Consider the following 57,297-nt stretch of genomic DNA (forward strand, 5'->3'; position numbering starts at 1 on the left):
CGTGGCGGGGCCCGGCACAGCCGGCGGCGGGTTCGCCAGGACCCTGCGGCGCAACCTGACCGCCCACGCCTTCCTCATCGGCGCGGTCCTGTGCTTCGCCGTCTTCTCCTGGTACCCGATGGTCAGGGAGTTCCTCCTGGCCTTCCAGAAGACCGAGAGCGGACACACCACCTGGGTCGGCCTGGACAACCTCGCCACCGTCTTCAACGACCCCGCCTTCGGGCAGGCCTGGCGCAACACCCTCCTGTTCACCGTGCTCGCCCTGGTCTTCGGCTTCGCCGTGCCCTTCGTCGTGGCGATCGTCATCAACGAGCTCCACCACGGCCAGGGGTACCTCCGGCTCCTCGTCTACCTGCCCGTGATGCTGCCGCCGGTCGCCTCCGTCCTGCTCTTCAAGTACCTCTACGACCCCGGATACGGGCTCCTCAACGAGCTGCTGCGCTTCCTGCACCTGCCGGAACAGCAGTGGCTCCAGGACCCCGGCCTGTCCATGCTGTCCGTCGTCATCGCCTCGACCTGGATGAACATGGGCGGCGCGGCCCTCATCTACCTCGCCGCGCTCCAGTCCATCCCCGGCGAGCTGTACGAGGCGGCCGAGCTCGACGGCGCCGGACTGCTCCGCCGGATCTGGCACGTGACCATCCCGCAGACCCGGCTGGTCCTGTCGCTGATGCTGCTCATGCAGGTCATCGCGACCATGCAGGTGTTCGTCGAGCCGTTCCTGCTCACCGGCGGCGCCGGCCCCGAGGGCTCGACCACGACCGTCGTCTACCTGATCTACCAGTACGCCTTCAACTTCAACAACTACGGTGCCGCGGCGGCGCTCGGCCTGCTCCTGCTCGTACTCCTGGCCGGCTTCTCGGCCGCGTACGTGAAGCTCAGCCGCGCCGAGGACGCGTAGGCCGGGGGAGACCACCATGTCCACACGCACCCTCATCTCGCCGGCCCGGCTCGCCCGGCCCCGCGGCAAGGTCCTCTACTGGACCGTGTTCGCCCTGGTCGTCGGCGGGTTCAGCCTCGTCTTCCTCGGGCCCCTGTACTGGCTCGTCTCCAGCGGATTCAAGGACGCCCAGGAGGTCATCCGGACCCCCCCGACCCTGCTGCCCGGGACCTTCGCACCGGACAACTACAGCCGCGCCTGGGAGGTCATGGACCTGTCCTCCCTGCTCCTCAACACCCTCTACTACGCCTTCGGCGCCCTCGCCTTCCAGCTCGTCCTCGACGTCGCCGCCGCCTACTCGCTGTCCAAACTGCGCCCCGTACTCGGCAAGGCCATCCTCGGCATGATGCTCGCGACGCTCATGATCCCGGCGACCGTCCTCGTCGTACCCCAGTACCTCACCGTCCTCGACGTGCCCGTCGTCGAGCGCAACCTGCTCAACACCCCCTGGGCGATCTGGCTGCCCTCCGTCACCAACGCCTTCAACATCTTCCTGCTGAAGCGCTTCTTCGACTCCGTCCCCAGGGAACTCCTCGACGCCGCCTCCATGGACGGCGCCGGCCCGATGCGGATCCTCTGGTCCATCGTGCTGCCGATCTCGCGGCCCGTCCTCGGCGTCGTGTCGATCTTCGCGGTCGTCGGGGTCTGGAAGGACTTCCTCTGGCCGATGCTGACCCTGCCCGACCCCACCAAGCAGACGCTCAACGTCGGGATCTACTCGCTGTCCAACGGCGTCCCCGTGAACGTCCTCATCGCCGCCCTGACCATCGCCTCGCTGCCGACGCTGATCGTCTTCCTGGTCTTCCAGCGCAACATCATGAGCGGGCTGACCGCGGGCGGTCTGAAGGGCTGACGCCGGGCCCACCCCGGCAGCCCGGCCCCATGCGGCGCCGTCCCGCCGACCCCCGCACCGCACCTCCTCCCGAAGCCTTCGCCGCCGTCCCGGCCACCACCGCCCCGCAGCGCCACCGGGGCGGCGGCGAAGAACCCGTCCTGCCCGAAAGGAAACGCCCCGTGGCAGCCCCTCTCCCGCCCCGCACCGCCGACTGGTGGCGCGACGCCGTCATCTACCAGGTCTACCCCCGCAGCTTCGCCGACGGAGACGGCGACGGCACCGGCGACCTCGCGGGCGTCCGGGCGAGACTGCCCTATCTCGCCGAACTCGGCGTCGACGCCGTCTGGTTCACCCCCTGGTACGCCTCCCCGATGGTCGACGGAGGCTACGACGTCGCCGACTACCGGGCCGTCGACCCGGCCTTCGGCACCCTGGAGGAGGCCGAGAAGCTCATCGCGGAGGCCGCCGAGCTCGGCATCCGCGTCATCGTCGACATCGTCCCCAACCACGTCTCCGACCAGCACCCCTGGTTCCGGGCCGCACTCGCCGCCGGACCCGGCAGCCCCGAGCGCGCACGCTTCCACTTCCGCCCCGGGCGCGGGACGCACGGCGAACTCCCTCCCAACGACTGGCCGTCGCAGTTCGCCGGCAGCACCTGGACCCGCGTCCCCGACGGCGAGTGGTACCTCCACCTCTTCACCCCCGAGCAGCCCGACCTCAACTGGGCCCACCCCGACGTTCGCCGGGAACACGAGGAGATCCTGCGCTTCTGGTTCGCCCGCGGCGTCGCGGGCGTACGGATCGACTCCGCGGCCCTGCTCACCAAGGACCCCGAGCTGCCCGACTTCGTCGAGGGCCACGACCCCCACCCGTACATCGACCTCGACGAGATCCACGACATCTACCGCTCCTGGCGCGCGATCGCCGACGAGTACGGGGGCGTCTTCGTCGGCGAGGTCTGGCTGCCCGACCCCGAGCGCTTCGCCCGCTACCTGCGCCCCGACGAGCTGCACACCGCCTTCAACTTCAGCTTCCTCACCTGCCCCTGGGAGCCCGACCGGCTGCGGCGCGCCATCGACGACACCCTCGCCGAGCACGCCCCCGTCGGCGCACCGGCGACCTGGGTGCTGTGCAACCACGACGTCACCCGCACGGTCACCCGGTACGGGCGCGAGGACACCGGCTTCGACTTCGCCGCCAAACGCTTCGGCATCCCCGCCGACCTCGCCCTGGGCACCCGACGAGCCCGCGCCGCCGCCCTGCTGACCCTCGCCCTGCCCGGCTCCGTCTACCTCTACCAGGGCGAGGAACTGGGCCTCCCCGAGGCCGACATCCCGCTCGACCGGATCCAGGATCCGATGCACTTCCGATCCGGTGGCACCGACCCGGGCCGCGACGGCTGCCGCGTCCCCCTGCCCTGGGAGGCCGAGGCGCCGGCCTACGGCTTCGGCGGAGCCGCTCCCTGGCTGCCGCAGCCCGCCGACTGGGCGGGCTACGCCGTCGACCGCCAGCGCGCCGACCCCGACTCGATGCTCTCCCTCTACCGCGAGGCCCTCCGGCTCCGCCGGGGCGAGCCGGGCTTCGGCGACGGCTCCCTGACCTGGCTGCCCGCCCCCGCGGGCGTGCTGTCCTTGGCCCGCACCGACGGCCTCGTCTGCGTCGTCAACCTCTCCGACGCGCCCGCGGACCTCCCGCCGTACGATCGCCTGCTCCTCACCAGCGACCCGCTGGACGCCGAAGGGAGGCTGCCCCGGGACACCGCGGTGTGGCTCAGAGCGACCCATGACTGAGGCGGGTCGGGAGGTGTCGCGCGCTTGCGTCGTGAATCCGCCCTGAGGCCGCCAGAAGACGCAACCGGCTTGCAGTACTTGCGCTACGCTTGCGCGCATGACGCGACGACTTGCTCAGGTGGCGAAGAAGGTGGGGGTCAGCGAGGCGACGGTCAGCCGTGTCCTCAACGGCAAGCCGGGGGTGTCCGAGGCGACCCGCCAGGCCGTGCTGACGGCGCTCGACGTCCTCGGCTACGAGCGGCCCACGCAGCTGCGCGGCGAGCGCGCCCGACTGGTCGGCCTGGTCCTGCCGGAGCTCCAGAACCCGATCTTCCCCGCCTTCGCCGAGGTCATCGGGGGCGCCCTCGCCCAGCAGGGGCTCACCCCCGTGCTGTGCACCCAGACCAAGGGCGGGGTCTCCGAGGCGGACTACGTGGACCTGCTGCTCCAGCAGCAGGTCTCCGGGGTGGTGTTCGCCGGCGGTCTGTTCGCCCAGGCGGACGCGCCGCACGACCACTACCACCGCCTCGCCGAGCGCAACATCCCCGTCGTCCTCGTCAACGCGTCCATCGAGGGGCTCGACTTCCCCTGTGTGGCCTGTGACGACGCCGTCGCCGTCGAGCAGGCGTGGCGCCACCTCGCCTCGCTCGGCCACGAGCGGATCGGGATGGTCCTCGGTCCCGCCGACCACGTGCCCTCGCGCCGCAAGCTCGCCGCCGCCCGCGCCGCCGCCGCGGCAGCGGGCACGGAGTGGACCGACGAGTTCGTGGAGCGGTCCATCTTCTCCCTCGAAGGAGGACAGGCCGCGACCACCCGGCTCCTCCAGCGCGGGGTCACCGGCATCGTGTGCGGCAGCGACCCGCTCGCGCTCGGCGCGATCAGGGCGGCCCGCCGCCGGGGTCTCGCCGTCCCCGGGGACGTCTCGGTCGTCGGCTTCGACGACTCCGCCTTCATGACCTGCACCGAGCCGCCGCTCACGACCGTGCGCCAGCCCATCGAGGCGATGGGCCGCGCGGCCGTCGACCTGCTGTGCGCCCAGATCCAGGGAAGCGGGGCCCACCCGGGCGAGCTGCTCTTCGAGCCCGAGCTCGTCGTCCGCGGCTCCACCGCACCGCCGTCCTCGCCCGCCCGCTGATCCCGCCCGCCCGCTGATCCCGGGCGCCCGGCACCCTGCTCCGCAACGCTCCTTCACCGGCACCGGTGTCCCGCCGCCCCGCGGCGAGGACACCGGTGCCTTTTTGCTGCCCTCTCGACAGGAGCCGTTGACAAAGTCGTCACACTGGAGAAACCTGTCGCCCCGACCACGCAAACTCTGCACAGAATCACTCAAGAATTCGTCCAGAAGATCGTGGAAAGGTCATCCATGAGAGCCACGCAACCGCTCAGGCGGCTGGGGGCGGGCCTGCTGACGGCGGGTCTGATCGCCCTCGGCCTGCTCCCCGTCCCGGCCCACGCCGCGGAGCCACCGCCCAACCTCGCCCTCGGTCGAACGGCGACCGCCCAGGGCGCGCACGACGGATACCCGGCGGCCCATGTCACCGACGGCAGCCAGCAGTCCTACTGGGAGGGCCCGGCCGGAGCGTTCCCCCAGTGGGTGCAGGTCGACCTCGGTGCCCAGGTCGCCCTGGACCGCGTCGCACTGAAGCTGCCCACCACCTGGGAGGGCCGCAGCCAGACCCTCGCCGTCCTCGGCAGCACCGACGGAAACTCCTTCACCACCCTCGCCACCGCCCAGGCCCGCACCTTCGACCCGACCGCTGCGAACACCGTGCCCATCGACCTGCCCAGCGCCACGGCCCGCTTCGTCCGAGTCCAGGTGGCCGCCAACTCCGGCTGGAACGCCGCCCAGTTGTCCGAGCTCGAGGTGTACGGCGAGAACGGCGGCCAGGGTCCCGTCGACCCGCCCCCCTCCGGCACCGACCTGGCGCGCGGCAAGCCCGTCGAGGCCACGTCCACGACCCAGAACTACTCCGCGACCCACGCCAACGACGGCGACACGGCCACCTACTGGGAGTCGGCCGGCTTCCCGTCGAGCCTGACCGTCAAGCTGGGCGCCGACGCCGACGTCGAGGCGGTGGTGCTCAAACTCAACCCCGACCAGGTCTGGGGACCCCGTACCCAGTCCCTCGAAGTCCTCGGACGGGCCGGTACGGCCTCCGCGTTCACCACCCTCAAGGCCCGCGCCGACTACGCCTTCAGCCCGTCGACGGGACAGAACACCGTCGTCGTCCCCGTCACCGGCCACGCAGCGGACCTCCGGCTGACGTTCTTCTCCAACACCGGTGCCCCCGGCGCCCAGGTCGCCGAGATCCAGGTCCTCGGAAGGGCCGCCCCCGCGCCCGACCTCGTCGTCACCGACCTCACCTGGTCCCCGGGCGCCCCCTCCGAGGCCGACGCCGTCACCGTCCGGGCCACCGTCCGCAACACCGGCACCGCCGCGGCCCCCGCGACGACCGCCGCCGTCAGCGTCGAGGGCACCGTCGCCGGCTCAGGCCCGGTCCCCGCCCTCGCCGCCGGAGCCTCCGCCACACTCGACATCCCCGTCGGCCGGCACCCCCAGGGCACGTACACCGTCTCCGCCGTCGTCGACCCGACGGACACCGTCCCCGAACTGGACGACACCAACAACAGCCGCACCGCGGACGGCCCCCTGACCGTCCGCCAGACCCCGGGCCCCGACCTGCGGATCACCGGCATCACCCCGAACCCGGCGGCACCCGCGGCCGGCGCGCCGGTCTCCTTCACCGTCGCCGTCCACAACCGCGGCACCAGCCCGGTCCCGGCCGGCACCGTCACCCGCCTGACCGTCGGCTCCACCACCCTCGACGGCACGACCCCGGCCCTCGCCGCCGGAGGGACCGCCGCCGTCGCCCTCTCCGGCACCTGGACCGCCACCGACGGCGGCGCCACCCTCACCGCCGCCGCCGACGCCACCGGCACGCTGACCGAGACCGACGAGACCAACAACGTCTTCGTCCGCACCCTCGTCGTCGGCCGCGGCGCCGCCGTGCCGTACACCGAGTACGAGGCCGAGGACGGGCGCTACCAGGGCACGCTCCTCACCTCCGACAAACTGCGCACCTTCGGCCACACCAACTTCGCCACCGAATCCTCCGGCCGCAAGTCCGTCCGCCTCGCCGCCACCGGCGACTTCGTCGAGTTCACCTCCACCAACGCCGCCAACTCCGTCGTCGTGCGCAACTCCGTCCCCGACGCCCCGGGCGGCGGCGGCCGCGAGACGACCCTCAGCCTCTACGCGGACGGCAGGTTCGTCCGCAAGCTGACGCTCTCCTCCAAGCACAGCTGGCTCTACGGGACCACCGACGCCCCCGAGGGCCTCACCAACACCCCGGGCGGCGACGCGCGCCGGCTCTTCGACGAGTCCCACGCCCTGCTGACCGCCTCCTACCCCGCGGGCACCACCTTCCGCCTCCAGCGCGACGCGGACGACACCGGAGCCTTCCACATCGTCGACCTCGTCGACCTGGAGCAGGTCGCCGATCCGACGCCCAAGCCCGCCGAGTGCACCTCCATCACCGCGTACGGGGCCGTTCCCAACGACGGCATCGACGACACCGACGCCCTCCAGCGGGCGGTCACCGACGACCAGAACGGCCGCATCGCCTGCGTGTGGATTCCCGCGGGACAGTGGCGCCAGGAACAGAAGATCCTGACCGACGACCCGCTCGACCGCGGCCCCCACAACCAGGTCGGCATCCGTGACGTCACCATCCGCGGCGCCGGGATGTGGCACTCCCAGCTCTACACGCTCACCCCGCCGCAGCTCGCCGGCGGCATCAACCACCCGCACGAAGGCAACTTCGGCTTCGACATCGACGACAACACGAAGATCTCCGACATCGCCATCCTCGGCTCCGGCACCATCCGCGGCGGCGACGGCGACGCCGAGGGCGGCGTCGGGCTCAACGGCCGCTTCGGCAAGAACACGAAGATCAGCAACGTCTGGATCGAGCACGCCAACGTCGGCGTCTGGGTCGGCCGCGACTACTCCAACATCCCCGAGCTGTGGAACCCCGGCGACGGCCTGGAGTTCACCGGTATGCGCATCCGCGACACCTACGCCGACGGCATCAACTTCGCCAACGGCACCCGCAACTCGACCGTATACAACTCGTCCTTCCGCAACACCGGCGACGACGCCCTCGCCGTGTGGTCCAGCAAGTACGTCAAGGACACCTCGGTCGACATCGGCCACGACAACCACTTCCGCAACAACACCGTCCAACTGCCCTGGCGGGCCAACGGCATTGCCGTCTACGGCGGCTACGGCAACACCATCGAGCGCAACACCGTCGCCGACACCATGAACTACCCCGGCATCATGCTGGCCACCGACCACGACCCGCTGCCGTTCTCCGGGCGGACGCTCATCGCCGACAACGCTCTGGAGCGCACCGGCGGCGCGTTCTGGAACGAGGACCAGGAGTTCGGCGCCATCACCCTGTTCGCGCAGGGCCCGGACATCCCCGGCGTCACCATCCGGGACACCGACATCCACGACTCCACGTACGACGGCATCCAGTTCAAGACCGGCGGCGGCGCGATGCCGGACGTCAAGGTCGACAACGTCCGCATCGACAGGTCCGTCAACGGCTGCGGTGTGCTCGCCATGGGAGGCGCCCGCGGCAGCGCGACCCTCACCGGCGTGGCCGTCACCGACTCCGCCGACGGCGACGTGTGCGTCGAACCCGGCTCGCAGTTCGTCATCCACCGCAACTGACCCCCCCCACGAGAAGCGAGGACCGATGAAGACCCCCACCTGGAGAAACCGGAGATCACGGGGCCTGAGCGCCGTGGTCGCGACGAGCCTGCTCGTGCTCGGCGGCCCCCTGACGGCCGCCCACGCGGCCGGCGGACCGAACATCGCGCTCGGCGACCCCGCCGCGGCGAGCAGCGGGCTCGCCGCCTACGGCGCCGCACACATCACCGACGGCGACCAGAGCACGTACTGGGAGAGCGCCGGCGGCGCCCTGCCCCAGTGGGTACAGGCCGACCTCGGCAAGACCGAACGGATCGACGAGGTCGTCCTGAAGCTCCCCGCCGGCTGGGAGCGCCGAGACCAGACCCTCTCCATCCAGGGCAGCGCCGACGGCACCAGCTTCACCACCCTGAAGAACTCCGCCACCTACACCTTCGCCCCCGCCTCGGCGAACACCGTCACCGTCGCCTTCCCCGCGACCCTGACCCGGTACGTCCGCGTCGCCGTCACCGCCAACACCGGATGGCAGGCCGCCCAGCTCTCCGAACTCGAAGTGCACGCCGCCGCCGCGTCCTCGACCAACCTCGCGGCGGGCAAGCCCCTCACGGCCTCCGGTCACACCGACGTGTACGCCGCCGCCAACGCCAACGACGGCAACCGGGCCAGCTACTGGGAGAGCACCAACAACGCCCTGCCCCAGTGGCTCCAGGCGGACCTCGGCGCCTCCCTCGCCGTGGACCGTGTCGTGCTGCGGCTGCCCGCCGGCTGGGGCGCGCGCAGCCAGACCCTGAAGATCCAGGGCAGCACCAACGGCACCGACTTCACCGACCTGACCGCCTCCCGCGCCTACGCCTTCGACACGACGAACGACAACACGGCGACCCTCACCTTCAACGCCACCACCACGCGCTACCTCCGGGTCCTCGTCACCGCGAACACCGGACAGCCCGCCGCCCAGATAGCCGAGCTGGAGATCTACGGCCCCGCCACCGGCGACACCCAGCCGCCGACCGCCCCGGCGAACCTCGCCTACACCGAGCCCGCCACCGGCCAGATCCGGCTGACGTGGAACGCCGCGACCGACAACACCGGCGTCACCGCCTACGACGTCTACGCCAACGGTGACCTGCTCACGAGCCTCGCCGGCGACGTCACCACGTTCACCGACAACAGGCCCGCGAACCAGACCGTCTCCTACCGGGTGCGGGCCCGGGACGCCGCAGGCAACCAGTCCGGCGACAGCAACACCGTCACGCGCGTCGGCGACGCCGGCGACACCCAGGCCCCGACCACGCCCGCGAACCTGGCGTACACCGAGCCCGCCACCGGCCAGATCCGGCTGACCTGGACCGCCGCCACCGACAACGTCGGCGTGACCGGCTACGAGGTGTACGCGAACGACACCCTGCGCGCCACCGTGGGCGGTGACGTCACCACGTACACCGACACCCAGCCCACCACCAGCACCGTCACCTACCACGTCCGAGCCAAGGACGCGGCCGGCAACCGCTCGGGCGCGAGCAACAAGGTGACCCGCAACGGCAGCGGCGGCACGGGCTCCGACCTGGCGGTCGGCAAGCCCATCGAGGCCTCCTCCACCGTCCACACCTATGTGGCCGCGAACGCGAACGACAACGACACCGCCACCTACTGGGAGGGCGCGGGCGGCAGCTATCCGCAGACCCTCACCGTGAAGCTCGGCTCCAACGCCGACCTCGACCGGCTCGTCCTGAAGCTCAACCCGGACCAGGCCTGGCAGGCCCGCTCCCAGACCGTCGAGGTCCTCGGCCGCGAGCAGAACGCCACCGCCTTCACCACCCTCGTCGCCGCGAAGAGCTACGACTTCAACCCGGCGAGCGGCAACACCGTCACCGTCCCGGTCTCCGCCCGGGTCGCCGACGTCCGGCTGCGGTTCACCGCCAACACCGGCGCGCCGGCCGGCCAGCTCGCCGAGTTCCAGGTCGTCGGCGTCCCCGCCCCCAACCCGAACCTCACCGTCACCGGGCTGACCAGCAGCCCCGCCGCTCCCGTGGAATCCGACCGGATCACCGTCTCGGCGACCGTGCGCAACAGCGGACCGTCCGCCGCCGCCGCGAGCAGGACCGCCCTGCGGCTCGGCGGCAGCACCGTCGCCACCGTGCCCGTCGGCGCCCTCGCGCCCGGTGCCGAAACCACCGTCAGCGCCGACATCGGCGCCCGCGAGGCCGGCTCGTACGAGCTGAGCGCGGTCGCCGACGCGGCGAACGAGGTCATCGAGCAGAACGAGACCGACAACACCTACACCCGGCCCACCGCCCTGGTCGTCAAGCCCGTCCAGAGCGCCGACCTGGTCACCGCCGGCGTGACCACGACCCCCTCCAGCCCGGCCGCGGGCGACACCGTCACCTTCAAGGTCGCGGTGAAGAACCAGGGCAACCAGCCGACCGCCGACGGCGCCCACGCCGTGACCCTCGCCCTCGTCGACGACAAGGGCGCCACCGTCACCACCCTCAACGGCAGCCACAGCGGCGTCATCGCCGCCGGGGCCACGGCCACCGTGAGCCTGGGCCCCTGGACCGCCGCGAACGGCTCGTACACCGTGCGGACCGTCATCGCCGACGACGCCAACGAGCTCCCGGTCAAGCGGGAGAACAACACCTCCACCCGCCCGCTGTTCGTCGGCCGCGGTGCCGACATGCCGTACGACATGTACGAGGCCGAGGACGGCACCGTCGGTGGCGGAGCCGGCGTCGTCGGTCCCGGCCGGGCGATCGGCACGATCGACGGCGAGGCCTCCGGCCGCCGGGCGGTGAACCTGGACGCGACCGGCGAGTACGTCGAGTTCACCACCCGCGCCGCCACCAACACCCTGGTGACCCGCTTCTCCATCCCCGACGCCGCGGGCGGCGGCGGCACCGACGCCACCCTCAACCTCTACGTCGACGGCGTGTTCAAGAAGAGCATTCCGCTGACCTCGAAGTACGCCTGGTTGTACGGCGCCGAGGCCTCGCCCGGCAATTCCCCGGGCGCCGGAGCCCCGCGGCACATCTACGACGAGGCGCACCTCCTGCTCGGCGAGACCGTCCCGGCCGGCAGCCGGATCCGGCTGCAGAAGGACGCCGCCAACACCGCCGCGCACTACGCGATCGACTTCGTCAGCCTGGAGCAGGCCGCCCCGGTGGCCAACCCGGACCCGGCGGCGTACGCCGTGCCCGCCGGATTCACCCACCAGGACGTGCAGAACGCCCTCGACCGGGTCCGCATGGACACCACCGGCACCCTCGTGGGCGTCTACCTGCCGCCCGGCGACTACGAGACGTCGAGCAAGTTCCAGGTCTACGGCAAGGCCGTCAAGGTCGTCGGCGCCGGCCCCTGGTACGCCCGCTTCCACGCCCCCACGACCCAGGACAACACCGACATCGGCTTCCGCGCCGAGGCGACGGCCAAGGGCTCCCTCTTCAAGGGCTTCGCCTACTTCGGCAACTACACCTCGCGCATCGACGGCCCGGGCAAGGTGTTCGACTTCGCCAATGTGTCGGACATCGTCATCGACGACATCTGGACCGAGCACATGGTGTGCCTCTACTGGGGCGCCAACACCGACCGGATGACGATCAGGAACTCCCGGATCCGCGATCTGTTCGCCGACGGCATCAACATGACCAACGGCTCCACGGACAACCTCGTGTCCAACAACGACGCCCGGGCCACCGGCGACGACAGCTTCGCGCTGTTCTCGGCGATCGACGCGGGCGGCGCGGACATGAAGAACAACGTCTACGAGAACCTCAGCACGACCCTGACCTGGCGGGCGGCCGGAGTCGCCGTGTACGGCGGCTACCACAACACCTTCCGCAACATCCACATCGCCGACACGCTCGTCTACGCGGGCATCACCATCTCGTCGCTGGACTTCGGCTATCCGATGAACGGCTTCGGGAGCGATCCGACGACGTTCGAGAACATCTCGGTCGTGCGGGCCGGCGGCCACTTCTGGGGAGACCAGACCTTCCCGGGCATCTGGCTGTTCTCCGCGTCCAAGGTCTTCCAGGGCATCCGCGTCAACCACGTCGACATCGTCGATCCCACCTACAGCGGGATCATGTTCCAGACGAAGTACGGCGCGGGCGGCCAGCCGGAGAACCCGGTCAAGGACACCGTCCTCACCGACATCTCCATCTCCGGGGCACGCAAGAGCGGTGACGCCTGGGACGCCAAGTCCGGATACGGCGTCTGGGTGAACGAGCTGCCCGAGCCCGGGCAGGGCCCGGCGGTCGGCGAGGCGACCATCAACTGCCTGCGGACGAAGGACAACGCAGAGAACATCCGCAACCTCACCAGCACCTTCAAGCTGACCGTCAATCCCTGCTGAGTGAGGGAGCCGACTGCTGCTGACCGCCGGCGATCGAGACTGACCGCTGGTGATCGGGGCTGACCCAGGGGCGGGGCGGGACGGCCGGGCCGACAGGGCCCGGGCCGTTCCGCCCCGCCCCGCGTTTCAGGTGTGCTGCTGGACGACGCCTCGGGTGGAGAAGCTGACGGGGTCGCCCCCGGCGAAGTCCCCCGGGGGGATGCCCGGATGGTGGCCCTCGTCCGCCGTGGGGCGCGCCTCGCCGAGGCTGAGGCGGGAGACGATCCGGTAGCGGTCGCCGCGATAGAGCGAGTGGACGTACTCCACCGCCCGGCCGCGGGTGTCGGTCGTGAGCCGCTCGAAGAGGAGCGCGGGGGACAGCTCGGGCACGTCGAGCAGGTCGGCTTCGGCCCGGGTGACGACGGTGGGCTCGATCGACTGCACCGCCTCGTCGACCTGGACCCCGTGCCGGTCGCGCAGGTGCTCGTAGAGGTCGCCCTGCTCCAGTTCGCCGCTGGTCAGGCCGGGGGCCAGGTCCGCCCGGATGTGCAGGTGCTCGATCGCCATGGGGGAGCCGTCCACGAGGCGCAGCCGGGCGACATAGAGGATCTCGGCCGCGGGGGAGACGCGGAGCTTGCGGCTGACGCGCGCGCCGGCCGGCAGGGTGCTGAACTCCAGCAGCCGGCTGGTCCACACCCCGCCGGCCCGCGGCAGGCTGAAGGCGTTCCGTTCGGAGACCAGCTCCTGCGTGATCTTCTCCGCGGCCACGAACATGCCCCGCCCGTGCTCGCGGACGAGGAGCCCGGCGACGACCAGCTCGTCGACCGCCGCCCTCAGCGTGGGGCGCGAGACCCCGAGCGTGGAGCACAGGGCGCGCTCGGACGGGATGGCGTCACCGGGGCGTCGCGCCTCGATGAGCTCGAGGATCGCGTCACGGACCCGCTCACGCTTGAGCATCGCGCCGGAGGCGGCCGCGTCGATCTCCATACGGGCTCTCGTTCCTCGTCCTCGTCGTCAGGCTCTCCGGCCAACTGTAACTGGTCAAGTGGTCAGGTTGATGTAGTCGCACAGGCCTGACGGTCTGCCCCTGCCTGTAGGCCTTCTCCCGGCAAATACCCATGCTGCGGGCGGGGTTGACGACCGCATTGGTCTATGCCACCTTCATCTCCGCGCCAACTGGTAAGCCCCGATGGGTAACTGGTCAGGTCGAGTTGTCTCTGGTTCCCGGACTCAAGGGCGAGCCGGAGCGCCTCCACCACCGCCCGTGCAACGCCCTGCCGAACGCCGAACGCCGAACGCCGAACGCCGAACGCCGAACGCCGAACGCCGAATGCTGGATGCCGAGAAACCGGGAGTCAAAGCCCCGTGGACGTGCCCCACCGCACAACCCCGCCCCCGCGCCCCGAACTCGCCCTCGTGCCCCGACCGAGCAGCCTCTCCTCGCGTCCCGGCGGCTTCCGCCTCGATGCCACGACGCGGCTGCGGGTCGCACCGGGAGCGGAAGGCGCGGCCGACCTCCTGCGCACGTACCTCACCCCCACCACGGGCCTCCGCCTGGAGCACGCCGAGGACGGGGCCTTCGTCCTGGCCGTCGACCCCACCCTGGCCGGCCTCGGCGAGGAGGGGTACGGGCTGACCGTCACGCCCGGCGGAGTCCTCCTCCGCGCCGCCCACCCGACCGGGCTGCTGCGGGGCGTCCAGACGATCCGTCAGCTCCTGCCGTACGACGCGCTGTCGGCGCGGCCCGCGCAGTTCCTCGCCCTCCCGGGCGTGGAGATCACGGACGCTCCCGCGCACCCCTGGCGCGGCATGCTGCTCGACGTGGCCCGGCATTTCCAGCCCGTGTCCTACCTGCGGCGCTTCGTCGACCTCCTCGCCCTGCACAAGCTGAACGTCCTCCACCTGCACCTCACCGACGACCAGGGGTGGCGGATGCCGGTCAGCGCCTACCCCCGACTCACCGAGATCGGCGGCAGGCGGACGCAGTCCCCGATCGGACCCGCCGGCAGCGATCGCTTCGACGGGCGCCCGCACGGCGGCGCGTACACCCGCGCCGAACTCGCCGGGCTCGTCGCCTACGCGGGTGCCCGCGGCGTGACGGTGGTCCCGGAGGTCGGGGTGCCCGGGCACGTCCGTGCCGCGCTCGCCGCCCACCCCGAGCTCGGCAACCACCCGGGGACGCGCCTCGACGTGTGGACGCGGTGGGGCGTCTGCCCGAACGTGCTCGGCGTCGGCGACCACGTCCTCGACTTCTTCCGCACGGTCCTGGACGAGGTGACGGACCTCTTTCCCGCCCCGTACATCCACATCGGAGGCGACGAGGTCCCCACGCAGGAATGGGAGGCCAGCCCGGCCGCCCTCGCCCGTGCCGCCCAGGAAGGGCTGTCCGGCCCGCGGGAGCTGCACGGATGGTTCATGGCGCAGATGGCCGACCACGTCGTACGTGCCGGCCGGCGCCCCGTCGCCTGGGCCGAGGACGGCGCCACGCTGCCCCTGACCTGCACGGTCATGAGCTGGCGTACCCCGCAGCACGCCTGGGCGGCCGCACGCCGGGGACACGACGTCATCCACGCGGACCACCGCTCGACCTACTTCGACTACGCACGCGGCTCAGGCCGCCTGGAGCCGCCCGCCCAGCCGGGCCACGTTCTCGACGTGCGCACGGTGTACGGCGTGGATCTGCTCCCGCCGGCCGACGAGCCGCCGCTCGCGGCGAGGGTCCTGGGCACCCAGGGGCAGCTGTGGACCGAATTCGTCCGGACGCCCGAGCACATCGAGTACCTCACCTACCCCCGCCTGTGCGCTCTCGCCGAGCGGGCGTGGGACTCCACCGACGACTGGCGGGACTTCCGGACCCGGCTGGACGGACATCGGGCGCGACTGACCGCGCTCGGCGTCCCGCACGACGTGCTCCCGCCGCACCCCGCACACCCCCACGACCTCTCCCGCGCACCGCGGGAGCGCACGAAAGGAACCGTCGGATGAGCACCCCGAGCACCCCGAGCACCCGGAGTACCAGCCGCACCGGTCACACCGGCCTCAGCGCCCGCGCCGCCCTCGCCCTGACCGCCCTGGTGGGCAGCGCGGCCCTGGCGACCCTGCCCCTGGCCACCGCTTCGGCGTCCACGACCGCGTCCACCGCCGCAACCGCGGCCACGGGTGACGGCCTGGCCGTCCAGTACCGCACGAGCGCCTCCGGTGCCACCGCCGACCAGACCGAGCCCTGGCTCAAGCTGCGCAACACCGGGACCACCACCGTACAGCTGAGCCAGGTCAAGATCCGCTACTACTTCAAGGCCGACTCCCCGACCGCCACGTACCGTTTCGCCTGCTCCTGGGCGGTCAAGGGCTGCTCCGTCCTCACCGGTACCTTCGGTACGCTCGCCAACCCGACCGCCACGGCCGACCGCTACCTGGAGATCGGCTTCACCCCCGCGGCCGGCTCGCTGGCCCCCGGCGCCGACACCGGCGACATGCAGCTGCGCTTCTACCAGTCCACCTGGCAGCCCCTGAACCAGAGCGACGACTACTCCTTCAGCGGCACCCAGACCGCCTACGCGGACTGGACCAAGGTCACCGCGCAGCTGGCCGGCACCAACGTGTGGGGCACCGCACCCGCCGGGAACACGCCGACCGACCCGCCGACCCCGACGGACCCGCCGACGCCCACCGAGCCGCCGACCGGCGGAGGCCAGACCCTGTTCGACGACTTCTCGTACACCTCGCACGCCGACCCGGCCCTGTCGAACCACGGCTGGAGCGTGCGTTCCAACTCCGGCGGCCCCGGCGTGCCGGGCGCCACCTGGGACCCCTCCAAGGTCACCTTCGTCAACCAGAGCGGCAACACGGTGATGAACCTGGAGACGTCCAGCGCGGGCACGGGATCGACGACGACGCACACCGAAATCCTCACCAAGGCGACGAAGTTCAAGAACGGCACCTACGCGGCCCGCGTGAAGTTCTCGGACGCGCCCAGGTCCGGACCCGACGGCGACCACATCGTCCAGACCTTCTTCACCATCAACGACCTCAAGGCCCCCATGGCCGACGACTACGCCGAGTACGACTTCGAGTACCTGCCGAACGGCGGCTGGGGAGAGCCCGCGAACATCCTCTACACGACCTCCTGGGAGACCTACAACCCCGACCCGTGGCAGGCGGTGAACCAGCACAGCGAGAGCCGACAGAGCTTCACCGGCTGGCACGACCTCGTGGTGACCATCGACAACAGCAAGATCACCTACTACATCGACGGCGCCGTCTTCGGCACCCACGACGCCGCCTACCTGCCCGAACGGCCCATGTCCATCAACTTCAACCAGTGGCTGATCGACCTCAACGGGCAGACGTCGACCACCCCGCGCGCCTACGACCAGCAGGTCGACTACGTCCTCCACGTCAAGGACCAGGTCCTCACGCCGGCCCAGGTCGCCGCGAAGATCGCGTCCCTGCGCAGCGCCGGCACGGCCTTCGTCGACGAGGTCCCGGCCTCCTAGACGCAGCGGTCACGCCGGGCGCCGGCCCCTCCGGCGCCGTCGCGGACACGGCCGCGCCGGCGCCGAACGCACCACCCCTACCGGGCGTGCCAGAGGCCGAGCTCGTTCCGCTCGGAGTCCGCGGCCCGCTGGAGCGCGTCGGGTCGGCCCACGACGCCGAGGGGCAGGTAGCCGGAGCGGACGTCCAGCTCCCAGCCGTGCACCTGGACGGCCAGGGCCGTCAGGGCGAGTGTCTCCAGAGGCAGCAGCGTCCGCGGGGCGGGGTCCGCGTCCACGGACTCCCGGTGGGCCACGAGCCGGGTCACCAGCGCCCGCTCGAAGGCGGCCTGGTCGTCGTCGAGCAGGACCCGCAGCAGCCGCTGGTCCGGCGACAGTCCGCCGGCGGAGTCCAGCCGCACGGCCGCCTCGGCGCGCTCCTCGTGGCCGGGCTTGCGCAGGGGGACGGTCGGCCAGTCGCGGGGGAGATGCCCCCGCGACTCGGCCAGATACCCGCACAGTGCGTCCATGGCCGCCAGGTCGGCCGGGGTCGACGTCGACGACAGTGCCGAGTACGGCACGCCGTCCCGGACGGCGGGTGCGTAGTCGTCGCGCAGCAGCAGCCCGGTGACGCGCTGCCACTCCCACACCAGTCCGCTGACCAGGACGATCGCGAAGGCGTCCAGCCAGGTGCGCGCCGTGGGCGCCTCGTCGACCACGTCCCGGAAGGCGAGCTCCTCGCTCGTCAGCTCCTCGCCGACCAGCGGAAACCGGATCTCCTGATCGCCGTTGGGGTAACAGCCGAGGCTGATCACCCCCAGGGTGCACTCCGCCGCGGTCCGCAGCGCGAGGCGGGACACCTCGTCGAGCTCGGGCGCGCTCTGCGCACGGGCGGCGGCGTGGTCCAGCAGCTCGTCACCCATCTCCCGCAACCGGTCGAGGCGGAAGGAGTCGTACCGCATGCTGTGCCAGCGGCCGAAGGCCCTCCTCCGGATGTCGTCGAGCGCCTCGGCCATGCGCTTCTCGCTCACCTCGTGATGCGCCACGTCCCGCACGCCTGCCACCTTCCAAGATCGTTCGTATCGGAGCGGCACGCTACCAAGAGCCTCTGACATCACCCGCGCCGCGGCCGCAGGTCAGCCGACCCCCGGTCCCTCTTCCGCGGGATCGAGGCGGGACGTCAGGGTCACCCGCGGGAGGGGGCGACGGGCCCGGCCGCACCGCGCCGGTTGAAGGGGAGCAGGCCGAGGACGACCGCCATGCCGCACGTGTCGGTGACCGCGGAGAACACCAGACCCCCGGCGATCGCCGCCGACAGCAGCTGGAACGCCGGGTGCACCAGCACGCCGAGCACCAGGCCGACCAGCACCACGGCCCCCGCGGTGAACCGCACCTGACGCTCCATCGCCCAGACGGCCCGCACCGGGCCGGGCGGCTGCTCCAGCGGATGGCCGGCGGCGCGCCAGCCCTGGGTCCCACCGGCCAGGCTCGCGGCGGCGACCCCGTGGGAGGCGAGCGTCGAGACGGCCTTCCCGGACCGGGTCCCGGAAGCGCACACGAGGAGGAGCGAGCCGCTGCCGGAGGCCTGCCGCAGGTCGGCCAGGCTGCCCTCGATACGGGCCAGAGGGACGTTGACCGCGCCGGGCAGGTGCCCGGTGGCGAACTCGCCGGGCGTCCGCACGTCGACGATGTGCAACTCGGCCAGTCGGGGGAGTACTTCGTCGACGGCGACGATGCTGGGGGTGCTCATGGGGAACCTGCCCTTGGCAGAGACGAGGGGGGAGGGCCCTGCGCCACCCGCGCCAGGGCCGTTCTCCCGGATGCTAGGCCGCCGTCGGCACCCGCCGGGGAACCGGGAGCATTCGCCATGCGATCGCCACGCCATGGCAACAAACCGGCCACGCGGACCCAGCCGGGGCACGCGGACCCAGCCGGGGCACGCGGACCCGGTCTCGTCCACGCGGACCCGGTCTCGTCCACGCGGACCCAGCCGGGCACGCGGACCCGGCCCCGGCCCCCGGCGGCACATCTCGGTCGTGCGGGCAGGCGGCCACTTCGCCACCCCGCCCCTCGTCACCGTCCCCGCGCGGCCCCCTTCCCTCCTCCGCCGCGGCTCTGCAGAGCTGCGAGACGCGCCTCGGCCCGCTCCAGCAGCGTGTCCAGCACGACCGGGTAGGCGCTCTGGTTCATCCGGTCGGCGAGCAGGGGCGCGGTGGCGGCGATGTGCGGATGGGTGGCGGGGGAGAGCCGGGCGTAGGTGGAGGTCCACATCTCCTCGTCCGCCGTCCGGGCCTCGTCCTTGATCGCCAGAGCGCCCGCGTCCAGCGCCGCGAAGGCCAGAGCCAGGTCGATGAAGGCGTGGTACACGCCGACCGCGTCCGCGTCGCCGAAGCCCGCGCCGCGGAGGATGCCCAGGATCGTCTCGTCGACCTCGATCTCCCGGGGCCGGCCGGTGACCCGGCTGGCGGTCAGCAGCGCGGCCTGGGGATGCGCGAGATAGGAGGCGTGGATCGCCAGACCGAGGGCGTGCAGATCGGCCCGCCACTCCCCGCTGCCCTTCCAGCTGTCCAAGGCCCGCCCCATCAGCTCCTCGCCGATGGCCCGGGTCAGGTCGTCCAGGCCGGCGAAGTACCGGTAGAGGGTGCTCGGGTCGGCACCCAGCGCACTGCCCAGACGCCGGGCGGTCAGACCGGCGCTCCCGTGCTCGCGCAGCATCCGCAGGGCCGTCCGCACGATCAGCTGCTCCGACAGCACGGTGCCCTGCCGGGTCGGCCGCCGCCTGCGCCGTTCGGCCTCGGGAACCACCTTCTTGGCCATTGAGCCGCCCTCCCTTCGCGTCCGTCGCGTCCTTATGCCAACGCCGTAGACCTTAATCCCCGGGGTCGTGTTCGATCGAGATGCCCCCGGGTGCTCGACACCCGGACTTCTCTAGGGATTGGTGTGTGACATGCGCGTACTTCTCGTGGGTGCGGGCGGCGTCGGAACCGCCGTCACCCGTATCGCGGCCGGCCGTGACTTCCTGACCCACATGGTCGTCGCCGACTACGACCCGGCCCGGGCCGAGGCGGCCGTCGCGGCAGTCGAGGACGGCGGCGACCGGTTCAGCGCCCGGCGCCTGGACGCCTCCGACGGGGAGGCCGTCCAGCGCGTCCTGCGCGAGGAGCGCTGCGACGTGCTGCTGAACGCGACCGACCCGCGCTTCGTCATGCCGCTCTTCGACGCGGCGCTCGCGGCCGGCGCGCACTACGTCGACATGGCGATGTCCCTCTCCGCGCCGCACCCGACCGACCCGTACGGGCAGTGCGGGGTGAAGCTCGGCGACGAGCAGTTCGCCCGGAGCGAGGCCTGGGAGCACGCCGGCCGCCTCGCCCTGGTCGGCATGGGGGTGGAGCCGGGCCTGTCGGACGTCTTCGCCCGGTACGCGGCCGACGAGCTCTTCGACGAGATCGAGGAGATCGGCGTCCGCGACGGCTCGAACCTCACGGTCGAGGGCCACGACTTCGCGCCCTCCTTCAGCATCTGGACCACGATCGAGGAGTGCCTCAACCCGCCCGTGGTGTACGAGAAGGACCGCGGCTGGTTCACCACGGCCCCGTTCAGCGAGCCGGAGGTGTTCGACTTCCCCGACGGCATCGGCCCGGTGGAGTGCGTGAACGTCGAGCACGAGGAGGTGCTGCTCATACCGCGCTGGGTGGGCGCACGCAGGGTGACGTTCAAGTACGGCCTCGGCGACGACTTCATCGCCAAGCTGAAGACCCTCCACGAGCTGGGCCTGGACTCCACCGCGAAGGTGACCGTCCCCGGACCCGACGGCCCGGTCGCGGTCTCTCCCCGGGACGTGGTGGCCGCGTGTCTGCCGGACCCGGCCACGCTGGGCGCCCGCATGAAGGGCAAGACCTGTGCGGGCACGTGGGTCAAGGGGACGAAGGACGGCGCCGCACGCGAGGTCTACCTCTACCACGTCGTCGACAACGAGTGGTCCATGCGCGAGTACGGCTCCCAGGCCGTGGTCTGGCAGACGGCCGTCAACCCGGTGATCGCCCTGGAACTGATCGCGTCGGGCACGTGGAAGGGCACGGGCGTCCTCGGCCCCGAGGCCCTGCCGCCGCGCCCGTTCCTGGACCTGCTGACCGCGTACGAGTCTCCGTGGGGCATGCGCGAGGGGCGGTGACCCGGTCGCAAGGGGGGGGGGAGCGTGACGGGGCTGGAATCGACCGCCGGCCCGTGTCGCCCACGGACGGCCGGCGGGGGATCGTGGGGGAATGAAGGAACAGCAGGTCGGCATGTGGGCCACCGGGGACGCCTACGAGCGGTACATGGGCCGGTGGAGCCGTCCGGTCGCGGCCGGGTTCGTGGCGTGGCTGGGCGCCGAGCCGGGCCTGCGGTGGCTGGACGTGGGGTGCGGCACGGGCGCCTTGACGGCGGCCGTCGCCGCCCGGTGCCGACCGCGGGCCGTGCTGGGCGTCGACCGATCCATCGGCTTCGTGAGCTCAGCCGGTACGGCCGGTGCGGGGCCGCCACCGGCGCCGATGCGGTTCGTGGTCGGTGACGCGCTGGCGCTGCCGGTGCGCGACCGATCGTGCGACGTGGCAGTGAGCGGCCTGGCACTCAACTTCCTCCCCGACCCGGCAGCGGGGGTGGCGGAAGCGGTACGGGCGGTCGGACCGGGCGGCACCGTCGCCGCGTACGTGTGGGACTACTCCGAGGGCATGGGGTTTCTGCGCTGCTTCTGGGACGCGGCGGCAGCCGTCGATCCGGAGGCTTCCGCACGGGACGAAGGCGACCGCTTCCCCCTGTGCCGTCCGGACCCGCTGCGCGCGCTGTGGTCGGGGGCGGGCCTGACGGACGTGGGTGTCGCGCCGATCGAGGTGACCACGGACTTCCCCGATTTCGCGGACCTCTGGGAACCGTTCCTGGCCGGCCAAGGCCCGGCCCCGGCCTACGTCGCTTCCCTGACCCCCACGACGCGGGCCCGCCTGCGGGAGACCCTCGAACGGTCGGCCCCTGCCGGCCCCGACGGGGCGATCGCGTTCACCGCCCGTGCGTGGGCAGTGCGGGGGAGTCGGCCGGGCCCCACGATGGCCGGTTGACCGGACCACAGGCGTAGTCGGGCGCCGGAACCCGGCACGGCGCGGTCGCTGGACCCGGTGACCGCGAAGGTCACGTGCCGGGTCACGGAGGTGACCCGGCACGCGTCCTGACGTCGGCGGCTCAGCGGGTGAAGGCGGCGGTGACGCCGATGGAGTCGGCGCCGCCGGCGGCCTGCGCCCAGGAGTTCCAGCGACCGGTGTCGTAGTCGCCGTCGATCTCCTGGAGACGGTTGTCGCGGTCCACGGCGAAGACGTGGTTCACGTTGTTCGCGGCGGCACTGGCGATTCGCCGGAAGCCCGAACCGGGCATCCTCGACCAGCCGTTCCACTGGCCGCGGTCGAAGTCGCCGTCGGTGTTCGACCAGCTGCCGTCCAGCGCCACGGCACTCAGGTGGACGGTGTGACCGGAGGCGGACGCCGCGATGTCCTGCGCGGTGAACGGGAAGGATCCGGCGGCGGCCCGGCCACCCCAGGCGCCGGCGCAGTAGTCGGCGTCGATCTCCTGCACCAGGTCGTCGCCGTCGATGGCGAAGATGTGGTTGACGGCGTCGGTCGTGGAGGCGCTGGTCACCCGCTTGAAGTTGCCGCCGTGGTCCGTCCAGCCGTTCCAGCGGCCGACTTCGAAGTCGCCGTCCGTGTTGTACAGGTGCCCGTTGGCGCCCACCGCGACGAGGTGGACGGTGTGGTTGAGCGACGAGGCGGAGATGGCGACCGCCGGCGAGGGCAAGGCCCCGATGTTCGGCGGGAACCATCCCGACCACTGCCCGCTGCCGTAGTCGCCGTCCTTCTCGTACACCTGACCGTCGCGGCCGACGGCGAAGATCCGGTTCACTGAGAAGGTGGCGGCGCTGGTCACCTCCTTGATTCCCGACGCGTCCAGATCGCTCCAGCCGCTCCACGAGCCCGCCGCGTAGTCGCCCTCGGCGTTGTGCAGGCTGCGGTCCGGTGCCAGGGCCACCAGACGCACCGTGTCGGCGACCCGCGTGGCCTGAGCAGACCCGCCACGGAACCAGCCGTCGTTGTAGGCCCTGTCGAGCGGCGCGAGGAAGTTCTCGCCCAGCCGGGCGTAACCGGCGTCGTTGGGGTGCAGCCCGTCGGACATCTCCGCGGGCCGAGTGGCGGTTCCCTGACCGTACGGGATGAGCGCGGGGGCGGCGACGTACCGGAAGTGCCGGCCGGCCAGTTGCTCGGTGGCCTCGAGCCGCTGAAGGGCGGCGTTGTACTCCGGGATCTTCGCCGACATGTCCGGGAGCGGGCTGTTCATGCCGGTGGTGGTCGGAATGAGCCCCTGCATGATGACGGTGACACCGGGCTGGTCCGCGAAGATCCGGTCCACCAGCCGCGCCGCCTTGTCGGCGGTCTCGGATGCGCCGGCGTACTGGTTGAGGTCGTTGACCCCGATGTGCAGCAGCACCACGTCCGGGCGGGCGGCCGCCAGCCACCCGTCGACGTTGTCGCTGATCTGGTCGACCGTGTAGCCCGGATGCCCTTCGTTCGCCGGGTCGGCTATGACCCCGTTCTGCTGGGACCCGACGTAGTCGATGCCGAAGCGGCCCCCGGCGGCGGCCATGTGCTGCAGGGGCCCTCTGTACCCGTTTCCGGTGCAGCTGTTCCTGCCGTACGTGATCGAGTCACCGAGCGGCAGCACGCGGACCGTGGGCGGGGCGGCGTCCGTGCTCGCCGTCGCGGCGCTCGCGACGTCGGGGGACGCGGTCGCGGCCGCGGTGAGCAGAGTGGCGGCTGCCGCGAGGGCGGTGAGGCGGTTCATGGAGTTCTCCGGTCCGGCGCGCCACGAGAACGCGGCGCGGTGAGAGCAAGATCCGTACACGGTACGGAAGAGGCGACGGCTCGCCTTCCGGCGGCCCGGCTCTCCTGGGACCGGCGACGCCCCGCTCTACCCCGCAGGGAAGTGGCCAGGCTCCCGGCGCGACGATCAGCCGTCGTCCGGCGCGAGACGACGACCCCGCCGCCACATGTGCGGCTCGTCACGCCCGTCTCGTCGACGGCCCCTCTCCGAGACGTTGTGCGAGGCGGAGCAGGTCCGACAGGTACAGCACTCGTCCGTCGAATCCTGGGAGGGGGACATGGAGCGGCTTGGTCCAGTGGGCGGGGATGGCAGCCAGCCCGTAGTACGCCCCTGCGAGTCCTCCGGTTACGGCGGCGACGGTGTCCGTGTCACCGCCCAGGTCGATCGCCGCCCGTATCGCCTCTTCGAAGCTGTTGGTGGTGCGCAGGGCCCAGACGGAGGAGCCCAGGCAGGGCCAGACGGCACCGTTGAACTCGGTCGCCTGATCAGGGTGCCAGCCGGGCGCGAGGACTGTGGCGTAGCGGTCGCGGTGGTCAGGATGGACAAGAGCCAGGATGTCCGGGACCGCGGTGAGGGGGTCCGTGCCCTCCAACACGACGCGGATGAGCTCGTGGAAGATCGCGGTCCCTTCCCAGGCGGCGCGGTCCCCATGGGTGAGGGCAGCGATACGGCGGGCCGCGTCCATGGTGGCTTCCTGACCGGCGGCCGCGAAGTGGACCGCGGAGGTCGATGCCCGCATCAGAGAGCCGTTTCCCGCTGCTCGCTGGTTGACCTGGAAATGGATCGCGGCGGCGAGGTCCCAGGGCAAGCCGTTGGTCAGGACGTCTTGGGTCTGCAAGCCGATGTCCTTGGGCCCTGATGCCGCCCATCGCTGGAAGCGGGCGAAGATGTCCGGCAGGTCCAGCCCGCCCTGCTCCAGCAGGGACTCCGCGACCAGGACGGCCATCTGTGTGTCGTCGGTGGCCTCGCCGGGGTCCCAGCCACCGCCTCCGCTCATCTCGGCACCGGCACCGGGCGCGGGAAAGCGTGCGGAGAACGCTCCCTGGGGGCCGAACTCGAAGGGTCCGCCCAGGGCGTCGCCCACCGCTGAGCCGACGATCGCGCCGGCGGCACGCTGGATCCGCTTCATTCGCGCAGGCTATCTGCGTCGCGCCGATGGCCGCGAGGGACTATTCCTGCTTCGGCTCCCCGAAGCGGATCGTCGGCCGCACCAGCGACGTGAAGGAGCGCCGACCCTTGAAGCGGGCGCGGGTCCGCCCCCTTGACTGTCGGCCAGGTTGGTCATCCGGGCCGCCGCGCGGTGGGGGCGGTGTCCTCGGGGAGTAGTGGGCGCAGGGCGCCGAGGGCGGCGCCGACGCAGATGTCGCGCAGTTGGGTCCGGGTGCAGGTCTCGTGCGTGAGCCAGTCGACGCACAGGACCTGGACGAAGACCAGCCAGCTCTTGAGGACGCCGGACACGGCGTCGCGGGCGTCGTCGTCGGCGAGGGGGAGTACGGCCAGCAGCCGCGCGCGGAGCGCGTCGAGTTCGTTCGTCATGATCGTCTGGATCACCGGGTCGCCCGCGAGGACCCGGTTCGCGGCGAGGACGGCGTTGCGGTTGGCGAGGAAGTAGTCGAGATGGACGTCCATCCCCTGGGCGCGCTGCTCCTCCAGGGACCGGTCAGGGTCGAGCCGCGTCTCGGCGAGGAGCCGGTCCGCCGCCTGCTGGTAGACGGCCGCGAAGAGGGCGTGCTTGCTGGGGAAGTGACGGTAGAGCAGGGCCCGGGAAACCCCGGCCTGCTCGGCGACCTGTTCCATGAGCACGTCGTCGTAGGTCTGCGCGGCGAAGAGCCGCGCGCCGACGGCGAGGAGCTGAGCGCGGCGGTCGGCGGGTGTGAGTCGCTTGCGGGTAGGCACGCCCGCACGCGGAAGCATCCGACTGCGCCACCGTGTGACGTCCGCCCCTCCCGCCGCCTATCCCCGCCCGCTCCGACGGAGGGCTTCCCTCATCCCGCTGAGCTTCGCCGCCGTCGCGGGGTCCCACTCCCGCACACCTTCGGCCACGCGGATGGCAGCCTCGATCTCGCTGAGCTTCGCCGCCGGCAGGACGCCCGCCGGTTCGATCAGGTCGTCGCGGGACACCGTCGTCAGCCACGTGCAAGGGGTGAAGCCCGGCTGCGGGAACGCGACCCGCAGCACACCGTCAAAGGGCAGTCCCTCCGCGCCACCCACGGCCACTTCGACGCCCAGGCCGCTGATGTCGACCCCCGACGGCTCGACGACCTGCATCACCCGGATCCCGGGCGCGCTGTCTTCCGACAGGACCACGGCGGGCCGCCGCTCGCCGAACTCGATCCACCAGACTTCGCCACGTCGCACGGGTCCTCCTCCTTGTGCACGCCGGCGGGTGAGCGTACACACCCCGCGTCGGGCCCCTCCGGCGAACCGGTCGGGGTGCGAGGCGCGCACACCTGGTCGACGTACGCCCGGAGCTCCGGCCTGCCTACGGACCGAACCACCGGATCCTGCCGGGCGATGCTCGGTGCGAGAATCCCGACATGTCCGAGGAGCTTTCGCGCTGGTACAGGGGCCGTCTGGTCGTGGGGCCGTTCAGGCCGCTCGAAGTGAGCGAACTCGACGAGCTCGAACGGGAGGTGGGACTACCCTTGCCGCCGTCGTATCGCTCTTTCCTGGCAGCGGCGGGCGGGGGAAGCCTCCCGTACTCGGTACGTGTGCCCGCGTGTGAACCCGAGCCGCTCCAGAGCTTCGACGACCTCCACCAGCTCGGCCGCGACGGCCAGGGGGCGTACGACTGGGGCACGCTGCTGGGGGAGTACCGCCGCAGCCGTGTCGGACGGCTGGGCGGTGAGGTCTCGCCTGTCGGCCTGCTCCCGATCGCCCGGAACGGTGGCGGCGACACGCTGTTCCTCGACCTGAATCCCGGCACCTACGGTCGGCTCCATGCCCTCGTCCACGGAATCCCTCACCCGGGATACCTGTCGGAGAACGTCCTCACCACGGTCGCCGACGACTTCGACAGCTACCTCGACAGCCTCGTCGTCGACCCGGACCTCGCACAGGACACCTGGGCCGACGTCGCCGACAGCGATGCCACGGACCCTTGGCGGCGGACCGTCGAGGAATGGCTCGACAAGGAACTTCAGGGCTGGCGTGCCGAGCCATGGGGGCTGGGCTGATCACCGGGTCCGGACGGTCGGCCTGGCGTCCTGCCCCATCGGCCGGACGGCACACCCAGCGGGGTGCGGACTGTCTCAGGCTCTCAGTCCCACCAGAGCACGACGAGAAGCCGTCGTCGGGCTGCGGCACGGTAGAACTCGCGCAGGGCGTCGAAGTGGCGCAGCAGGTACTTCTTCGGGCCGCCCACGATCTTGTCCGCATCGTTGCCGATCAAGCAGGCAGCTTCCGCCTCGTCTGCCGGCAGCGCGGCCAGGAGGGCCGGAAAGTCGATGTGCCCGAGCAGTTGCGCAACGCGAACGACCTCAGCCGCGGAGAGCGCGGTGGGGTCTGGCCCGAAGGCGGCGATGCCATGGGGGTGCGTGTTCAGGAAGGCGACGTCGTTGGCGGTGTCACCGTCGAGTGCCTGCCCCAGGGCATCGCGATGGACGTCGTCGAGGTCTCCCAGCTCGCAGACGCGTTGGAGCAGGGACGGCGCCCAGTCCAGGTCGAGGACATCCGCAGCGGGCGGATGCCAGCGGTGATCTCCGTCCGGCGACGTGTCGGCTGACTGTCGGCAGGAGGCGAGATACTCCGCCGTGACGCGGGCGAGCTGCAAGGTGACGGCCATGACGGCAGTATCCCGACGCCGTCCACCGCTTTCCCCGCCGAGGAGCGTGGGCGGGGTCGCCGGGGCACTGCAGCGGCACGCGACCGAACGAGGACTCCGGAAAATCCGTGGCACCGCGCCCCCTCGGACGACAACACTGCGCTGGTGAACAGCCTGCCGCCGTTGCCCACCCCGTCACCTCGGCCAGCACCGGACCCGCGCTCCCGAAACGTCGCCCCGGACTTCGCCGGCATGGCGGCCCTGCTGGCCGACCTGACCCTGCCGAGCGACGCGTCGATGTACGTCATGAGCGCGCTGGAAACGTCCCGCGAGCTCATCCGGTACTCCTACTACCGCTACGAGTTCGCCACCGTTGCCGTCACGCACTCCCTGCTCGCTCTGGAGCACGTCCTTGCCGAGCGCCTGGCCACCAAAGCACCGGTCCAGGACCTCATCGAGCGGGCCGCCGGCGCGGGGCTCATCCCGGCCGACCTCGCCGCAGAGCTCGACCGCGGCCGAACGCTGCGCGACGGACTCGCCCAGGGCACGGTGACAAGCGCCGCCCTCGGCCCCGTCGAGGCCATCACCATGGTGCATGCCGTCTTCGAGGCGATGTGCCTGCTCCTTCGCCCGCAGCCCGCGGCAAGCGAAGCACAGCAGCCCGAGGACCCACTTGCCCGTCTTTGGGAGGAGCACCGCGGCGCCCGGTACCCGGACGGCTTCCGAGGCGTCGACGTGGCGGGCGTGGAGCTGATCCTCCTGGACGCCGACGTCGCCGCCCTCGTCCAGAGAGAACTGACGGACGCGCTCGACGACCACGGCATCGCCATCCTCTGGACGTGCATCGCCGACCTCGACAAGGTCGTGCCCCTGATCAACGCGCAGTACTGCGCCGCCTACTTCGCGAGACTCCGGACGATGGCCAAGCTCGCAGCAGCCCGCCACATTCCCACAGCGACCTAACGAGGGTATGCGCGATTGGCGTCGGAGCGAGGCCGGCGGACAGGTGCGTCGAGAGCGCCCACGGCTGCATGGATGTGGGCTGGGCCGCCACTCGACCGCTCGCCCGCGCACCACCAGGACAGCTGCTCGTCCCCGTCCCGCGGATGCATGCCCAGGCCGTGCTCGGCGCACAGCGGCCACGCCTGCCACAGAAGCTCGGTGACGGTCTCCTGCGCGGCATCGGCGACGGCCGCCAGCGCAGAAGCAAGGTCGTCCGCCGAGTCCGGGGCCAGGCGATTGCCGTGCCACTCGCCGTTGGCCATCGCTACGTAGACGTCCTCCGGCTCATCCGCGTCGTACGACGGAAGGGCCAGCAGGAGCAGGGGCTTCCGCTCGGGAAGGGTCACCGCCAGGTCCCGGTTGAGGAGGGCGAGAGCCCGGTCCCACAGGGGGTACTCGCCTGGAGTGACAGGACGGGGCTCGGGGTGAGCGGAAGGAGCGCGCATGGGCCCCATCTTCCGCCACGCAGCAACGACCCCCGCCGCACACGACACCACGTCGTGAAGCAATCCGGCCCCCGGCCCCACGCTCCCCCCAGCCCCAACCCCCCCGCCCCACACCCCGGGCCCCGTGCCCCCCCCGGCCGTACGCCCCCGCCCCAAGCCCCCCACTCACCACCCGCCCGCCCCCGGCCGACCCACCCCGGCAGGTGTAGCGTGCGCGGCGTGGTGGATCATCAGGAGCTGACCAAGGCGGCCTACGACGGGGTGGTCGAGCTGTACGCGTCGATGTTCGCGGACCGACTCGAGACGCGGCCGTTCGCCCGGAACATGATCGGCACGTTCGCCGAGCTGGTGCGCGGGACGGGAAACCCGCGGGTGGCCGACGTCGGGTGCGGCCCCGGCCATCTGACGGCGCTCCTCCACGACCTGGGACTGGAGGCCTTCGGGATCGATCTCTCCCCGGGCATGGTCGACCACGCCCGGCGAGCCCACCCCGCGCTGCGGTTCGACCGGGCGCGGATGGAGGAGCTGCCCGTCGAGGACGGCACTCTCGGCGGCGTGCTGGCCCACTACTCGATGATCCACACCCCGCCCGAGGAACTGCCCGCGCTCCTCGACGAACAGGTACGTGTCCTGGCGGCCGGAGGTCTGCTCCTCGTCTCGTTCTTCGCCACCGACGCACCCGAGCCGATCCGCTTCGACCACAAGGTGGCCCCCGCCTACAGCTGGCCGGCGGACCGCCTCGCCGATCTGCTCGCCGGCGCCGGGCTCGTGACGGTCGCCCGCCTGCTCCACGATCCGGAGAGCGAACGCGGTTTCCTCGACGCCCACATACTCGCCCGCCGACCCTGACGCGTGCTGTCCGGGAGGGGGTGGTCGGGGCGGGAGGCCCGGAGCACACAGCCGCGGGTGACGCCATGGACACTCCCGCCCCGCGGGCCCCTCCGCTGCCGCTGCTACGCTCGCGTGTTCGACAACCCAGGGGGGTACGGAAGATGAGCACGTCGCGGCGGAACGTCCTGTGGTCGGCGCTCGGCGCGGGAGGACTCGCGGCGGGTGCCGGGCTCGTCGGCGCGGGCAGCGCCCAGGCGGCAGTGGCCGAGGCCCAGGCCGCCGGGGCGGCGGCAGTCGGCGCGGGCTGGCTGAACGTACGGGACTACGGCGCCAAGGGCGACGACAGCGCCGACGACCAGCCCGCCATCCAGGCGGCCATCGACGCGGCGGGGCAGGGCGGCACGGTGTACCTGCCGCCCGGCAAGTACCGGATCGCGTCGCCGATCACGCTGCGGTACGGGGTGACCCTGCGCGGCGACTGGGCCCCGCACTTTCCCGACCGCACCAACATGGTGGACAGCTACATCCGCCCCGGCATCGGGAACTTCACCGGCACCGCCCTGATCACCGTCGTACCGGCTCCCGACACGTCGACGGACAACTACCACGACACCGCCTACCGCGGTGGGCCCCGCCTGTACGGACTGGCCCTCAACGGCCGGCAGCAGCGCGACACGCAGAACAGGCCGGTCGACGGTGTGTCCATCGCGCCGGGCACGCGCGACGTCGGCATGGACAAGGTCACCGTCTGGCACTGCACCGGAAACGGTGTGAACGCGCAGAACGCCGCCGCCCTCCAGTTCAGCCAGGTCGGCTGCACCGACAACGACGGGCACGGCTTCACCTTCGGAGACGCCTCCGGCACCGGCGGCGGCCTCGTCGACGCCGACCTGTACCAGTGCTACTCGCAGGGCAACGGCCTGACCGGCTTCGACATCCTCAATCCCAACGCCGTCACGATGATCGACTGCCGCGCCGAGTGGAACGCCGGACACGGCTACCAGATCACCGGAATCTGCTACTCCATGGTGCTGGTCGGCTGCAACACCGATCGCTCCGGGCAGGACGGCTTCCACCTCTCCACCGCACCGGGCGGCCGTTTCCTGCACCTCGTCGGCTGCCTGGCCAAGAGGGACGGCAGGAGCGGCGCCGGCTACGCGGGATTCTCGGTGACCGGCCAGGCCGCGATGGGCGTCATCCTCACGGGCTGCTCGGCTTCGACGGGCCGCGACGACGCGAACAACGAGAACGTGCCGTACTCGCCCTCGTACGGCATCACCACCTCCGCACTGAACAGCGCGAGCTTCGTCGCCGTCAGCGGCGGCGAGTTCCTGGGCGCGGTGCAGCCGTTCAACGACGCGGGCAAGGTGCTCGTACGGCACAGCGGTGTCGCGGCGGGCACGCACACGGCGACCGGCATCGTGTGGGACCGCTCCGACGTCCACACCCTCTCCGGTGCGGCGGGGGAGCGGCGCGAGGTGGAGTTCTGGACCCGCGGCGGGAACCGGCGCTGGGGCCTGCGGGCCGGCGCCCAGCCCGAGACGGGCGGCGGCGCGGGATCCGCGTTCGAGCTCGTACGGTATGGGGACGGCGGCGCGCCCGTCGACGTACCGATCAGCGTGAACCGGCAGAACGGTCGGATCACGCTCGGCCAGGCGAAGGAACAGGGCGGGTCGCCGACCAACGTGGTCGTCAACGCGGAGTCGAGCCCCGGCGTCCAGCTCAACCAGGCGACGCCCGGCGCCCAGGGCTACGGCGTCACCGTCGCCGACGCCGCCTCCCGGGCGTTCCAGGTGAGCGTGGCCGGCGACGCGGTCAACCGACTGGTCATCGACGCCAACGGCACACAGTCCTTCGGCCCCGGCGGCACGGCCGCCCGTGACGTCACCTGGGGACGCCTGGGCTCCGGCCGGGTCGGCAGCCTGGACGCGGACCTCGTCGTCGGCCAGGCGGCCGGCCGCGGGCTGCGCGTGCGGGAGGGCGCGGACGCGACGATGGGCCTGCTGACCCTGAACGGCGACACCCCGGTGCCGGTCGCCACGACGGCGGTACGGGCGGACAGCCGCATCCTGCTGACCGTGCAGGAGCCCGGGGGCACGCCCAGCGGCGTCGCGTTCGTGGCGGCGCGGAAACCGGGCGAGTCCTTCTCGGTCGCGGGCCGGGCGGGGGACACGTCGAAGGTGGCGTGGCTGCTGGTGAACCCGGCCTGACGCACGGGAGGACGCCGACGTCCTCACGGCCGTACGCGTGCTCCGACCGTCGACACGAATCCGGCCTTCGGAGCCGACCCTCGGAGCGGAGTCCTCGGGGAGTCTTCGGAGCTGAGGGCCCGGGTTCTACCGGGGAGTGAGGAGGCAGAACTCGTTCCCCTCGGGGTCCGCCAGAACCGTCCAGGCGATCGCCGTCTGGTCGATGCCGGGGTCGGTGGCGCCCAGCGCGCGCAGCCGGGCCTCCTCTGCCGCCATGTCGTCACCGGGGTAGGGGCGGACGTCCAGGTGGACGCGGTTCCAGACGGTCTTGGTGTCGTTGGTGCGGATGAACTCCAGATAGGGGCCCACGCCTTTGGCCGACCGCATGGCCGCATAGGCGTCGGTGACCTCGTGGAGGGTCCAGTCCATCGCCTGACCCCAGAACCGAACCATCTCTCGTGGGTCGGTGCAGTCGACCACCACGGCGGCGATCGGCCCGGTGTCCTGGTAGACAGCACGAGGCTCCACAACGCAGAACTCGTTGCCCTCCGGGTCCGCCATCACCGTCCAGGGGACGTCGCCCTGACCCACGTCGGCGAGTGTCGCTCCGAGATCTCTCAGGCGCGCGACCAACTGTGCCTGGTGGGCCTTCGAAGTGGTGGCCAGATCGAGGTGCACCCGGTTCTTCACCGTCTTGGGCTCCGGGCTTGCGACGATGTCGATGCAGACGGCCACGGGATCGGGGTAGGAGAATCCCACGGGTTCGAGATTGGTGACGCCGGGCCCCTCACTGTCGACACCCCAACCGAGCGCCTCGGCCCAGAACCGTCCGAGCGCCGAGTCGTTCCGGGCCTTCATGTTGATCTGCACGAGTCGTGTCGCCATGGGGAAGATCCTAAGCCGCGGGCTGATGGGCACGCCCGTCCACGCGGCAGCGGTCTCGGCCTACGGAGTGACCTCGACGCGGCCGTCGCCATCGCGCCTCCAGCCGACCCCCTGGGGGTCGGTGTAGTGGACCTCGAGGCTCACGGGGTACTGGGGCTCGAACTGGCCGAGGTGACCGATCCCGATTCGTCGATACCCGCCCGGCGGGATCAGCCCCACGGCAATCATGGCCAAGGGGTCCTCTCCTGGCAGGAGGTCGGCATCGGGAGCCGGCACGCACACCACGACATCGCTGACGGGCTGGACCGTGCCGTTGAAGGCGACGATCTCGTGGAAGTGGTAGACCCAGGCCGGTTTACCCCTGGCGCGTCTCCAAACACGGCACCGCTCGTCGGGCCCCGTCCACGCGAAGACGCCTGGAGGAGTCGCCTGGTCGCCGCCGCCGTGAAGGTGAACGGCGTGGATGACCTGCGCCTGGATCGCGGTGGTGATCCGTCCGCCGCTGATCTCGTTGTGAACTGTCTCTCCCACGGCAGGGATTGTCCTGCCTGGGCGCCTGGATCGGCCACGCGGTGTGGACCCGGCGACGGGCTCGGCCGGTCGTCGAACCACACGACGAGGCGCACATTGTGGTCGCCGCTCTGCCCTGCGAGCTCCTCCATGGACTTACGGACGGGTTGCCGCTTACCGGGTTCGGTGACGGCGCCGGACACACCAGTACTGCCGGACTCCGCACTCTGGACTCCGGACTCTGGGCTCCTGACGGGCTGAGGGCGGTCAGACTTCCCTGCCGGCCCGTCCCGGTCAACCGCCTTCGCCTCGGACGTTCTCGGTCAACAGCCGCGGACTTTCCGGTCATTACCCCCGAAAGGCCCGGCCGCACAGGCACCGGCACCCTAGCGTGCAAGGGAGTCCGCCCGGCCGGGGACGGAACGGGGTGATCGAAGCGCACGGAGGAAGGGAAGCCATGGGGGTACGAGCACGGCTGCGCGGGGGCGCGGTCGCGGTGGGCGCCGCGGTGCTGGCGGTGGGGACCCTGGGGGCCGGGGTGGCTCCGGGTCAGGCTGCGGCCGCCGACCAGTGGCGACCGCGGCCGGGGACCCTGTACATCTCCGACTTGCCGAGGACCGAGTCGTGGCGCGCCAACCCGACCGCCCGGGGGTGGGGCAACGACTTCGACTGTCCGGTGGGCTGGCCCGCCGAGCCGCCCGAAGTCAACGTATGGCACCGGGACTTCACCACCGCGGAGACCGCGCTCGCCCAGCAGAAGGTAGCCGTCTTCGACACGGAGGCCCAGGCAGTCGCCTTCGCCGACAAGGCCCGGCAGGACTACATCGCCTGTGCGCGCGCCCCGCAGCGGCCCGGTGTGACGGCAACCTACCTCGACCACGGGGTGATCAACGTCGAGGAGGGCGCCACCCTTCAGGGGATGCGCACCTTCGACTCCAACGCCACCGAGCGCCCCCACTACAACTACCTGTGGGGCGTGGGCCGCGACGGCGACACGGTGACGCTGGTCCTGTGGCAGAGCTACTGGGGCGATCCGCCCGTGATCCCGTGGAAGAACACTCTCAACACCGCGGTGAAGAAGCTGTACTGAGCACCAGCCGCGGCCTCTTCGGGGCGGGCCCCGTCCGGGGCGGAGCGGCATGCCGTCCTCCCCTCCAACTGGCCGGCTCAGACCGAGGCAGTCACCGAACTCGTATGATCTCGCGGTGATGACCTGGACGCAGTGCCCTGCAAAGGCTGACGTCGAAGCCGTCGTTCGCCGCTACTTCGGCCTGCTCCGAGCCGGAAGGATCCCTGAGGCCGAACAGCTCATCGACCACAGCCCGGTCCGTCATGTCCTCACATCGCTGTGGACCGGGTCGGTCGAATCGAGCGCCGATGGGGACGCGCCGAGCAGAAGCCCTGCTGCCGACGAGTGGCGGCAGGATCTGTCCTGGCTCGGCGAACTCGATCTCGCGGACTTCCACTGGGGCGACACCGGCAGCCATTTCTACGTGGAGATCACCTACCGCGCACGGATAATCGAGGTGGCATTGAGCTTCTGGGTCAAGCCCGTCGACTCCGGCTGGGTCATCGCGGGACCGGGCACCCTCTGGTAAGACACACGAAAGACGGTCCGCAGGCAGACGGGCCTAGCCGGACTGATGGCCGTATCGCGTCCTGTTCCAAGCCACCTGCCCGGCGGTCATGGATGACGAGATCCTGTACACGTCGCCGACGAGGCTGTTGCCGCGCCGCCGGTTCCTCCCCCACTCGCGCTTCCTGAACGCCGTGACGGACACCTCGGAAGCGGGCTGCCAGTGCAGCGTGAATTCAGGGGCGTTGACATCCGGGACGTCCTCCAAGCCGAGACCGCGACGGGCGAGGAGCCGCTGCAGCTTGTCGAATCGGAGGTGCCGGTCGAAGCGCCCGTACCGCTCGCGAATCTCCTTGTTGACGATGCTGCCGCCCCAGTACGAAAGCCGGTGCACCTGCAGCGAGAAGTGGTGCCCCTCCCAGGGGTGGTCGGGCGATTCCCGGCCCCAGAAGAACTCGACCAGTCCGTAGTCGCGCCACATGCTGTGGTCGTTGACGGAGTTCTCGGCGAAGTCCGAACCGAGGATCGCACCGACCTGGTCGGGGCCGTCCGTCGGCCTGGCGCCGAGCACTGTCCCGGACGTGACCACATCCACGTAGAACGCGAGGGAATGCGGAGTCAACGGCTCTCCTGGTCTGCGAGGTGTCGGATGGAAGAACTGGGCTGCGCCGCCGACACCCCCGCCGGAGACGGAAGAGCCTCAGCCCGGCTTGCGCCACACGGAGACGTGCTTCGCGGAGTCCTGGGTGAACGCGGAGCCGTCCCAGTCCCCGACCCGACGCTCCAGCTCGAGCCCGGCGATCCGTGCCATCAGGTCGAGCTCCGCCGGCCAGGCGTACCGGTGCCGGGAGTTCCCGCGGCGGTAGCGGCCGTCGACGCCGTCGCGGGTGAAGTGATGCGAGACGAGCATCTGCTCGACGAGGTCGAAGGTGTCGAAGCCGAGATGCTGCGGGGAGACGTCGAACGGCACCGCGACCTGCCCGGGTGGCAGGAGCCGCAGCGGCGGTACGCCCAGCTCGATGACGAACCGACCGCCGGGCTGTAGATGCCGTGCGGCGTTGCGGAAGCACTCGACCTGCTCGTCCTGAGTGAGCAGGTTCGTGATGGTGTTGTAGACGAGGTAGACGAGGGCGAACCCGCCGGGAACGACGGTGGTGGCCATGTCCCCCATGACCACTGGGAGGGTCGCCTCGTCGACCTTGCGCCGCAGCGCCGCCGCCATGTGCTCGGACAGTTCGATGCCCACCACCGGCACGCCGCGTTCGCGGAGCGGTACCCCCACCCGACCGGTTCCGATGGCGAACTCCAGCGCCCGGCCGTCTCCGGCTAGCTCGGCGAGGAAGGCGAGGGTCGGTTCGAGAACGGCAGCCGAGGACATTTCGGCTTCCTCCGCGTCGTAGCGGTCGGCCATCGCACGGGTCCACAGTTCACTGCTGGTCACGGGTCGCCACTGTGCCGGGTGCCGAGGGGCGCTGTCGACGCATTTACGTTCTCCACGACTCGGTGAGGCACGTACGCGTCCTGGGTTCTGTCCGGCGGATCATGGCGCGTCGTAGGCTCCGTTCATGCACAGCACCCTGACAGAGCACGCTCGGTGTCTTTACGGAGACGAGTACCGGGAGACACCGGAGTGCGGCCGGGAACATCAGGAGCACTACTTCGTCGAAGAGCTGACCTTCGCCGACGCGGACGTGATACTCGCCATGCTGCGCGAGCTCTGCCCGCAGTACGTCGACGGAAATCTGCCCGTCTGGATTCGGAACCTCTCGTATCGTCTGGTGCTGTTGCAACGGCCCGACGATCCCGAGCTGATGCGGGAGGCCGCGATGGTCCTGCAGCTCTTCGGTCCCGACTGGGACGACGTCGCAGCGGACCTGATGAAGCGAGCCGACGCTCTGGAACAGGGCTGATCACGCCGTGAGCCGGAGGCGGATCGAAGCCGGCTTGACGGAGCCGACGTCGCGGCGTTCGGAGTCGGCCGCGTATCCGATCCCTCCGGAACGGGTCTGGTCTAGGGTCGACTGGCGAGATTTCGGCAGCCGCCATCCAGCCCTGCTGCCCCCCCCCGACAAGTTATGGAGTCGGCATGACCATGGAACCTGTGCCCTTTGAGGTGTACGAGGAAGGAACCTATCTGCACGGGACGAAGGCAGACCTCGTGCCGGGGGACCTTTTGACGCCGGGTTACGCGTCCAATTTCGAGGAAGGGCGTGTGTCGCGCCACATCTACGTCTCCGAGACCCTTGACGCGGCCACCTGGGGCGCCGAGCTCGCCCTCGGGGACGGCCCGGGGCGAATCTATGTGGTGGAACCGACCGGTGATCTCGAAGACGACCCCAACGTCACCGACAAGAAGTTTCCCGGCAACCCCACTCGCTCGTACCGCACGCGCGAACCGGTGCGCGTGGTGTCGGAGCTCAAGGGCTGGCGCGGGCACTCCCCGGAGCAGATCAAGGCCATGCTGGACGGGTTGGCCGAACTGCGCCGCCGTGGCATCGCCACCATCCTGGACTGAGCAGACGTCGGATCCCGAGGACTTCCCCGCGCGCCGCCCCGTTGCCTGTCCGAACGGGGAATCCTCTCGGCTCCGAGCCTGACTTCGCTGACGAAGACCCGGACGGCATGGGGTGAGGTGCGGCACGATGTCGGCATGGAAGAACAGACTGTCGACTGGGTGAACCTCTTTTCCTACGAGAACGTCTCCGGCTGCCCGCGGCCGGGCCGGTTGTTGGCGGTTTGACTGCGGGACCGGGGGATCGACTGGCATCCGTTCGCCGAGGACGAGGTACGGGTCGACCTGATGTGCGGTGTGCGCTCGGACGGGCACTGGCACGGCACGGTTGTCGTTCGCTTGCGTGCCGACGCTCTTCGGCGGCTCGGCCTGCATCCCGACCAGCCGACGTCGGCGCCGGCCCGACCGCTTCCGCCGAAGTGGTGGGGACCGTGGGCCCGGTGAGATCGAGCCGTGACGGCACGCCGGCATGGAGGTCAGGCGACCGCCCTGGCGTGCGAGGCTCCGGTTCATGTTGATCGCGATGGCCGGGCTGCCCGGTACGGGGAAGAGTACGGTCGCCGGGGAGCTGGGACGGAAGCTGGCCGCTCCGGTGGTGTCGGTGGATCCGATCGAGGCGGCGATGTGGCGTGCGGGGGTGGCTCGCAGCCAGCCCACCGGCCTTGCCGCGTACGTCGTGGCCGAGGCCGTGGCCGACGGTGTGCTGGCCCTGGGCCAGACAGCGATCGTCGATGCGGTCAACGCCGTCGAGGAGGCGCGGGCGCAGTGGCGGTCGCTGGCTTCTCGGCGGGGCGTGCCGATGGTGTTCATCGAGGTGGTGTGTTCGGATCCGGCGGTGCACCGCCGGCGCCTCGAAGGCCGGTCGCGAGAGATCGGGGGCTTCCCCGAGCCGACGTGGACAGCGTGATCGACTTGTCGCGGAACGTCGCGACGGCCCTGGCGTTCCTGGCCGCGGCGCCCTGAACCTGGAGAAGGTCCTCGGTCCGAGGGCGGCTGCCCCGTCTCTTCGAGGCATGACGGCGTGACGGCGTGACGGCGTGACGGGGGACGGCGTGACGGGGGCGGGACGGCGGCACGCCAGGGCGGGCGCACGGTGTGGTCACCGTGCGCCCGCGGCGTTCGTTCTTCAGTCGATGGTGTCGAGGACCTCGCCGAGGTCGACGAACTTGAAGCTGGTGGCCTCGCGGTCGCCGTTGCCGGGGGTCTCCTGGCCGTCCTGGACGACGAGCAGGCCGTTGGGGTAGCGCGTGCCGAGCGGGGCGTTGAGGGCGGCGGCGCCGTCGCAGACCTCGGAGCCGTCGAGGGTGGGGGAGGCGGCGGCGATGCGGAAGGCGTTCTCGTACTCGTTGTCCTCGTCGCGCTCGCGGTCGTAGGCGACGAAGGTGTTGTCGCCCTGGCTCGAGGCGAGCAGGTAGCCGTCGCCGTCGGGCTCGTCGACCAGGGTCAGACCCTCGACGTCGGCCGTCAGGTGCGTGCCGCCGAAGCCGGGGTCGGTGCCCGGCGTGCACTCCTCGGTCTGCTCGTCGTACGTGCCGGGGACGCCGTACTCGCGGACCTTGTCGATCAGGGTCGGCGTGCCGGTCAGTCCCGCGTCGATGCGCCAGATGCCGACGTCCTCCTGCCCCGCGTACAGGGTGCCGTCCGCCAGGTCGACGACCATGCCCTCGACCTGCGGCAGTTCACCCGGCTCGGCGCAGGGCGTCCAGGTGGCGCCGTCGGGCAGGCGGAAGGAGGAGGGCAGGTCCAGGGTGCGGACCCGGCGGTAGTCGACGGTGCCGGCGGCGGTGGGGAGCAGTTCCAGCAGGGCGATCCGGGTGCGGTTGCGCTGGCTGACCAGGGCGTAGGAGCGGCCGGTCGTGCGGTCGGTCCAGGTGGCCAGGCCGTACGCGGTCTGCTGCTTGTTGATCTCGTCCTGGTCGGTGGAGAACACCGGCCGTGCTCCCGGGGAGGTGACGTCGGTGAGCGGGCCGCCGGTCCTGTCCCGGTCGATGCGGTAGATCCGCAGCCGGTCGTTGCCGCGGTCGCTGACCACCGCGACGTCCGTGCGGACCCCGCCGAGGCGCAGGCCCCGCACCAGGTCGACGTTGTTGAAGCGGCCGGGCTTGTCGTCGGCGCTCGGCCCGGCCGGGGCGGGGATCGACTGCACCTGATGCGCGTCCAGGTCGTAGACCCGCAGGCCGCCCTGCTTGGCGGTGGCGATCACCAAGCTGCGGCCCGGGTCGGCGGGGTTGCGCCAGATCGCCGGATCGTCCGCGTTGGCGTTGCCGCCGGCCTCGTCGTCGAACAACGGCGCGGTCTCGGCCTTCGGCCGGACGCTGCCGATGCCGGAGGCCTGCGCCGGGAGGGCGAACGAGGCCGCCAATGCCGTGCAGAGAGCGAGCGCGGAGGCGCGGGATACCAGACGTATCATCATGATTCCTCCTTGTATGAGGGTTTTGCCCTGGTGAGGAAGACACTCGCGATCGTGGCTGTCATGTCCACGACTGACGGATGGACGGCGGTTGAACACGGCACGAAGGCTCCTGCGGCCGGAGCGCCTGAGCAGGGGCCTGGCCGCAGGAGCACTGGTGGTGAGCGGGACCGGTCAGCCGATGGCGATGCCGTCGACCAGGAAGACGGTCGACAGGTAGGTGTCTTCGGTGCCGGCGAACTCCAGCTTCACCGTCTGACCCCTGTAGGCGGACAGGTCGACGGTCTTCTGGACGTATCCGGAGCTCGCGTCGGCGTTGGAGTAGGTGGCCAGTGCGGTGCCGTTGACCTTGACCTTGAGGGTGTCGTAGGCCGTGGGACCGGACTCCTGGGTGGTGACCTTCAGCCAGAAGGTGAGCGTCGGGGTGCCGGCGGAGGGCACCGCGATGTTCGCCTGGGACAGGGACTCGACGGCGTCGGCGCCGTAGCCCATCATCCAGGCGTACCAGGATCCGTCGCGCGCGGTCTGCAAGGTCGAGCTGGTGATGATGTCGTCGCTCTGGGTCCAGCCGCTGGTGCCCTGCTCGAAGCTGCCGTTGGCCAGCGCGTTCCCGCTGGGGGGAGTGGTCGGCGAAGGGGTGGGCGTGGACGGTGAAGGCGTGGGAGTGCCGGGGTCGGGCAGGGCGGTGCCGACGCTGACGGCGGCCCACGCCTTGGAGACGAGGTACCGCTCCTGGGAGTTCGTGCCGTACAGGTCGGCGGCGGCCTGCAGGGTGGCGGTGCGGGCGCCGGCGTAGTTGGTGGTGGAGGTCATGTAGGTGGACAGGGCCCGGTACCAGACGGCGGCGGCCTTGTCCCTGCCGATGCCCGCGAAGGTGTCGTTGTTGCAGGTGGTGCCGTTGTGCGAGCGGCCCCCGATGGTCTTCGCGCCGGTTCCTTCGGCGGCCAGGTAGAAGAAGTGGTTGCCGATCCCGGAGGAGAGGTGCACGTCCACCGAGCCGGCGCTGGAGTTCCAGCAGGACAGCGATCTGCCGTCTCCGGCGGGGCTGTCCATCCGGCGCATGTATCCGCCCGACATGTTCAGCTTCTCGCCGATGTAGTAGTCGCCAGGGTCGCCGGCGTTGCCGGCGGAGAACTCCACCATGGTGCCGAAGATGTCGCTGGTGGCCTCGTTGAGACCGCCGGACTCGCCGGAGTAGTTCAGGTTGGCGGTGGCGGCGGTGACGCCGTGGCTCATCTCGTGGCCGGCCACGTCCAGCGCGGTGACCGGGGTGTTGCCGTTCTGCGAGGAGCCGTCGCCGAAGTACATGCAGAAGCAGTTGTCGTCGTAGAAGGCGTTCAGCAGGCCGGTGTCGACGTGGACGTAGGCGGGGGCGCCACGGCCGTCGTTGCGGATGCCGGAGCGGTTGAAGGAGTTCTTGTAGTAGTCCCAGGTCTTCGCCAGGCCGTACGAGGCGTCCACCGCGGCGCTCTCGCGGCTGGACGAGGTCCCGTTGCCCCAGGAGTTGGTGGTCTTGGAGAAGGTCCGGGCGTTCTGCCTGGGGTTCGACTGCGGGCTGTTGTACGAGTCGTAGACGATCGTGCCGCCGTGCGCGGCGTCCGTGAGGGTGTAGCCGCTGCCGGACTGGGTGGTCTCGATGGAGACCTGGCCGGCGGTGACGCCGTTGCCGGTTCCCGTGATGCTCTGGTGCAGTTCGTACTGGTCCAGCGGCACACCGCTGGTCGCGTCGACGATCACCGCCTGACGCGAGGCCGGCCCGGCCTCGCCCTCGCCGGTGACGGTGGCACGGTAGGCGAGGACGGGAATCTTGCCGACCGCGTACACCACCAGGGTGCTGTCCTTGCTGCCGGCCTTCGCGTTCCTCACATGCCTGGCGTGCCTCACGGCCGCAGCCGAGGCGCCGGCCGCCGTCAGCTTCGGAGTGGTGCCGGCAACCCGGATCGCGCCCTGGTGCGCCAGGTCCGAGCCGTTGATCGTGCCGTCCTCGGTCAGATGCACCACCAGGTCGCCACCGATCACCGGCAGGTTTTTGTAGGTGCGGTCGTAGCGCACGTGCCGGGAGCCGCCGGCGTCGATCAGCACGTCCTTGGCGACCAGGCGCTCGTCGGGGCCCAGGCCGAGCGCACGGGCGGTGGCGGCGGCATTGCGGCCGGCCGTACGTATCGCCTCGACGCGCGCGTCGGCCGTCATCGCCCGGAACCCGGCGCCGGGTCGGGCGACGGCGGTACCGGCGGCCGCGGTGGGCCGCGTGGCCGCGGTGGACTGGGTGGCCACCACCGTCACGGAGCCCAGGGCGAGGGCCGCCGCCACCGCGGCCGCCAGGGCGTTCTTGCGGTTCATCGCAATCCTTCCGCCGGGCCTTGTCGGGGAACACCGCAGAACGTCATCTCGGGTGCGGGGGGCGTTCAGCGGCGGTTGGCCCGGCTGTGGCCACGAGGCTAGGGACGCGGGAGACAGCCGACATCAGGGCAACCCCTTGATCTGGACGGGGAGGACCGGCGGGCGCACCATGGCCCGATGCCAGACACTGCGATGTGGATCAACGGGCACCACGAGGTCGGTCCCGTGCTGCCGTTGGTCCCGGAAGACGTGCACGACACCCGCCGGGTGGTCCTGTTCGGACCGCCCGGAAGCGGCAAGACCACCGCGGCCGGGGCCCTCGGGCGACGGCTGGGCCTGCCCGTCCTGCGGCTGGCCCCGCGTCCGCAGGACGCCCGGGTCGCCTGTGCCGGCCTGCTCGAACTCGCGCTGGCACTACCGGCACTGCCCGCCGCACATGAGTTGACGGCGGCACTCGACGAGCCCGCCGGCCGGCCGGGTGTTGCGGACGAGGGCGGTCGGGCCCTGCGGCTGCGCCGGCAGACCGCCGCTCTGCTGCGGGAGGCTCCGCCGATGACGCTGGTGGTCGACAACGCCCAGTGGCTGGACGCGACCAGCACGGCCGTGCTGGGCTGGGCGCTGCGCCTGACCCCGGACCTTCCCGTCATCGCGGCCGAGCGCACCTGGCGCCCGGGGGCCGCGGGCCACTGGAGCGGGGAGAGCACGTGCGCGGTGCGCGTTCCGGCTTTGACGGCCGGCCAGGTCGCGGCCCTGCTGTCCCCGTACCGGCTCGCCCCCCACGAGGTCACGCGGATCCACGCGTGCAGCGGCGGGAACCCGGCCCTGGCCCTGGCACTGGCCGACGCCCCGCACCCGCTCCCGGACCGGGATGGCGCACGCGAGTCGGCCCTGCCGCAGCCGGCCCGCCGCCTCGTGGGCGAGTGGCTGGACGAGGTACCGGCCCAGGTGCAGGAACTGCTGACGTTCGCCGCACTCGACCACCGGCCCGACCTGGAACTGCTGGGCCGCCTCGCCGGCCCGGCAGCCGAGGCACTCCTCGCCCAGGCCGAGGCGGCGGGGCTGCTCGACATCGGACGGGCGGACCGGAGCGTGCGGTTCACCGCCTCCGCGATCGCCACCGAACTCGCGGCCCGGCTGCCGGGCCGCGCGCGCAGGCTCCTGCACGCTCGCCTGGCCGAGGCCAGCCACGACAGCGTCCGGCGCGACCGGCACACCGTGCTGGCGGCCGATGCCGCCGACCCGCGCTCGGCCCTCCGGGCCTCTGGCGCCGCCCTTCGCGCCCGGCAGCGCGGCGACCACGCGCTCGCGGCAGAGCTCTCCCTCCTCGCCGCCCAGCGCACCCCGCACGACGACGGCGACCTGCTCACCGAACGGGCCCTGACCGCCGTACGCGACGCCGCCCACTACGGCGACCTCCCCCGCGGCCGGGCAGCCGCCCGCCTCATCCTCGGCCACGACACCACCCCCGCCCAACGCGTCGACGCCCTCGTCGCCCTGATCGACGCGAGCGGCCAGCACCTGCACGGCGCGGACGAACTGTTCGCCGACGCACTGCACGCGGCGGCCGGACGATCCGACCTCACCGCGCAGATCCTCATCCGTCAATCCATCTGGGCCAACGTCAACGAGGGCGACCCCCAGCGGGCATGCGCCCTGGCCGGCCGGGCCACCGCCCTCGCCGAGACCGTCGGCGACACCACCACCACCGTCATGGCCCTCACGATGCAGGCCCGCCTCCAACGCGTCCTCGGCCACCCCGACGCCGAGACCACGCTCGGCCGCGCTCTGTCGCTGCCACACGCCGCCTCCATCCCCGTCAACGGCACACCCCAGCACCTCGCCGCCCGGCACGCCCTCTTCGACGACCGCGCCGAAGAGGCCCGTACCGCGCTGCTTCCCCTGCTCGTCGAAGCCGAGCGGGCGGGCGACGCCGAGGCGACCGTGGACATCCTGCGCAGCCTGGCCGAGGCCGAACTCCGCGCCGGGCGGTGCGCCAGGGCACTCGACCACGCCCACCGCGCACAGGCGCTGACCGACGAGACCGCCCTGTCACCCGCACCGGCGTGCTACACCTCCGCCCTCGTCGAGGGCACCGCCCGGCGCACCGACCTCGCCCTCGTCCACGCACGCCGCGGAGTCGACGCCGCCCGGCACGAGGACAACCAGGTCTTCCTCTCCCGCAACCTCTTCGCCCTCGGGCACCTCCTCCTGGCCACCGGCCGCCTCAAGGAGGCCCTGGAGGCACTGGAGGAGGTACGCGACCTGGAGGAGCTCCAGCGGGTCCACGACCCGTCCATCCTGCGCTGGCATCCCGAACTCGCCGAGACCCTCGTCGCTCTCGGCCGCCTTGACCAGGCACAGAGCCTGCTGGACGACACCCGCCGCACCGCGGCCGACCTCGGCAGGGACGCGGTCCTCCCTCCCCTCGAACGCGCCCAGGCGCTTCTGGACGCCGCCCGCGGCGACTACGACACCGCGGCCCGGCGCCTCACCGACGCCGCCGACCGCCTCCGCCACCTTCCTCTCGAACGGGGCAGGACCCTGCTGGCGCTCAGCCACACCGAACGGCGCGGACGCCGGCGCGCCAGCGCCCGCGCGGCCGCGCAGGGCGCCGCCGACCTCTTCGCCGCCCACCACGCACACCCGTGGGCGGAAGCCGCCGCGCACACGCTCAACCGACTGGAAGCGGCCCCCGCGAACAACAACGCCCACCCCCTCCTCACCTCCGCCGAACAACGCTGCGCCGAACTCGCCGCCGCCGGAGCGAGCAACCGCGACATCGCCACCACCCTCACCGTCAGCGTCAAGACGGTCGAAGCGACCCTCACCCGCGTCTACCGGAAACTCGGCCTGCACTCACGCGTCCAGCTCGCGCACACCGTCACACCAGCACGCGGGTGACCCGCCCGGGCGCCCTGCCACTCCGCCCCGGACCGGAGGCGGGGTGACGGAAGCCTGACCGGCCGAACTGGGCCGCCGGGGGGGCATGCGGATGGCCTCCGAGCCTCGGGCGTGATGCTGTTGCGGGTTGCGGGTTGCGGGTTGCGGGTTGCGGGTTGCGGGTTGCGGGTTGCGGGGGTGCGCGGGGTCACGAGGTGCCGGCTTGCTGGGTCCCGCGGGCCCAGGTGTTCCGGGTGATCCCCGGCAGGAAGCTCGTACCGGCCACCCCCTACGGCGCGGCCTCCGACCAGGTGACAGGTGCGCGGGCATCCCCGGCGCCCCGCGGCCGGCCCCACATCCCGGGGCCGGCCGGGTACTCGAAGCAGGTCCCCCACCAGCGATCATCCACCCGATCGCTGCCGGTACTTCGGTACTACGACATCGCCGTCGGGGAGACCGCCTGGTGCAAGGGCGAAGGCCGGTCGCTCGTCACCGTCGATGATGCGACGGCCGACCGCGCCGCCCGCTCGATCGTGGCGCGGTGGGCAGCGCGGGCTTCCTCGTCGATCTGCTTCTCGTGTTCGGGGCGCAAGCCGGTCCGGCCGTCCAGGCCCTCTCGCAGGATGTCCGCGTGCCCGGTGTGCCGGTTGGTCTCGCCGAGGACGTGGGTCATGACGGCGAACAGATTCGTGTTGGGACGGGGCTCCGACCACCAGGGCACGTGGCCGGGGGCGTCGAGGGGAAGTTCGTTGATCGTCGCGTCCGAGTGCTCCCATGTGCGCCGGTAGAACGCGACGATCTGATCGAGGGTCTCGCCCTCGGTCGCGTACTGGTCGCTGCCGTCGTGGTCCTGCCAACGGGGCAGGGGTTCAGGGGAAGGGCGGTCGAAGACCTCGCCGAAGTACCTCGCCTCGACGGTGGCCACGTGTTTGACCAGGCCGAGGAGGTTGGTTCCGGTCGCGGTCAAGGGCCGGCGGGCGTCGTACTCGGACAGGCCGTCGAGTTTCCAGAGCAGAGCCTCGCGGTCCCGCCGCAGTCTCCCGTGCAGGTTGTCCTTCGCGAACGCGTCGATCATGTGGCATGAACCTTCCGCCGTGGCCCGTTCCTGGCCACAGTCTCCCGTACGCGCTGTCCGGCGAACGGGGGAGCCCGACCGAGGACTCCGACGTCTGCTCGACTCCTCCGCCTCCGCCCGGTTCGCCTGAGACGGGTGGAACTGGCTGCAGTGGCCCCCCGGAGCGGCGTGCAGCGGTCCTCCGGAGCGGGCCCTCCGGAGCAGCCCTCCGGAGCAGCCCTCCGGAGCAGCCCTCCCGAGCGGCCCCAGACGGCCGCACAGCGCCTGCTCAGTCGACCTCGACGTACGTGACGATGAGGATGCTGCCGAGCGCGGTCGCGTAGAAGATGACGCGGATGCCGTCGTGCTGGTAGTCGCGCAGCGCAGACGCCGTGGCGTGCTGCTTCACCTCGTCCGGAGCGGCGGCGAGCACGCTCAACGCGCTGTCGAGGCGCATGGTCTGTTCCACCGTGAGGGCGGCGACCTGCGTCTCGGCCGGCTCGACGAACACGAGGCGCGCCCGCCGTCCGCCGCGCTGGTGCTTAGGCGACATGCGAGTCCCGCTCGCCCTGCTCGGCGTCGGGCAGACCCTTCTCGGCCCGGATGTCCTCCCAGCTGCGGCACCGGTCCAGGTCCATGCCCTCAGCGGCCAGGTTCTCCAACACGTACGCGAGCGCCGGGTTTCCGGGAAACTCGGCACGCGCCGCCTCACGCAGCTCACGCTGCTCGGCCTCGCTGAAGATGAGGTGCGCCATCGGGCCTCCGCCGCTCGGGTACAGCCCGAGGCTAGCGCAGCGGCCCCTCCCCGAGCAGCCGGTCGGCAGGGAACCCGTCCTGACGGAGGGGGAGGGGAACCCTGCGTACGCATCCGGTGGGAGGGGCGAGGGAACACGCTCCACGTACCATCCCTCCCTGCAAGGTTCCCCGGCCGGCACTCGCGCTTCGCGGTCTGCGCAACGCGTCGGGCGGAGACAGGTGTGCGGAGAGAGGGCGATGGCGCGATGAGCGTTGCCGAGAGCTGGTCGCGCGTGATGGGTCTTCTCAGGCAGCACGCACCGGCCGATCACGCGGACCTTCCCGGGCCCGCTACGGAGACGATGCTCGCGGCCGCCGAGGAGCGGATGGGCGTCCTTCTCCCCAGGGATCTGCGGACGTGGCTGTTGCAGAACAATCTGGATCTGCCCGAGGAGGACGTCGACGACGAAGTGGCTTGTTGCGGCTTCGACGGGTTCCCGGACGAGGGAAGCTTCTTTCTGGGGATCCGGGCGATGGAGAAGCTCTACGCGAATCGCTCCATGCCTGGTGGGTTCGACCCGCCGGACCAGCCGGACAATCCGTTCTGGCGCAACGAGTGGATCCCGTTCCTGTCGGACCAGGACGGTTGGACGGGGAAGTTCGTCGACACCCGGGACGGGCGGGTCGGCAGGTGGTTCGTGGGTGAGATCACGGTCCCGGGCGAGTACGCGTCGCTGGCCGAGTATTTCGACTCCGTGGCCGAGATGCTGACGAGGGTCGCTGAGGGCAACCACCCCGTCTGCGGGGTCACCGAAGGTCGCCTCACGTGGTGGTGAGCCGGCTCCCGACCGGGCGGGTGGGGGTGACCCCCACCCGCTTCAGGCGTCAAGGGTCAGGTCGGACGTGGGGACGGACTGGCACGTGAGGACCTCGGAGGGCGGCAGGCCCTCGGAGGGGGTCACGAGGTGTGCGGCCGTGCCTTCGACGACCCTGCAGGCGCAGCTCTCGCACTGGCCCACACGGCAGCCGCTGGCCATCGTCATTCCCGCGGCCTCGGCGAGGTCCAGGAGCGTCCCGTCCTGCCGGCGCCAGGTGGCGGTCCGGCCGGAGCGGGCGAAGGTGACGGTGAAGGTGGCGTCCTCGGGGAGGGCGACGTCGGTGCGGGCGGGCCGGAACCTCTCGGTGAAGATCTCGAAGCGCGGGACCCCGCGGCGCACGAGCCCGTCCGTGAGCGTGTCGAGCATGGGTTCGGGTCCGCAGAGGTAGAAGCGGGCGCGGCGCTCAATCAGGTGCGGGGCGATGTCGTCGGCGGTGATGAGGCCGGCGCGCGCGGCGACGTCGCCGCGCTCGTTCCCCTCCTCCGGCGTCGGCGCGGAGTAGTGGTCGATGATCCGCAGGGAGGGGACCAGGGCGCTCAGTTCACGGAGACGGTGGCGGAAGGGGTGGTCCGCCGGGTTGCGGTTCCCGTGGTGGAGGACCACCTCGGGAACGGTTCCGCCGGTGGCCGCGAGGGTCTCCAGGTATCCGAGGAAGGGGGTGACCCCGATCCCGCCCGCGAGGAGGACGACCGGGTGGGCGCTGTGGGTGGGGATCCGGAAGGTGCCGGCCGGGGCGGTGAGGTGGAGGCGGTCGCCGGGGCGGAGCCGTTCGTGGACGCGGGTGGAGAAGGCGCCGCCCGGCACGTGGCGCACGGCCAGCTCGTAGGCGGTCCGGCCTTGTCGGACGGCGGCTCCGGTGAGGGAGTAGCTGCGCCCGCCGGCCGCTGACCGGGGTGCTTCACCGGCGGGGTCGGTGTGGACCGTCACGTACTGGCCGGGCGCGTGGTCGGGCAACGGGCCGCCGTCGCAGGGCTCCAGACGGAGCGTGCGCACGCCAGGGCTGGTGGCGGACAGGGAGGTCACGGTGAAGGGGCGGGTGCCGGTCCAGGTCCCGTCGGCGGGGGCGGGGCGCAGTTCGCAGGCGGCGGACCGGAGGGGTACGGAGCCGCTGACCGGGTCGCAGTCGCTGTGGTCGACGAGCCGGTTGATGTTGCTGCCGTGCGGGCTGGTCGGGTCGCTGCCGGGCAGCGCCAGGTCCGCGGCCTCCTGCCACCAGCCGTACTCGGCGACCACGACGCCCGGGTGCAGGGAGTCGTCGAAGCGGGCGCGCAGGCGGACCGAGCCGAGCCGGGTGGACAGGACCGTCCACTGCCCCTCCTCGATGCCCCGGGCGGCCGCCGTCCGCGGGTTCAGGTCCACACGGGGGTCGGTGGCGCGACGGCGCAGCGAGCCGATCGAGCGGTGCTGGCTGTGCACGAAGGAACCATGCTTGGCGCAGGTCAGCACCAGCGGGTACGCGGCGCTGGTGGGCTCGGGCGCGCGGTGCTCGGGGACGGGCGGATAGCCGTGGTCCAGGAGCGGCTCCGAGTACAGCTCGACCCGCCGCGTGGGGGTGCGAAAGCCCCGCACCGTGCCGTCGGGGCCGGGCGAGGCGTACGCGCGGTACGCGGGTTCGCGCGGTACGCGGACCGGGCCCGGGCGGCCGCGGAGTTCGGCGACGGTCAGCCCGAGGGGTTCGAGCTGCCAGTTCCACGCGGCCTCGATGTCGCCGTCGAAGAACTCCCCGCCCAGGCCGAGGCGGCCGGCGAGGTCGAAGACGACCTCGGTGTCGCTGCGCGAGGCGCCCAGCGGTTCGACCAGCCGGGGGCGGAGCTGCACGTGCTCCTGGGCGTGGTGGTCGATCTCGAAGCCGAAGCGGAGGGCCTCGTGTTCGTAGGCGCTGCTGACGGGCAGGACGATGTCCGCGCTGGCGCTGGTGGGGTTGGGAAACAGGTCGAGGTGGACCTGGAACTCGAGGGCGCGCAGGGCGCGTGCGGTGCGGTCGGAGTCGGGCTGGGCGAGGACGAGGTTGGAGCCGAAGCCGACGAGGGCGCGGATCGGGTAGGGCCGGCCGGTCTCGATGGCCGTGCACAGGTCACCGGAGTTCACGTAGCCGGAGGAGGGCGGTCCGAGGGGGTGCTTGTCGAGGCCGAGGGCCTTGGCCCGCCGGTCCGGACTCAACAGGGCCGGCGAGGACGCCGGGTTGTACGGCGGGGCGGGGACGACGTGGTTGCCGCCGGGGGCGTCGTACGAGCCGGTGAGGGCGTAGAGGGTGGCCAGGGCGCGTTCGGTCTGGGTGGCGTTGGCACTCTGCCCGACCCCCGTCCATCCGTAGTACGTGACGCGTCGCGCGGCCGCGATCTCGGCGGCGAGGGCACGGATCTCCCGTTCCGGCACCCACGTGGCGGCCGCCGCGCGCTCGGGGGGCCAGGCGGCGCACGCGGCGGCGTACCTCTCGAAGGCGGGCACGCACTCGACCGCCGTGCCGTCGCGCAGCTCGACCGTGCGAGCCCCGCGCAGCGCGAAGCGCTCGGGCCGGTCGGCGGGACGCCGGGTGTCGTGGGTCTCGGGCCGCCCGGCCTCGACGTCGAAGACGACGAACGCGTCCGAGGGGTGTTCCCCGGCGAGCTCCTGGGAGCGCAGGAAGCGCCCGGTGTCGCCGCGCACAAGCAGGGGCCCGTTGGTCCAGGAACGGACGAACGCCTCGTCGTATCCGCCGCTCTCGATGAGCAGATGGGCCAGGCCCAGGGCCAGGGCGGCGTCGGCGCCGGGGCGGACCCGCAGCCAGTGGTCGGCGCGCAGGGCGCTCGTGGAACGGCGCGGGTCGACGACGGCGAGCCTCGCCCCGCGGGCCTGGGCCGCGGACAGGGCCGCCGACTGGGAGAGCCAGGTCTTGGCCGGGTTGAAGCCCCACAGTAGGGCGAGGTCGGCGTGTGCGTAGTCGGGCGGCGGGAGGGGCGTGCCGAAGGTGAAGCCGTGGGCGACGTCCTTGTGCCAGTTGCAGATCTCGGCGCTGTAGACGGTGTTCGGGCTGCCGAAGAGGCGTACGAAGCGCTCGATCCACTCGGTGGCGTCGGAGATCATCGTCCCGGAAGGCGTGGCCACGCCGAACGCCACGGCCTCCGGGCCGTTCTCCCGGGAGATCGTGGCGAGCCGAGCGGCGATCTCGTCCATCGCCTCGTCCCAGGAGATCTCCACCCAGCCGGGGTCGGGGTCCGACTTGGGGTTCGTACGCCGCAACGGGACGGTCAGCCTGCCCGTGCTGTGCGCGATCTCCGGGGCGGCACGCCCCTTGGGACACATCGCGGCGCCGGTCGGATGGTCCGGATCGGGACGTACACCGACGAGACGCCCACGGTCCACGGAGTAGATCGCGCCGCAGCGGGACTTGCAGAGTGTGCAGTAACCCCGGATCTCCTGAACCATCGCCCTGGCCTCCGCTCGCTCGCGGTCCCGTCCTTGTGCTGTTCTCATTGCACACCCGGACGGCCGGGCCTCCCGGCGGCAGAGGTCCCCGGTTCCCGGGCCGTAGGTCACTTTCCGGTCCGGCGCCGGTGGGTGCCTGCCGGCGCGGCGCACCTCTCGTCACCCCGCGTACGCGATCCCGTCGCGGGCCGCCCGGGGCCGCGCGGCGTCACGCGAGGGCGGGTACGCGCTCGTGCGGGGGCGGGGGTGGCGGCGGTGTGCCGTCGCCGAAGGGACGGCCGCCGAGTTGCTCGCGGCCGTGGGGCGAGAGCCAGGCGCGCGTGGCGGGGCCCTGGGGGACGATCCCGGTCGGATTGATGTCGTGGTGGACGACGTAGTAGTGCGCCTTGATCTGCGCGAAGTCGATCGTGTCCCCGAAGCCGGGCGTCTGGAACAGGTCCCGCGCGTAGGCCCACAGGACCGGCAGCTCGGTCAGCTTCTGCCTGTTGCACTTGAAGTGGCCGTGGTAGACGGCGTCGAAGCGCACCAGGGTCGGGAAGAGGCGCACGTCGGCCTCGGTGAGGGTGTCCCCGACCAGGTAGCGCCGCTCGCCGAGCCGCTGCTCCAGCCAGTCGAGCCGCTCCCACAGGCGCCGGTACGCCGCGTCGTACGCCCTCTGGCTGCCGGCGAAGCCGCACTGGTAGACGCCGTCGTTGACGTCCCGGTACACCTTGTCGGCCACGTCGTCGATCTCGTCGCGCCACCGCTCCGGGTAGAGGTCCGGGGCGCCCTCCCGCTGGTACGCCGCCCACTGGCTGCCCAGGTCGAGGGTGATCTGCTCGAAGTCGTTGGTCACCACGGCGCCGCTGGGGACGTCGACGATCGCGGGCACGGTGATGCCGCTGGGGTAGCCCGGTTGGCGCCGGAAGAACGCCTCCCGCAGCCACTCGATGCCGAGGACGGGGTCCCGGCCGCCCGGGTCCCGGTGGAAGCACCAGCTGCGCTCGTCGTGAATGGGCCCCGCGATGCCCATCGAGAGCACGCCCTCCAGGCCCATCAGGCGCCGGACGATCGCGCTGCGGTTCGCCCAGGGGCAGGCCCGGGCGATGATGAGCCGGTAGCGCCCGGGCTCCACGGGCCAGCCGTCGCGTCCGTCTGCCGTGATCCGGGTGGTGAGGTATGTGCGGTCGCGCTCGTAGGAGCCGTCACCGGTCATCGTTCCGAACCTCCGGTCCCTGCCGTGCAGGGGCGAGTACCCGCTCCGACCGGTACTACGCCTGACCGTGTTGCCGCCCCCCAGGGGAGGGCCCGGCGCTCTCCCCTTGCGGTGGCGACACCTCCGTGGGCGCCCGCGCCACGGCGGGGGAGGGGAACCTCGCAACCGCGTCGGCCGGCGCCTGTGTCGGCCGAGAGCCGTGTCCGCGGGGCGCCGGTCACTCCGTAGCGGTGAACACGTGCTCCGTCGGCGGGCCGACCAGCAGTCCAGGGCCGGCAGCGAGTGCCTCGGTCAGGTGCGGGCTCGACAGGTGCGCCTCGAACGAGGCCTGGTCCTCCCACTCCTCGAAGACGAGCCAGGAACTCGGGTCGTCCGGGTGGACGTAGGCCTGGTAGCTGATGTTGCCCGGTTCGGCCCGCGAAGGCGCGACCAGGGACAGGGCCTGCTCACGCACCTTGCCCTCGGCGCCGGGCGCGGCCTTGAGCAGGGCGATCGCGGTGACCTTGGGCATGGCGTGCTCCATTCGGGCATCGTGTCGGGGCCGCGCGATCCAATGTCTGCCCGCCGCCCGCGACAACGCGCCGCACCTCGCCGCCCCCACGGGTGGCCCCGCCTGTGAAGGCCTCCCGGATGGAACCCGTCATTCGCTGCCGGCGGATGGCAAGATCATCGGCGTTGTCCGTCATTTCCAAGGGGGAGACCATGACCGAACAGCCGAGGGCAGCCCGCCGTGCGCTGCTGGCGGGAGCAGTGGCCGGGCTCACGGGAACCGCGCTCATATCCGGCGGCGGAACAGCCGCCGCGGCGACCACGGTCGCCACAGGACCGTCCGACTGGTTCGACGTCAAGGCGCACGGCGCGGTCGGCGACGGCTCGGCCGACGACACCGCCGCCATCCAGCGCGCGCTCGACGCGGCGGCCGCGGCCGGCGGAGGCACCGTGTACTTCCCCGCCGGGAAGTACCTGGTCAAGCCCGCAGGCGGTGCACCCGCTCTGGCCGTCAAGGGCGACGGCACCCGCCTGACCGGCGCCGGGGCGAAGGCCGCCATGCTGGTCAAGGGCGGCGACGGCATCCTGCTGCGGATGTCCGGCACGGGAGCGGCCTACTCCACCGGCGCCACCCACCGCCGCTACTGCTCGGTGGAGAACCTCGGCTTCAACGGCAACGGCAAGACCGGTCTGCTGCTGGAGCTCTACTACAACAACAACTCGTACTTCCGCGACGTCTTCATGACCTCGAACCGGGACATGTGCGTCGACGCCGTGGAGTTCTGGGACTCCCGCTTCTACAACCTGGTCATCGAGGACTGCACGGGCACCACCGGCAGCACGACCCAGCCCAACATCTGGCTGCGCAACGCCTCCTCCGCCACCGACGGCGCCTGGGGCCACAGCAAGGACAACATCAACCAGATCCACTTCATCGGCTGCCGCCTGGAGGCCTTCGGCACCGGGGCGCTCTGGATCGGCCAAGGAGCCGTCACCACCAACAACCCCAACGGTATCTACATCACCGACTGCAAGTTCGAGACCTCCCGCATGCAGGGCGGCCCGCACCTGAAGACCGACGCGGGCTGCAGGCACGTCTACGCCACCAACATCTACTGCTACGCCGGCGACTTCGCGGCGGGCACCCCGGCCACCGCGCGGAACATCATCAGCTGGGCGGCGAGTTCCAGCGCGCTGGAGAACGTGGTCATCGCCAACCGGGACAGGGCGACCATCAACGCGGGCGTCGCCCTCTACTCGGGCCCGGGCTCCACCGCCGTGCTGCGCAACGTCGTCGGGATGTACACCACGGCGCCCACCGGCACCCACATCTACTACGAGCAGTCCTCGACCGGCGACTTCCGGGTGGAGAACAGCTACGGCACCATCGGCGCCCAGGCGACCGGAACGATCCCCGTCAAGAACGCGCCGAACCCGCCCCTGCGCCTGGTGCCAGGCCCGGTCACCGACGCCTCCTTCACCCATCAGCCACTGGACGGCACCATGGCCGTGGACTCCGCCAACAAGCGGCTCTACGTGCGGGTCGGCGGCCAGTGGCTGTGGTCAGCGCTCAACGCGTGACCACCTGACGGGGGAAGGCGGCAGCGCGCCTTCCCCCGTCCCCGCCACGCCCGGAACCGCTCACCGCCAGGCTGCCGACCCCGTCGCGGGACCTCGCCGCCGGGCGCCCTCCCCGCCTGAGCGACCCGACCGCATCACGCGTTCGACCTCAGTCATGCAGGGCGGCCGCGAGTGCCTCGGCCAGGGCCACGGGCGGGCGGCCGATCAGGCGGCGCAGGTCGCCGGAGTCGGTGTACATCTCGCCGCGGCTCATACCGCGGTCGGCGTCAGCGAGGACCTCCGCCAGCTCGGCGGGCAGGCCCGCGGAGGCCAGTAGCCGGGCGAAGTCGGACACCGGGAGGTCAGCGTAGGTGACCTGCTCTCCGGCCGCAGCGGTGATCGCGGCGGCGAGCTCAGTCAGGGTGAAGGATTCGTCGCCGCCGAGCTCGTACACGGCGCCGGTGTGGCCTTCGGAGGTGAGGACGACCGCTGCGGCCTCGGCGTAGTCGGCACGGGACGCGGCGCTGATCCGCCCCTCGCCCGCGGCGCCGACGACCGCGCCGTTCTGCAGTATCTGCGGCAGTTGGCTGGTGTAATTCTCCAGGTACCAGCCGTTGCGCAGCAGCACGCTGGGGATTCCGCGGTCCCGCAGATACGCCTCGGTCTCGCCGTGCGTGGCACCGATGACGGTGGTGGCCGTGTCCGCGTGCGTCGTGCTCGTGTACGCCACGAGCGACACGCCTGCGGACGCCGCGGCGTCGATCACACGGCGGTGGTTGGCGACCCGCTCGTCCACGGGGACCGAGGCCGAGACCAGCAGCAGCCTGTCCGCCCCCGCGAACGCCTCGGCCAGGCCGTCGGTGTCCGCGAAGTCGGCGCGGCGCACCGTGATGCCTCGGTCGGCCAGATCCTTGATCCCGGCGATGTCCCGGCCGGTCGCGATGATGTCCGGAGCCGGGATTCCGCGCCGCAGCAGTGCCTCCACGGTGAGCCTGCCCAGCTGGCCGGTGGCTCCGGTGACGACGATCGGCATGATGGTCATTCCTTCCTTCCGCGCGTGCCCTGCACGCCTGCCGCGGTCCGTCCGCCGCGGTCCGTCCGCCGCGGGATGGAACACAGAATGACCTGCACACTCTCTGCTGGGGAGTAACCACTTCTTGGTACGGTACTTACCTCAGCGAAAGCATCGAGGTGAGCCGTATGGCCGTTGTCGAGAATGTGACCGGGCCCATGCCGTCATTCGACCCGTACGAGCGCGGCTGCCCGTCGCGGGACCTGCTCGACCAGATCGGCAGCAAGTGGGCGGTCCTCGTGCTCGGCGAACTCGGCCGGAACGGGACCTCGCGGTTCGGCCGGCTCCGGCAGGCGCTGGCGGGCGTGAGCGAGAAGATGCTCACCCAGACGCTGCGCACCCTCGAACGCGACGGGCTGATCAGCCGGACCGTCTACCCGGAGGTGCCGCCGCACGTGGAGTACGAGCTGACCGCGCTCGGCCAGACGCTGAGGGAACCGCTGAAGGCGCTCACGGAGTGGTCCGTACTGCACATCGAAGAAGTCATCACGGCCCGCGAAGAGTACGACGCCCGCACCGAGCGCACCAGGTGATCAGCGGCGGCCGGCGGTCTGGTCACAGGCGGCCGCCTCGCCGGGACCGGCCCCGGCAATCAGACCCGCCCAAGCCACCCGCCGACATCACGAGTTCAACCTCAGTAGTCCGCGACCGGACCGCGGCGGTCGAGGCTGAAACGTGACGATGGAGGCCACAACCGGACTGTCCAATTTCGGGGTTCCGCCCTCTTTGGCCCCACCGGAAACATGAATCCCGCAACAGTTCTCACGTCGCTGTCAGCCGCGCCCCTGTGCGCTGGCGGAAGGGATCGGATGATGCGGAATCACCACAAGATCGCGTCCATGGCGGCCACCGCCGTAATGATCGCGAGCGGCCTGAGCGCCGCTGCGACAGGAACGGCCACGGCCTCGGTCGCATCGGACTTAGCCGCAGCGCGGGCGTGCACGGCCGACGCACCGCGCTTCACCAGCTACGCGGGCACCGGCTCCAGCGACCCCTCGTACTACCCGGCGCGGGGCACCTGGCTCACCACGACCACGCGCTGCAACGACATCAACCTGAAGCTGGACGCGACGCGCTCCGTGCGCACCTGCTTCAAGTCGGGAACCAGCTGGAACTGCAACGGCTGGAAGCCCCTGACCGCAGGCCGCTGGGGCACGGCTGCGACCGACGTCCTCGACGGCACCAAGTTCTTCCTGCAGTTCAGCGGCACCGCCCGCGTCTCGGGACAGATCGACTACTGACACCCGCCAAGCAACCGCACCAACACCCGTAACCCTGCGGCCCGGTCCCCCTTTCCGTCTCGCGGACCAGGGAAGCCGGGCCGTGGGGCACGGTCAGGCACTTGTGTGTTCACCGTCGTCATCCCAGGAGGACCGGAGACGCACGAGGCGGTACCCCTCGCGGCCACAGCGCATCGATCCGGGCGGATTGCCGGCGCCGCGCCGGGGGCCCGAAAACCGTTGGCGCTCCCAGGGGCAGTGAGCCGAGACTGATCAGCCGATCACATCGGACAGGAAGCGTGGCCGGCCCTGACGTACAACCGTGACACCCTGCCCTTCCCGGACAACCGCGTGCCCCGCATTACCTACGGGGGCATTCGGG

At 71.5% G+C, this 57,297-nt stretch carries 48 protein-coding genes (2 of these 48 running past the window's edge); 25 read left to right on the forward strand and 23 right to left on the reverse strand.

All coding sequences use genetic code 11. The annotated features are described in order from the left end of the window. From ACH414_RS31115 to ACH414_RS31140, 6 genes are all read left to right on the forward strand, one after another. Nucleotides 1-901: the 3' portion of a carbohydrate ABC transporter permease gene (locus tag ACH414_RS31115; protein WP_382544287.1), read on the forward strand. 62 nt of this gene lie to the left of the window's left edge; only the last 901 of its 963 coding nucleotides appear in the window; its start codon lies off the left edge, out of view; its stop codon occupies nt 899-901. Nucleotides 902-917: 16 nt separating this feature from the next. After that, a complete protein-coding gene (locus tag ACH414_RS31120) occupies nt 918-1,793 on the forward strand; it encodes a carbohydrate ABC transporter permease (RefSeq protein ID WP_382544290.1) in 876 nt (291 codons plus the stop codon). A 161-nt stretch (nt 1,794-1,954) separates the two neighbouring features. Continuing rightward, complete coding sequence (locus tag ACH414_RS31125; RefSeq protein ID WP_398944380.1) at nt 1,955-3,565, forward strand: glycoside hydrolase family 13 protein; 1,611 nt, start codon at nt 1,955-1,957, stop codon at nt 3,563-3,565. Between the two features lie 97 nt (nt 3,566-3,662). Beyond that, nucleotides 3,663-4,679, forward strand: a complete 1,017-nt coding sequence (locus tag ACH414_RS31130) for a LacI family DNA-binding transcriptional regulator (protein ID WP_382544296.1) — start codon at nt 3,663-3,665, stop codon at nt 4,677-4,679. 228 nt (nt 4,680-4,907) lie between these two features. Beyond that, nucleotides 4,908-8,285: a CARDB domain-containing protein gene (locus ACH414_RS31135; RefSeq protein WP_398944382.1), complete on the forward strand. Its 3,378-nt coding sequence runs from the start codon at nt 4,908-4,910 to the stop codon at nt 8,283-8,285. Nucleotides 8,286-8,310: 25 nt separating this feature from the next. After that, entirely contained in the window at nt 8,311-12,615 is a 4,305-nt protein-coding gene (locus ACH414_RS31140; RefSeq protein WP_398944384.1) for a discoidin domain-containing protein, read from the forward strand. Nucleotides 12,616-12,741: 126 nt separating this feature from the next. Here ACH414_RS31140 and ACH414_RS31145 read toward each other — a convergent pair whose 3' ends face one another. After that, nucleotides 12,742-13,581 carry a GntR family transcriptional regulator gene (locus ACH414_RS31145; RefSeq protein WP_382544305.1) on the reverse strand — a complete coding sequence of 280 codons (840 nt, stop codon included), beginning with the start codon at nt 13,579-13,581 and terminating at the stop codon, nt 12,742-12,744. Nucleotides 13,582-13,965: 384 nt separating this feature from the next. On the opposite strand from ACH414_RS31145, the gene ACH414_RS31150 reads away from it, so the two are divergent. Together ACH414_RS31150 and ACH414_RS31155 are read left to right on the forward strand one after the other, a co-directional pair. Further along, nucleotides 13,966-15,579 (forward strand): beta-N-acetylhexosaminidase, encoded by a 1,614-nt coding sequence (locus ACH414_RS31150; RefSeq protein WP_398944386.1) that lies wholly within the window; start codon nt 13,966-13,968, stop codon nt 15,577-15,579. Further along, nucleotides 15,576-17,090, forward strand: coding sequence for a cellulose binding domain-containing protein (locus ACH414_RS31155; RefSeq protein WP_398944388.1), 1,515 nt, complete (start codon nt 15,576-15,578; stop codon nt 17,088-17,090). Before ACH414_RS31150 ends, ACH414_RS31155 begins: the two co-directional genes overlap by 4 nt. 77 nt (nt 17,091-17,167) lie before the next feature. Here the strand turns inward: ACH414_RS31155 and ACH414_RS31160 are convergent, their stop codons facing one another. From ACH414_RS31160 to ACH414_RS31170, 3 genes are all read right to left on the reverse strand, one after another. Next, complete coding sequence (locus tag ACH414_RS31160) at nt 17,168-18,121, reverse strand: immunity 49 family protein (protein ID WP_398944390.1); 954 nt, start codon at nt 18,119-18,121, stop codon at nt 17,168-17,170. Nucleotides 18,122-18,252: 131 nt separating this feature from the next. Continuing rightward, nucleotides 18,253-18,816, reverse strand: coding sequence for a rhodanese-like domain-containing protein (locus ACH414_RS31165; RefSeq protein WP_386566993.1), 564 nt, complete (start codon nt 18,814-18,816; stop codon nt 18,253-18,255). A gap of 323 nt (nt 18,817-19,139) precedes the next feature. Then, nucleotides 19,140-19,883, reverse strand: a complete 744-nt coding sequence (locus ACH414_RS31170) for a TetR/AcrR family transcriptional regulator (protein ID WP_386566995.1) — start codon at nt 19,881-19,883, stop codon at nt 19,140-19,142. A 130-nt stretch (nt 19,884-20,013) separates the two neighbouring features. On the opposite strand from ACH414_RS31170, the gene ACH414_RS31175 reads away from it, so the two are divergent. Then, nucleotides 20,014-21,237 (forward strand): saccharopine dehydrogenase family protein, encoded by a 1,224-nt coding sequence (locus tag ACH414_RS31175; RefSeq protein ID WP_398944392.1) that lies wholly within the window; start codon nt 20,014-20,016, stop codon nt 21,235-21,237. 91 nt (nt 21,238-21,328) lie between these two features. Beyond that, entirely contained in the window at nt 21,329-22,156 is an 828-nt protein-coding gene (locus tag ACH414_RS31180; protein WP_382544326.1) for a class I SAM-dependent methyltransferase, read from the forward strand. Nucleotides 22,157-22,277: 121 nt separating this feature from the next. Here the strand turns inward: ACH414_RS31180 and ACH414_RS31185 are convergent, their stop codons facing one another. The 4 genes from ACH414_RS31185 to ACH414_RS31200 form a co-directional block, all read right to left on the reverse strand. Then, nucleotides 22,278-23,924: a GDSL-type esterase/lipase family protein gene (locus ACH414_RS31185; protein ID WP_398944395.1), complete on the reverse strand. Its 1,647-nt coding sequence runs from the start codon at nt 23,922-23,924 to the stop codon at nt 22,278-22,280. 217 nt (nt 23,925-24,141) lie between these two features. Then, nucleotides 24,142-25,092 carry an ADP-ribosylglycohydrolase family protein gene (locus ACH414_RS31190; protein ID WP_398944397.1) on the reverse strand — a complete coding sequence of 317 codons (951 nt, stop codon included), beginning with the start codon at nt 25,090-25,092 and terminating at the stop codon, nt 24,142-24,144. A gap of 152 nt (nt 25,093-25,244) precedes the next feature. Then, on the reverse strand, nt 25,245-25,859 hold the full coding sequence (locus ACH414_RS31195) for a TetR/AcrR family transcriptional regulator (RefSeq protein WP_398944399.1): 615 nt from the start codon (nt 25,857-25,859) through the stop codon (nt 25,245-25,247). Between the two features lie 57 nt (nt 25,860-25,916). Further along, nucleotides 25,917-26,321: a type II toxin-antitoxin system PemK/MazF family toxin gene (locus ACH414_RS31200; RefSeq protein ID WP_398944401.1), complete on the reverse strand. Its 405-nt coding sequence runs from the start codon at nt 26,319-26,321 to the stop codon at nt 25,917-25,919. A 179-nt stretch (nt 26,322-26,500) separates the two neighbouring features. Here ACH414_RS31200 and ACH414_RS31205 point away from each other — a divergent pair, with 179 nt between their 5' ends. Then, nucleotides 26,501-27,139: an SMI1/KNR4 family protein gene (locus tag ACH414_RS31205; protein ID WP_398944403.1), complete on the forward strand. Its 639-nt coding sequence runs from the start codon at nt 26,501-26,503 to the stop codon at nt 27,137-27,139. A gap of 83 nt (nt 27,140-27,222) precedes the next feature. Here the strand turns inward: ACH414_RS31205 and ACH414_RS31210 are convergent, their stop codons facing one another. Then, nucleotides 27,223-27,747 (reverse strand): DUF1877 family protein, encoded by a 525-nt coding sequence (locus tag ACH414_RS31210; protein ID WP_382544342.1) that lies wholly within the window; start codon nt 27,745-27,747, stop codon nt 27,223-27,225. 231 nt (nt 27,748-27,978) lie between these two features. Between ACH414_RS31210 and ACH414_RS31215 the strand changes: the two genes are divergently transcribed. Next, entirely contained in the window at nt 27,979-28,689 is a 711-nt protein-coding gene (locus ACH414_RS31215) for a hypothetical protein (RefSeq protein WP_398944405.1), read from the forward strand. Here the strand turns inward: ACH414_RS31215 and ACH414_RS31220 are convergent. Next, nucleotides 28,686-29,075, reverse strand: a complete 390-nt coding sequence (locus ACH414_RS31220) for a hypothetical protein (RefSeq protein WP_382544348.1) — start codon at nt 29,073-29,075, stop codon at nt 28,686-28,688. The genes ACH414_RS31215 and ACH414_RS31220 overlap by 4 nt on opposite strands. Before the next feature lie 318 nt (nt 29,076-29,393). Between ACH414_RS31220 and ACH414_RS31225 the strand changes: the two genes are divergently transcribed. Beyond that, nucleotides 29,394-30,023 (forward strand): class I SAM-dependent methyltransferase, encoded by a 630-nt coding sequence (locus tag ACH414_RS31225; protein WP_382544350.1) that lies wholly within the window; start codon nt 29,394-29,396, stop codon nt 30,021-30,023. 143 nt (nt 30,024-30,166) lie between these two features. Continuing rightward, nucleotides 30,167-32,215 (forward strand): glycosyl hydrolase family 28-related protein, encoded by a 2,049-nt coding sequence (locus tag ACH414_RS31230; protein ID WP_398944408.1) that lies wholly within the window; start codon nt 30,167-30,169, stop codon nt 32,213-32,215. Nucleotides 32,216-32,341: 126 nt separating this feature from the next. Here ACH414_RS31230 and ACH414_RS31235 read toward each other — a convergent pair whose 3' ends face one another. Together ACH414_RS31235 and ACH414_RS31240 are read right to left on the reverse strand one after the other, a co-directional pair. Next, nucleotides 32,342-33,079 (reverse strand): VOC family protein, encoded by a 738-nt coding sequence (locus ACH414_RS31235; protein ID WP_398944410.1) that lies wholly within the window; start codon nt 33,077-33,079, stop codon nt 32,342-32,344. Between the two features lie 60 nt (nt 33,080-33,139). Then, nucleotides 33,140-33,610 carry a hypothetical protein gene (locus ACH414_RS31240; protein ID WP_391768376.1) on the reverse strand — a complete coding sequence of 157 codons (471 nt, stop codon included), beginning with the start codon at nt 33,608-33,610 and terminating at the stop codon, nt 33,140-33,142. Between the two features lie 436 nt (nt 33,611-34,046). Here ACH414_RS31240 and ACH414_RS31245 point away from each other — a divergent pair, with 436 nt between their 5' ends. Further along, complete coding sequence (locus ACH414_RS31245) at nt 34,047-34,679, forward strand: hypothetical protein (protein WP_398944412.1); 633 nt, start codon at nt 34,047-34,049, stop codon at nt 34,677-34,679. A gap of 118 nt (nt 34,680-34,797) precedes the next feature. Next, nucleotides 34,798-35,187: a hypothetical protein gene (locus ACH414_RS31250; protein WP_386567021.1), complete on the forward strand. Its 390-nt coding sequence runs from the start codon at nt 34,798-34,800 to the stop codon at nt 35,185-35,187. A 33-nt stretch (nt 35,188-35,220) separates the two neighbouring features. Here ACH414_RS31250 and ACH414_RS31255 read toward each other — a convergent pair whose 3' ends face one another. Together ACH414_RS31255 and ACH414_RS31260 are read right to left on the reverse strand one after the other, a co-directional pair. Beyond that, nucleotides 35,221-35,787, reverse strand: a complete 567-nt coding sequence (locus tag ACH414_RS31255) for a hypothetical protein (RefSeq protein ID WP_386567023.1) — start codon at nt 35,785-35,787, stop codon at nt 35,221-35,223. A gap of 78 nt (nt 35,788-35,865) precedes the next feature. Then, complete coding sequence (locus ACH414_RS31260) at nt 35,866-36,606, reverse strand: class I SAM-dependent DNA methyltransferase (protein WP_398944414.1); 741 nt, start codon at nt 36,604-36,606, stop codon at nt 35,866-35,868. A gap of 124 nt (nt 36,607-36,730) precedes the next feature. On the opposite strand from ACH414_RS31260, the gene ACH414_RS31265 reads away from it, so the two are divergent. The 3 genes from ACH414_RS31265 (at nt 36,731) to ACH414_RS31275 (ending at nt 38,584) form a co-directional block, all read left to right on the forward strand. Beyond that, nucleotides 36,731-37,075 (forward strand): hypothetical protein, encoded by a 345-nt coding sequence (locus tag ACH414_RS31265; protein ID WP_398944416.1) that lies wholly within the window; start codon nt 36,731-36,733, stop codon nt 37,073-37,075. Nucleotides 37,076-37,251: 176 nt separating this feature from the next. Then, complete coding sequence (gene arr / locus ACH414_RS31270) at nt 37,252-37,680, forward strand: NAD(+)--rifampin ADP-ribosyltransferase (RefSeq protein WP_382544375.1); 429 nt, start codon at nt 37,252-37,254, stop codon at nt 37,678-37,680. 508 nt (nt 37,681-38,188) lie between these two features. Continuing rightward, nucleotides 38,189-38,584: an AAA family ATPase gene (locus ACH414_RS31275; RefSeq protein WP_398944418.1), complete on the forward strand. Its 396-nt coding sequence runs from the start codon at nt 38,189-38,191 to the stop codon at nt 38,582-38,584. Nucleotides 38,585-38,803: 219 nt separating this feature from the next. Here ACH414_RS31275 and ACH414_RS31280 read toward each other — a convergent pair whose 3' ends face one another. Together ACH414_RS31280 and ACH414_RS31285 are read right to left on the reverse strand one after the other, a co-directional pair. After that, on the reverse strand, nt 38,804-40,090 hold the full coding sequence (locus ACH414_RS31280) for a phytase (RefSeq protein WP_398944420.1): 1,287 nt from the start codon (nt 40,088-40,090) through the stop codon (nt 38,804-38,806). A 171-nt stretch (nt 40,091-40,261) separates the two neighbouring features. Continuing rightward, nucleotides 40,262-42,427: a M4 family metallopeptidase gene (locus ACH414_RS31285; RefSeq protein WP_382544384.1), complete on the reverse strand. Its 2,166-nt coding sequence runs from the start codon at nt 42,425-42,427 to the stop codon at nt 40,262-40,264. A gap of 177 nt (nt 42,428-42,604) precedes the next feature. On the opposite strand from ACH414_RS31285, the gene ACH414_RS31290 reads away from it, so the two are divergent. Then, nucleotides 42,605-45,328, forward strand: coding sequence for a LuxR C-terminal-related transcriptional regulator (locus tag ACH414_RS31290; RefSeq protein WP_398944421.1), 2,724 nt, complete (start codon nt 42,605-42,607; stop codon nt 45,326-45,328). A gap of 412 nt (nt 45,329-45,740) precedes the next feature. Here the strand turns inward: ACH414_RS31290 and ACH414_RS31295 are convergent, their stop codons facing one another. From ACH414_RS31295 to ACH414_RS31305, 3 genes are all read right to left on the reverse strand, one after another. After that, nucleotides 45,741-46,382: a DinB family protein gene (locus ACH414_RS31295; protein ID WP_382544389.1), complete on the reverse strand. Its 642-nt coding sequence runs from the start codon at nt 46,380-46,382 to the stop codon at nt 45,741-45,743. A gap of 268 nt (nt 46,383-46,650) precedes the next feature. Further along, on the reverse strand, nt 46,651-46,914 hold the full coding sequence (locus ACH414_RS31300; protein WP_391768387.1) for a hypothetical protein: 264 nt from the start codon (nt 46,912-46,914) through the stop codon (nt 46,651-46,653). After that, entirely contained in the window at nt 46,904-47,116 is a 213-nt protein-coding gene (locus ACH414_RS31305; protein ID WP_382544395.1) for a hypothetical protein, read from the reverse strand. Before ACH414_RS31305 ends, ACH414_RS31300 begins: the two co-directional genes overlap by 11 nt. Before the next feature lie 246 nt (nt 47,117-47,362). Between ACH414_RS31305 and ACH414_RS31310 the strand changes: the two genes are divergently transcribed. Beyond that, a complete protein-coding gene (locus ACH414_RS31310; RefSeq protein ID WP_398944424.1) occupies nt 47,363-47,932 on the forward strand; it encodes an SMI1/KNR4 family protein in 570 nt (189 codons plus the stop codon). Between the two features lie 42 nt (nt 47,933-47,974). On the opposite strand, the gene ACH414_RS31315 is transcribed toward ACH414_RS31310, so the two are convergent. The 3 genes from ACH414_RS31315 to ACH414_RS31325 all read right to left on the reverse strand — a co-directional run bounded on the left by ACH414_RS31315 (nt 47,975) and on the right by ACH414_RS31325 (nt 53,097). Beyond that, nucleotides 47,975-51,427, reverse strand: coding sequence for a molybdopterin-dependent oxidoreductase (locus tag ACH414_RS31315; protein ID WP_398944426.1), 3,453 nt, complete (start codon nt 51,425-51,427; stop codon nt 47,975-47,977). Nucleotides 51,428-51,587: 160 nt separating this feature from the next. Next, nucleotides 51,588-52,574, reverse strand: coding sequence for a glutathione S-transferase family protein (locus ACH414_RS31320; protein WP_398944428.1), 987 nt, complete (start codon nt 52,572-52,574; stop codon nt 51,588-51,590). Nucleotides 52,575-52,791: 217 nt separating this feature from the next. Further along, nucleotides 52,792-53,097: a putative quinol monooxygenase gene (locus ACH414_RS31325; RefSeq protein WP_382544407.1), complete on the reverse strand. Its 306-nt coding sequence runs from the start codon at nt 53,095-53,097 to the stop codon at nt 52,792-52,794. A 179-nt stretch (nt 53,098-53,276) separates the two neighbouring features. Here ACH414_RS31325 and ACH414_RS31330 point away from each other — a divergent pair, with 179 nt between their 5' ends. Next, nucleotides 53,277-54,644, forward strand: a complete 1,368-nt coding sequence (locus ACH414_RS31330) for a glycosyl hydrolase family 28-related protein (protein ID WP_398944430.1) — start codon at nt 53,277-53,279, stop codon at nt 54,642-54,644. Nucleotides 54,645-54,792: 148 nt separating this feature from the next. On the opposite strand, the gene ACH414_RS31335 is transcribed toward ACH414_RS31330, so the two are convergent. Beyond that, the gene (locus ACH414_RS31335; protein ID WP_382544413.1) at nt 54,793-55,665 is read right to left on the reverse strand and encodes an SDR family oxidoreductase; all 873 of its coding nucleotides are present in this window, start codon (nt 55,663-55,665) and stop codon (nt 54,793-54,795) included. A 158-nt stretch (nt 55,666-55,823) separates the two neighbouring features. Here ACH414_RS31335 and ACH414_RS31340 point away from each other — a divergent pair, with 158 nt between their 5' ends. From ACH414_RS31340 to ACH414_RS31350, 3 genes are all read left to right on the forward strand, one after another. Beyond that, the gene (locus ACH414_RS31340; RefSeq protein WP_398944433.1) at nt 55,824-56,228 is read left to right on the forward strand and encodes a winged helix-turn-helix transcriptional regulator; all 405 of its coding nucleotides are present in this window, start codon (nt 55,824-55,826) and stop codon (nt 56,226-56,228) included. A gap of 306 nt (nt 56,229-56,534) precedes the next feature. Continuing rightward, entirely contained in the window at nt 56,535-56,936 is a 402-nt protein-coding gene (locus ACH414_RS31345; RefSeq protein ID WP_382544417.1) for a hypothetical protein, read from the forward strand. A 330-nt stretch (nt 56,937-57,266) separates the two neighbouring features. Continuing rightward, nucleotides 57,267-57,297: the beginning of a hypothetical protein gene (locus ACH414_RS31350; RefSeq protein ID WP_398944434.1), read on the forward strand. 692 nt of this gene lie beyond the right edge of the window; only the first 31 of its 723 coding nucleotides appear in the window; it begins with the start codon at nt 57,267-57,269; the stop codon falls past the right edge of the window.

This window comes from Streptomyces sp. NPDC020422, assembly GCF_044386705.1.
Classification (GTDB): domain Bacteria; phylum Actinomycetota; class Actinomycetes; order Streptomycetales; family Streptomycetaceae; genus Streptomyces.

What these genes read in the sequence shown, in the direction of transcription:
- ACH414_RS31120 (WP_382544290.1), top strand. Translation starts at nt 918, where the DNA reads ATGTCCACACGCACCCTCATCTCGCCGGCCCGGCTCGCCCGGCCCCGC.
- ACH414_RS31130 (WP_382544296.1), top strand. Translation starts at nt 3,663, where the DNA reads ATGACGCGACGACTTGCTCAGGTGGCGAAGAAGGTGGGGGTCAGCGAG.
- ACH414_RS31135 (WP_398944382.1), top strand. Translation starts at nt 4,908, where the DNA reads ATGAGAGCCACGCAACCGCTCAGGCGGCTGGGGGCGGGCCTGCTGACG.
- ACH414_RS31140 (WP_398944384.1), top strand. Translation starts at nt 8,311, where the DNA reads ATGAAGACCCCCACCTGGAGAAACCGGAGATCACGGGGCCTGAGCGCC.
- ACH414_RS31145 (WP_382544305.1), bottom strand. Translation starts at nt 13,581, where the DNA reads ATGGAGATCGACGCGGCCGCCTCCGGCGCGATGCTCAAGCGTGAGCGG.
- ACH414_RS31155 (WP_398944388.1), top strand. Translation starts at nt 15,576, where the DNA reads ATGAGCACCCCGAGCACCCCGAGCACCCGGAGTACCAGCCGCACCGGT.
- ACH414_RS31165 (WP_386566993.1), bottom strand. Translation starts at nt 18,816, where the DNA reads ATGAGCACCCCCAGCATCGTCGCCGTCGACGAAGTACTCCCCCGACTG.
- ACH414_RS31170 (WP_386566995.1), bottom strand. Translation starts at nt 19,883, where the DNA reads ATGGCCAAGAAGGTGGTTCCCGAGGCCGAACGGCGCAGGCGGCGGCCG.
- ACH414_RS31175 (WP_398944392.1), top strand. Translation starts at nt 20,014, where the DNA reads ATGCGCGTACTTCTCGTGGGTGCGGGCGGCGTCGGAACCGCCGTCACC.
- ACH414_RS31180 (WP_382544326.1), top strand. Translation starts at nt 21,329, where the DNA reads ATGAAGGAACAGCAGGTCGGCATGTGGGCCACCGGGGACGCCTACGAG.
- ACH414_RS31185 (WP_398944395.1), bottom strand. Translation starts at nt 23,924, where the DNA reads ATGAACCGCCTCACCGCCCTCGCGGCAGCCGCCACTCTGCTCACCGCG.
- ACH414_RS31190 (WP_398944397.1), bottom strand. Translation starts at nt 25,092, where the DNA reads ATGAAGCGGATCCAGCGTGCCGCCGGCGCGATCGTCGGCTCAGCGGTG.
- ACH414_RS31205 (WP_398944403.1), top strand. Translation starts at nt 26,501, where the DNA reads ATGTCCGAGGAGCTTTCGCGCTGGTACAGGGGCCGTCTGGTCGTGGGG.
- ACH414_RS31210 (WP_382544342.1), bottom strand. Translation starts at nt 27,747, where the DNA reads ATGGCCGTCACCTTGCAGCTCGCCCGCGTCACGGCGGAGTATCTCGCC.
- ACH414_RS31215 (WP_398944405.1), top strand. Translation starts at nt 27,979, where the DNA reads ATGGCGGCCCTGCTGGCCGACCTGACCCTGCCGAGCGACGCGTCGATG.
- ACH414_RS31230 (WP_398944408.1), top strand. Translation starts at nt 30,167, where the DNA reads ATGAGCACGTCGCGGCGGAACGTCCTGTGGTCGGCGCTCGGCGCGGGA.
- ACH414_RS31235 (WP_398944410.1), bottom strand. Translation starts at nt 33,079, where the DNA reads ATGGCGACACGACTCGTGCAGATCAACATGAAGGCCCGGAACGACTCG.
- ACH414_RS31245 (WP_398944412.1), top strand. Translation starts at nt 34,047, where the DNA reads ATGGGGGTACGAGCACGGCTGCGCGGGGGCGCGGTCGCGGTGGGCGCC.
- ACH414_RS31250 (WP_386567021.1), top strand. Translation starts at nt 34,798, where the DNA reads ATGACCTGGACGCAGTGCCCTGCAAAGGCTGACGTCGAAGCCGTCGTT.
- ACH414_RS31265 (WP_398944416.1), top strand. Translation starts at nt 36,731, where the DNA reads ATGCACAGCACCCTGACAGAGCACGCTCGGTGTCTTTACGGAGACGAG.
- arr (WP_382544375.1), top strand. Translation starts at nt 37,252, where the DNA reads ATGACCATGGAACCTGTGCCCTTTGAGGTGTACGAGGAAGGAACCTAT.
- ACH414_RS31275 (WP_398944418.1), top strand. Translation starts at nt 38,189, where the DNA reads ATGTTGATCGCGATGGCCGGGCTGCCCGGTACGGGGAAGAGTACGGTC.
- ACH414_RS31280 (WP_398944420.1), bottom strand. Translation starts at nt 40,090, where the DNA reads ATGATGATACGTCTGGTATCCCGCGCCTCCGCGCTCGCTCTCTGCACG.
- ACH414_RS31285 (WP_382544384.1), bottom strand. Translation starts at nt 42,427, where the DNA reads ATGAACCGCAAGAACGCCCTGGCGGCCGCGGTGGCGGCGGCCCTCGCC.
- ACH414_RS31290 (WP_398944421.1), top strand. Translation starts at nt 42,605, where the DNA reads ATGCCAGACACTGCGATGTGGATCAACGGGCACCACGAGGTCGGTCCC.
- ACH414_RS31295 (WP_382544389.1), bottom strand. Translation starts at nt 46,382, where the DNA reads ATGATCGACGCGTTCGCGAAGGACAACCTGCACGGGAGACTGCGGCGG.
- ACH414_RS31300 (WP_391768387.1), bottom strand. Translation starts at nt 46,914, where the DNA reads ATGTCGCCTAAGCACCAGCGCGGCGGACGGCGGGCGCGCCTCGTGTTC.
- ACH414_RS31305 (WP_382544395.1), bottom strand. Translation starts at nt 47,116, where the DNA reads ATGGCGCACCTCATCTTCAGCGAGGCCGAGCAGCGTGAGCTGCGTGAG.
- ACH414_RS31310 (WP_398944424.1), top strand. Translation starts at nt 47,363, where the DNA reads ATGAGCGTTGCCGAGAGCTGGTCGCGCGTGATGGGTCTTCTCAGGCAG.
- ACH414_RS31315 (WP_398944426.1), bottom strand. Translation starts at nt 51,427, where the DNA reads ATGAGAACAGCACAAGGACGGGACCGCGAGCGAGCGGAGGCCAGGGCG.
- ACH414_RS31320 (WP_398944428.1), bottom strand. Translation starts at nt 52,574, where the DNA reads ATGACCGGTGACGGCTCCTACGAGCGCGACCGCACATACCTCACCACC.
- ACH414_RS31325 (WP_382544407.1), bottom strand. Translation starts at nt 53,097, where the DNA reads ATGGAGCACGCCATGCCCAAGGTCACCGCGATCGCCCTGCTCAAGGCC.
- ACH414_RS31330 (WP_398944430.1), top strand. Translation starts at nt 53,277, where the DNA reads ATGACCGAACAGCCGAGGGCAGCCCGCCGTGCGCTGCTGGCGGGAGCA.
- ACH414_RS31335 (WP_382544413.1), bottom strand. Translation starts at nt 55,665, where the DNA reads ATGACCATCATGCCGATCGTCGTCACCGGAGCCACCGGCCAGCTGGGC.
- ACH414_RS31340 (WP_398944433.1), top strand. Translation starts at nt 55,824, where the DNA reads ATGGCCGTTGTCGAGAATGTGACCGGGCCCATGCCGTCATTCGACCCG.
- ACH414_RS31345 (WP_382544417.1), top strand. Translation starts at nt 56,535, where the DNA reads ATGGCGGCCACCGCCGTAATGATCGCGAGCGGCCTGAGCGCCGCTGCG.